Consider the following 55,538-nt stretch of genomic DNA (forward strand, 5'->3'; position numbering starts at 1 on the left):
GGCGCCGACGCGCCGGCGCCGGCCGCCGGTGCCGGCGAGGAACCGCCGGCCCGGCCGGCACGAGAGATCGCCGCGGGCCTCGGCGCCTGGCAGCGGGGGACGCGCTCCGGCCGCGCCGGCGCGCCGCCCGGGGACGCCGGGCCGGGAGGGGGAGCGCGGCCATGAACGAGGGGTGGAACGGCTCGATGGACGACGGTGTGAACCGGCTCGGGTGGATGCTGGACGACGCCCTGCGGATGCCCGGGACGCGGTACGCGATCCTGCTGTCGGCCGACGGGCTGCTGATGGCGCACTCGGAGCGCATCGGCCGCGACGACGCCGAACGGCAGGCGGCGGGGATGGCCGGGCTGCAGTCGCTCGCCCGCAGCACCGCCGAGTTCTGCGGCGACGCCGGCACCACCTGGCGGCAGACGATCAGCGAGTTCGACGACGGGTACGTGTTCCTCGTCGCGGCGGGCCCCGGCGCCTACCTGGCGGTGTCGGCGGCGCTGGACGTCGACATGGAGACCGTGTCGTTCCGGCTGCAGGAACTCGTGCAGCGGCTCGGCAAGGAGCTCACGAGCCCGCCCCGCCCGGACGCGGGCGGCGGCCCGGGCGGCGTCCGAGGCGGCACCGCATGACGCGCCGCCGCAACGACCGCGCGCTGGTGCGCCCGCACGTCGTCACCGGCGGCCGGGCGCACCCCACCCGCAACGTGTTCGACCTGGTCACGCTCGTCACCGCGAACACCGACCGGCCGCTCACCGGGCTCAGCCCGGAGAAGCTGCGGATCGTGGAGCTGTGCCGCGGCGGCGCGCTGTCGGTCGTGGAGATCGCCGGGCATCTGGAGCTGCCCGTCGCCGTCACCAAGGTGCTGCTGTCGGATCTGGTGGACGACGGCCAGCTCACCACCCGGGCGCCCGCGCCCGCGGCGCGGACCCAGGCCCGGCTCCTGCAGGAGGTGCTCGATGGACTCCGCGCCACGCTCTGACCCGCCCGCCGGGCGGGGCGACGCCGGCGGGTACACGGGCGGACGGTACGTGCGCGACACCGTCCGGACGGCCGTCAAGGTCCTCATCGTGGGGCACTTCGCCGTCGGCAAGACCACCTACGTCGGGACGCTGTCGGAGATCCGGCCGCTGCGCACCGAGGAGCGGATGACGCAGGCCGGGGCGACCGTCGACGACCTCGCCGACATCCGCGGCAAGACGACCACGACCGTCGCGATGGACTTCGGGCGGCTGACGCTGAGCGACGACCTGGTCCTCTACCTGTTCGGGGCGCCCGGCCAGCAGCGCTTCACCCGGCTGTGGAACGACCTGGCGCGCGGGGCGCTCGGCGCGCTGATCCTCGTCGACACCGCGCGGCTCGACCAGTCGTTCGCCGTCATGGACATCGTGGAGCGGCAGGGCCTGCCGTACGCCGTCGCCGTCAACCAGTTCGAGGGCGCGCCGTCCTTCCCGGAGGAGGAGGTGCGCGAGGCGCTCGACCTGGCGCCCGAGACGCCGCTGGTGACGTGCGACGCCCGCGACCGCGCGTCGTCCACCAAGGCCCTGATCTCGCTCGTCGACCACCTCCTCTTCCTGGACCGGGAGACCTCATGAGCGCGGCGCCGGAGCGGACGAAGCTGTACGGCCCGGAGTTCGCCCGCGACCCCGGCGCGGTCTACGACCGGCTGCGGCGCGAGCACGGCGAGCTGGCGCCGGTGGAGCTGGCGCCGGGCGCGGAGGCCACGCTCGTCATCGGGTACGACGCGGCGCTGGAGGTCATGCGCGACCCGGGAACGTTCCCGCGCGGCGGCCTGGAGTGGCAGTCGAGCCTGCCGCCGGACTGCCCGGTGCTGCCGATCTTCCTCGACCGTCCGAACACCCTGTCGGCGAACGGGCCGGTGCACGCCCGGCTCCGCACGGTCATCACCGACAGCCTCGCCCGGGTCGACACGTTCGCGCTGCGCGGCTACGTCGAGACGAGCGCGGACCGGCTCATCGACGCGTTCGCCGGGAAGGGCGAGGCCGATCTCGTCGCCGACTACGCCCGGACGCTGCCGCTGCTGGTGTTCAACGAGCTGTTCGGCTGCCCCGCCGACATCGGCGAGCGGCTGCTGCTCGGCATCAGCGGCATCTTCGACGGCGCCTACGGCGGCCTGACCGCCGAGGAGGCGAACGTCCTGCTGGGGAAGGCGGCCCGCGACCTGGTGGCGCTCAAGCGGGAGCGGCCGGGCGCGGACGTCGCGTCGTGGATGATGAGCCACCCGGCGGGACTCGACGACGACGAGATGGCCGAGCAGCTCACGCTGCTGCTCGGCGCCGGGACCGAGCCGGAGCAGAACCTCGTCGCGAACGGGCTGCGGCTGCTGCTGTCGGACGACCGGTTCGGCGGCGACCTCGCGGGCGGGAGCCTCCCCGTCGAGGACGCCCTCGACGAGGTCCTCTGGACGGACCCGCCGATGGCGAACTTCGGCGCGACCTACCCGCGCCGGGACCTGAACTTCCGCGGCCACTGGCTGCCCGCGCACCTGCCGGTCGTGATCAGTTACGCGGCCGCGACCACCGACCCGTCCCGGGCGTCCGCGCGGCAGGCCGGGAACCGCGCCCACCTCGCGTTCGCGGCGGGCCCGCACGGCTGCCCCGCGAAGGGCCAGGCGCGGCTGATCGCGTCCCTCGCGATCGAGCGGCTCCTCGACCGGCTGCCCGACCTCGAACTGGCCGTCCCGGCGGACGAGCTGCGGTGGCGTCCCGGCCCGATCCACCGCGCGCTCGTCGAACTGCCCGTCACGTTCCCGGCCGAGGAGGCGCGGTAGGGGCGGCGGCGGCGGGCCCGGCTCGCCACCGCCGGGGCGGCGTGTCATCGGCCGGGGGCGGCGTGGCAGGCTCTCCGGATGAGCGTCGATCTCCGCCTGACCGTGCTCGGTTCGGCCACCCCCCACCCGCGGCCGGGCGATCCGTGTTCGGGATACCTGGTGTCGGCCGGAGGAACCCGCCTGTGGACGGACGCGGGCAGCGGCACGCTCGGGGAGCTCCAGCGGCACGTGCGGCTGGACGAACTCGACGGCATCTGGATCTCGCACCTGCACGCCGACCACGCCGCCGACCTGCTGACCGCCTACTACGGCCTGCTCTACGCCGACATCGAGCTGGACGCGCCGATCCCGCTGTTCGGGCCGCCGGGGATCGCCGACCGGCTGGCGCACTTCCTGACGAACACGTCGCGGCGCAGCCCGGTCGAGTCGGCGTTCGCCGTCCACGAGCTCCACGACGGGCACCGGGCGGCGGTGGGCGGCCTGGAGCTGACGTCGCGGGCGGTCGAGCACGGCATGCCCGCCTTCGCCGTGCGGATCGAGGCGGGCGGCCGGTCCCTGGTCTACTCGGGCGACTGCGCGCCCTGCGACGGGCTGGCCGCCCTGGTCCCGGGCGCGGACGCGCTGCTGTGCGAGGCCGACGGGCCCGACCCGAGCCCGGCGCACCACACCCCCGAACAGGCCGCGGAGAGCGCCGCCGGGGCCGGGCGGCTGATCGTCACGCACGTCGGGCCGTTCCTCGCCCCGGACGACGCGGTCGCCCGCGCGGCCGGCCGGTTCGACGGCCCCGTCGAGCACGCGGCGCCCGGCGCCACGTTCGTCCTTTGACCCGCGCCCTTTGACCCGCGCCCTTTGACCCGCGCCCTTTGACCCGTGGAAGGTTCCGCTCGCGGGAGCGATGAGTCCGGCGCGGGTCCTTCACCGTGGGCGTCCCCTAGCCCGTTCCGGCGCCGTCCCGGAGGCGGTGCAGGTCGGCCCACTGCTCTGCGGTCAAGGCCTTCGGCAGGGCCGTGGGGGCGACGCCGTGGTGCCGCAGCCATCCCCGGACGCGGCGGCGGGGGACGTCCGGCACGGCGTTCGGGAGGATCTCGGCGAGGCCGCGGCCCCGGCCGGTGAAGACCCGCTCGACGAGCCGCTGGTAGCGGGCCCGGTCGGCGGCGTCCACGAGGGGACGCGCGCGGCGCGCGATCGTCAGCAGGCCGCCGTCGACTCCGGGACGCGGCCGGAACGCCGCGGCGGGCACGCGTTCGGCGAGCCCGAACTCGTACCACGGCCACCACTGCGCGGTCATCATCGTCGCGCCGCCCACCCCGGCGCGGCGGCGGGCCACCTCCCACTGGACGAGCAGGACGGCGTCGGTCCAGCCGGGCGCGCGCAGGATGCGGCGGAGCATCGCCGTGGTCAGGTGGAACGGCAGGTTCCCGGCGAGGACGTGCGGCGCGGCCGGCGCCCGGAACCGCAGGAAGTCCGCGCGGACGACCTCGGTCGACGGGCCCGCGCGGCGGGCCAGCCGGGCGGCGCGGCGATGGTCGATCTCGATGGCGGTGATGGGCCTGCCCAGCCGTTGCAGCGGCAGGGTGAGGGCGCCGTCGCCGGCGCCGATCTCGATGACGGGGCCGTCCGTGGCGGCCACCAGGTCCACGAAGGCGGCGACGACCTTCGGGTCGGTGAGGAAGTTCTGGCCGAGCTCGTGCCGGCCGGGACGCTGCGTGCGCAAGGGATCTCCGCGGCTCAGGGGAAGCCGGGCAGCGCGAGGAGGCCGCCCGGCGGGGACACGCTGGAGCGGCGGAGCGATCCGGGGATGCGAGGAGTCCGCCGCTAGGCGCGGCGCAGCCTCGTCATCGCCATGGCGGCGTACATGCCGGTCAAGTTACCGGACCGCCGGGGCACGACGGCAACAGAGTTCGACCTACGAGGGCGGGCGGTGGACGATGCTCCGCGAGGACCCGGACTTCCACCAGCGGTGGATCGCCGACGTCGAGAAGGACCGGATCACCGGCCGCTGGGAGGCGTCCGAGGACGAGGGAACGACCTGGCGGAAGGACTTCGACCTCGTTTATGTCCGGACCTGAACGCCCGGGGGCAAGACGCCGAAACCGACGAGATGATCAACACCGCATTGGCAGAAACTGTCATTCCCATGGATTGATCATGAACTTACGATCAAGCAACAGCGCGCGACCGGGCGCGTTGTACCGCGATCCGCCGGGAGGCCCCATGCAGCAGGTGCAGCAGGCGAGACAGGCGCCGCAGGCCAAGCAGGCCCAGCAGCCCAAGAAGATCAAGCTGGAGATCAAGCGGCTGGAGAAGGTCGAGACGACCGGTCTCCGCGAAGGCGGCTGATCCTCCCCGAACGACCGGCCGGCCAGGTCCCGACCTGGCCGGCCGCTCCCTGCCGACGATCGGAAGGCTCGTATGCGGCTCCCTCGCGTCAAGCGCGTCCACCAGCCCCTGGCCCTGCCCGGCGACCGCATCCTGATCGGCCTGATGCAGCAGGGCGTCGCGGCCGAGATCCAGGACGGCGAGGACGGCGGGATCGCCCGCCTCATCACCCTCATGGACGGCACCCGCACCGTCGACCAGGTGTGCGCGGCATTCGCCGAGACGCACCCGGACGTCGACGGGGAAAGCGCCCGCGCGGTGATCGACGACCTGATCGCGGGCGGCTTCGTCGAGGACGCCGGTGCTCCCCTGCCCGGCAACCTGGACGAACGCGAGGCGGCCAGGTACGAGCCCGCCCGCAACTTCTTCGCGTGGATCGACACCGCGCCGCGCAGTTCGCCGTACGAGATCCAGTCGAAGATCAAGGACGCGCGGGTCGGCCTGCTCGGCCTCGGCGGCACCGGTTCGGCGGTGGCGGCCGGGCTGGTGGCCGGGGGCATCGGGGCGCTGCACGTCGCCGACTTCGACGTGGTGGACGAGTCCAACCTCACCCGGCAGCTTCTCTACACCGAGGACGACATCGGCCTGCCCAAGGTCGACCGCGCGGTGGACCGGCTCCGCGCGATGAACGGCCTGGTGAAGGTGACCGGCGAGACCGTCAAGGCGGACGGGCCCGACGGGATCGCCGCGATGATGGAGGACTGCGACCTGTTCGTCCTGTGCGCCGACGAGCCGCACCCCGACATCATGTTCTGGACGAACGACGCGGCGCTGCGGACCCGCACCCCCTGGTTCGTCAGCTTCTACACGGGGCCGATGGCCGTGGTGGGCGGGCTGGTGCCGGGCGAGACGGGCTGCTGGGCCTGCCTGCGCCGCAAGGAGGACCAGCGCGAGTTCAAGGCGCACGGCCGGTCCCTCACCGAGGAACGCCCGAACGCGGTGATCGCGGCCAGCGCCAACGTCAGCGGGCACCTGTGCGCGCTGGAGGTGCTGTACCACCTCGCGGGCCTGCCCGCCCAGGCGCGCGGGCGCGTCTTCCACTGGAACTACGCGATGTGGGACCACTCGTACTTCATCGACATCCCGCACGACGACGACTGCCCCGCCTGCGGGACGCCGTGACCGCCGCCGGGACCACCGTCGAGTTCCATCGGCTGATCGTCCGCCCGGACGACGACGACCCGGACACGGTCGTCGTCGGGCGGCTGCGGATCGGGGAGTTCGTGGAGCTCCCCGCCGTGTACGGGGAGGCGATCGCGCTGCTGCGCGGCGGCCTGACGGTCGCCGCGGCCGAGGAACGCATCGCCGCCGAGCACGGCGCCGAGGTCGACGTGGCCGAACTCGTGGACGCCCTCACCGACCTGGGGTTCGTGCGGTCCGTCGACGGGGAGGCGGTCCCGGACCCGGCCGAGAAGGCCCCGCGCAGCCACTTCGCCCGGCTCACCGAGCGGAACGTGGCGTGGCTGTTCGGCCTCCCGGCGAAGCTCCTCTGGCTGACCGCGGTCGCCGCGGCGCTGGTCACCCTCGCCCTGCGGCCCGCCCTGCTGCCCGGCTACTCCGACTTCTTCTGGGGCGACTACGTCGGTCTCACCGTCCTGGTCAACACGGTGATGATGTCGATGTCGATCAGCGTGCACGAGCTGATGCACCTGATGGCGGCGCGCTCGCTGGGCGCGCCGGGACGCATCGGCTTCGGCACCCGCCTGCACAACCTGGTCGTGCAGACCGACGTCACCGGGGTGTGGGGGGTGCCGCGCCGGTCGCGGTACCGCGTCTACCTCGCCGGGCTCGCCTGGGACGTGTTCCTCATGGCGACGCTGATCCTGCTGGTCGCCCACGCCGGGCTGCCGGGGACGGCACGGGCCGTCCTGCAGGCGCTGATCGTCACCGTGCTGATGACGATCCCGTTCCAGCTCCAGGTCTACATGCGCACGGACCTCTACTTCGTGCTGCGCGAGCTGCTGCGCACCCGCAACCTCTTCGACGACGGCCTGGCGTACGCCAAGTACCTGTTCGGGAGGGTCACCGCCGCGGTGCGCCGCCGCCCGGCCGGCGCCCCGGACCCGACGACCGGGCTGCCGCCGCGCGAACGCCTGGCGACCCGCGTCTACTCGGTCTTCCTGGTGACCGGCGCCGCCGTCACCCTCACCGCGTTCGCGCTGTTCGGCGGCCCCATCGTGGTCACCACGCTCGTCCGCGCGATCGAGGGCGTCGCCGACGGCCTCACCGGCGGGTCCGCGCTGCGGGCCCTGGACTCGGCGTTGCTGATCCTCATCGAGGGCGGCATCCAGACCCTCTTCGTGGTCACGTTCGTCCGCACCCACCGGCACTGGTTCCGGCGCCGCGGAACCGCACCGGCCGAGGCCCGCGCCGCGTAGCGGCGGGCCCCTCCTGCGGACGGGCGGGCCGCGGGCTCAGCCGCGGGGCCGGCAGTGCACCTGCAGGCCCGGGACCGCGTCCCAGCCGATGAGGCGGACGAGGCGGTCGATGTGGGCGGACACCGAGTGCAGGACGAGCATGTGGCCGAGTCCGTTCAGGTCGCGGGCGGCGCGGGCGAACGCGCGCAGGCCCGAGACGTCCACGAAGCCGACGCCCGCGAGGTCCACGTGGACGTCGCCGCCCGCGCGGGCCTGCGCGCCGTGCAGCGCCCGGGTGAGGGCGGGGACGTTCGACACGTCGATCTCGCCGGTCAGCCGCAGCCACGGGGAACCGGTGCCGCCCGCGATGTGCAGCAGCGGCGAGTCGAGCTCGACGAGGTCGTAGCGGGGCGATCCCCGCTCCGGACGCGGCACACCCGATTCGGACTCCCCGCCGGTGATCCGCCAGACCGTCATCTGCTCCTCGCCCTTCGGGCGGGGCGCCCGCACCATGGTGATGCCGCCGGAGCGGCCCCGCACGTCCCAGGTTCTCACCTCGCCCGGCTCCGCGCCTTCACCTGAGCGGAAAAGATGGGACGTTCGGCCGGTCGGGTGATCAAAGTTGCGGAAGCAGACGCGCCGGAGTGATCGGCAGGTCCCGGACACGGACGCCGGTGGCGTGATGGACGGCGTTCGCGATCGCCGCCGCGGCGCCCACGATGCCGATCTCGCCGATGCCCTTGGAGCCCATCGGGTTGAGGTGCGGGTCGATCTCCTCGATCCACGCCGCTTCGACGTTGCGGACGTCCGCGCAGGACGGCACGTGGTACTGCGCGAGGTCGCGGTTCAGGTAGTCGCCGAACTCCTGGTCCATGACGCTCTCCTCCATCAGCGCCATGCCGATCCCCATCGTCATCCCGCCGATGAACTGGGAGCGCGCGGTCGTCGGGTTGATGATCCGCCCGGCCGCGAACACGCCGAGCATGCGCGGCACCCGGACCTCGCCGGTGTCGACGTCCACCTCCACCTCCGCGAACTGCGCGCCGAACGCGTGCCGGGCGTAGTCGTCGCGGGCCTTCAGCGCGTCCCGGGAGTCGGCGGACGCCTCGACGCCCTCGGGCGGGACCTCGCCGTTCAGCCGCCCGCGCAGCGCCTCGCAGGCGAGCACGACGGCCGTCCCCCAGCTCGCGGTGCCGGACGAGCCGCCCGCGACGGACGCGGCGGGGTGCGCGCTGTCGCCGATCTCGACCCGGACGGCGTCGAGGTCGGCCTTGAGCGTCTCCGCGGCGATCATCCCGAGCGCGGTGCGGGCGCCGGTGCCGATGTCGGCCGCGGCGATCCGCACGGTGAACGTCCCGTCGGCCTCGGCGCGCGCGATCGCCTTCCCGGGGCTCTGGTAGGCGGGGTAGGTGGTGGCGGCGACGCCGGTGCCGAGCAGCTTGCGGCCCACCCGGCGGACGCCCGGCGCGGGGTCGCGGCGGTCCCAGCCGAACCGCTCGGCGCCCTCCCGCAGGCACGCGACCAGGTTCCGGGAGCTGAACGGCAGGCCGCTCTCCGGCTCGACGGCGGTGTCGTTGCGGATCCGCAGCTCGATCGGGTCGACGCCGGTCGCGACGGCGAGCTCGTCCATCGCCGACTCCAGCGCGTACATGCCGGGCGTCTCGCCGGGCGCCCGCATCCACGACGGCGTCGGGACGTCCAGCGCGACGACCCGGTGGGACGTGCGGAGGTTCTCCGCGCGGTACAGCGTGCGGGCCGGCGTCGCGGCCTGCTCCACGAACTCCCGCACCGTCGAGGTCTGCACGAACACCTCGTGCGCGATCGCGTCGAGGCGTCCCTCCGCGTCGGCGCCCAGCCGGACCCGCTGGACGGTCGGGGTGCGGTAGCCGGTCGTGGCGAACATCTGCTGGCGCGGGACGGCGAACTTCACCGGGCGTCCGGCGGCCCGCGCGGCCATCGCGGCGAGGACCGCGTTCGGCCGCGGCGTCCCCTTCGACCCGAACCCGCCGCCGACGTGCGGCGAGATGACCCGTACCCGCTCGGGGTCGAGCCCGAAGAGCCCCGCCAGCGTCGACTGCACGGCGGACGCGCCCTGGTTCGAGTCGTAGAGGACGAGACTGCCGTCCTTGTCCCAGTAGGCGACCGTCGTGTGCGGCTCCATCGCGTTGTTGTGCTCGGCGGGAGTCGAGTAGGTGGCCTCCATGCGCACGACGGACGAGGAGAACGCGCCGTCCGGGTCGCCCTGCGAGGTGTCGGACGGGAAGCCCCCGTTGGCCTCGTCCGGCCGGTACAGGCCCGGATGGTTCTCGCGGAGGCGGACGTCCGGTTCCTCCTCGGCGTACTCGACGTGGAGGCGCCGCGCCGCCTCGACCGCCGTCTCCAGCGTCTCGGCGACGACCGCGGCCACGAACTGCCCGCGGAACGCGACCGTCCGGGACTGGAACACCGCCAGCTCGCGGTTGGACGCGTCCGCCAGCCGCGGCGCGTTCTCGCAGGACAGGACCTCCAGGACGCCCGGCATCGCGCGGGCGCTCTCGTGGTCCACCCAGCGGATCTCGCCCTTGCCGACCGCCGCCTGGACGGCCGCCGCGTACACGGCGCCCTCCACCGGGTACTCGTACGCGTAGCGCGCCGCGCCGGTGACCTTCTCCCGGCTCTCCACCCGGCCGGTCATGAGCCCTCCCGCAGGTCGATCAGCGTCCGGACGATCAGGTTGCGGGCCAGCGGCACCTTGTAGCCGTTGTCGCGCAGCGGCTCCGCCGCCTCCAGCTCGGCCTCCGCCGCCCGCAGGAACGTCTCCTCCGTCGCGGGCGCGCCGCGCAGGACGTCCTCGGCGCGGCGGCACCGCCACGGCTTGTGCGCGACGCCGCCGAGCGCGAGCCGGACGTCGAGCACCACGCCGCCCGCGCCGTCCGGGACCGTCTCGCCCACCGTGCGGACCGCCGCGGCGACCGACACCAGCGCGAACGCGAACGAGGCCCGCTCCCGCACCTTCCGGTAGCGCGACGGCATCGGCAGCGGCGGGACCTCGACGGCCGTGACGAGGTCGCCGTCCCGCAGGTTCGTGTCGCGCTGCGGCTCGTTGCCGGGCAGCCGGTGGAACTCGCCGAACGGGACGGTGCGCTCCCCGTCACGGCCCCGCACGCGGACGGACGCGTCCATCGCCGCCAGGGCCACGGCCATGTCGGACGGGTGCGTCGCCACGCACGCCGGGGAGTGCCCCAGGATCGCGAGGTTGTGGTGCTCGCCGTCCCTGGCCGGGCACCCCGAACCCGGGTCGCGCTTGTTGCACGGCTTGGACGTGTCCTGGAAGTACGAGCAGCGCGTCCGCTGCAGCAGGTTGCCGCCCACCGTGGCGCGGTTGCGGATCTGACCGGACGCGCCCGCCAGGACGGCCTGCGCCAGCATCGGGTGGGTCTCGCGGACGGTACGGTCCGCCGCGAGGTCGCTGTTGCCGACCGCGGCGCCGATGATCAGCGTTCCGTCCGCCGTCACCTCGATCCGGTCGTGCGGCAGCCGCGAGACGTCCACCAGGCGGCTCGGTTCCTCCACGCCGAGACGCATCAGGTCCACGAGGTTGGTCCCGCCGCCCAGGTACAGGGCACCGTCCCGATGCAGCTCCAGGGCGTCCGCCGCGCTCGCGGGGCGCTCGTACACGAACGGCCTCATGACCTGGACGCCTCCCCGCTCCGTGCCGACCCGGCCCGTGCAGACCCGGCCCGTGCCGACCCGATCCGTTCCGCCACCGCGCCCGGATCCCGCGCCGCCCGGTTCCTCTCCCCCGCCACGTCGCGCACCGCCGCGACGATCCCGACGTACGCGCCGCACCGGCACAGGTTCCCGCTCATCCGCTCGCGGATCTCCTCGTCGTCCAGGAACGGGTCGTGCGAGACGTCCGCCGTGACGGCGCTCGGCCACCCCTGCCGCGCCTCCTCCAGCATCGCCGTCGCCGAGCACAGCTGCCCCGGCGTGCAGTACCCGCACTGGAACGCGTCGTTCTCGACGAACGCCTCCTGCAGCGGGCTCAGCCGCCCGCCGTCCGCGAGGCCCTCGACGGTGACGATGTCCGCGCCGTCGTGCGCGACCGCCAGCGCGAGGCACGCGTTCGCGCGGCGCCCGTCCAGCAGCACCGTGCAGGCCCCGCACTGCCCGTGGTCGCAGCCCTTCTTGGAGCCCGTGAGCCCCAGCCTCTCCCTCAGCACGTCCAGCAGCGACGACCGCGTGTCGACCCGGAGCCGATGCTCGGTCCCGTTCACGGTCAGGGCGACGTCCGCGTGCACCGGTTCACTGTCCATGTGACGCCCCCTACCCGGATTCGCCGCCGAGTCACGGCAAGCAAATTCTCACCCTGGGTAACCCCATGCCTGCTGTAAGTTGCGGACCGTCTCCGATGGAAAGGCCGGTCGATGCAACCGTTCGAGCTGCCCGACTTCTACGTCCCGTACCCGGCGCGCCTGAACCCGCACCTGGAGAGCACACGCGCGCACAGCAGGATCTGGGCCCGCGACATGGGGATGCTGGACGAGACCCGGGACCCCGGCACCCCCGACATCTGGGACGAGGCCGAGCTCGACGCGCACGACTATCCGCTGCTGTGCGCCTACACCCACCCGGACTGCGACGGCCCCGAACTCGACCTCATCACCGACTGGTACGTCTGGGTGTTCTACTTCGACGACCACTTCCTCGAAGTCTTCAAGAAGCCGCAAGACCACACGGGCGCGCGCGCGTACCTCGACCGGCTCCCCTTGTTCATGTCCCTGGACCCCCCGGAGGCGACCAACGCGGTCGAACGCGGCCTCGCCGACCTGTGGGCCCGGACCGTCCCGTCCAAGTCCGCCGCGTGGCGCGAACGGTTCGCCGTCAGCACCGACAACCTGCTCCGCGAATCGCTGTGGGAGCTGCGCAACATCAGCGACGGCCGCGTCCCGAACCCCGTCGAGTACATCGAGATGCGCCGCAAGGTCGGCGGGGCGCCCTGGTCGGCGGACCTCGTCGAGCACGCCGCCGGCGTCGAGATCCCCGAACGGGTCGTCGCCACCCGGCCGCTGCGCGTCCTGAAGGACACGTTCTCCGACGGCGTCCACCTGCGCAACGACATCTTCTCCTACCAGCGCGAGACCGAACGCGAAGGTGAGATCAACAACTGCGTCCTGGTGATGGAGCGCTTCCTGGGCGTCTCCCCGCAGGCCGCCGCCGACACCGTCAACGACCTGCTCACCTCCCGGCTCCGCCAGTTCGAGAACACCGCCCTCACCGAACTCCCGCAGCTCTTCGAGGACGCCGCGCTCGACCCGTCCGAGCGCGCCGCGATCGCCGCGTACGTCAAGGGCCTCCAGGACTGGCAGTCCGGCGGGCACGACTGGCACATGTCGTCCAGCCGGTACATGAACGCCAAGGGGTCGATCGGCATGTCGGCCGCCCGGCTGCCCGCGATCATCAAGTCGGCGCGGCTCAGCGTCCCGCACGTCCCGCACCAGAAGGTGGGCCCGACGCCGCTGCCCGACTTCGACATCCCCTACCCCGCCCGCGTGAACCCGCACCGCGAACGCGCGGGCCGCAACTGCATCGCGTGGGCGGCCGAGATGGGCATGTTCTCGCCCCACCCCCGCCTCCCCGTCCCCGTCTGGACGCCCGAGAAGCTGCGGGGCTGCGCCCTCGAGATCTGCGGCGCGTCCCTCGCCCCCGACGCGACCCCCGAGGCCCTCGACCTCGCCGTCCAGTGGCTCGCCGTCGGCACCTACGGCGACGACTACTCCCCCGCCGTCTACAACCGCGACCGCGACCTGGCGGGCGCGAAGCTGTTCAACGCGCGCGTCCCCGCCTTCCTCCCCCTCGACCTCGGCGAGACGCCGCCCCCGGAGAACGCCTTCGAGAAGGGCCTCGCCGACCTGTGGCGCCGCACCGCCGCCCCCATGGACGACCGCGGCCGCCGCGAGTTCCGCGCCGCCGTCGAGCACATGGTGGAGAGCTGGGTCTGGGAGCTGAACAACCACCTGCAGGGCCGCGTCCCCGACCCCGTCGACTACGTCGAGATGCGCCGCCACACGTTCGGCTCCGAGATGACGATGGCCCTGTCCCGCATCGAGCACTCCGCCGAGATCCCCGCCGAGGTCTTCCGCACCCGCACCCTCCGCGAGATCGACGTCTCCGCGATGGACGTCGCGTGCCTCATGAACGACGTCTTCTCGTACCAGAAGGAGATCGAGTACGAGGGCGAGCTGAACAACGGCCTCCTCGCCGTCCAGCACTTCTTCGACTGCGGCCGCGACGACGCCCTCCCGATCGTGAACGACCTCATCACGTCCCGCCGCCGCCAGTTCGAGCACCTCGCCGCGAACGACCTCCCCGCCCTGTGCGACGACCTCGCCCTCGACGACCGCGCCCGCACGGCCCTCGCCGCGTACGTCGAGGAGATCCGCGACTGGATGGCCGGCATCCTCAAGTGGCACCGCGAGACCGACCGCTACGACGAGCGCAAGGTCCACGCGCGCGACCTGCGCCCGTCCGGCCTCGGCACCTCCGCCGCCCGCCTGTTCCTGGCCTCGCGCGTGTAGCCGGAGGTCGTCCTCCCGCCGTCGCGCCGCACCGGCGGGAGGACGACCTCGGTGCCCGGCCGCGACCGTGCCGCGCCCGAGGATCTCGTGGCGCGGCCGCCCGCCGCCCCTCGCGCCCGATTCAGGACGCGAGCGCGGCCGGGAACAGGATCGTCTGGACGGTCACGAAGGCGGCCACCGCGAAGACGAAGAGCGCGAACCACCGGCGGAGCCGGGCGGCGTCGACGCGGCGGGCGAGGCGGGCGGCGGCCAGCGAGCCGGCGACCGCGGCGGCGGTGAAGCCGCCGACGACGCCGACGTCGAGGGCGGCGTCGCCCGCGTGGACGGCGAACCCGGCGGCGGCGTTGACCGCCACGATCACCAGGGAGGTGCCGACGGCCGCCGCCATCGGCAGGCCCAGGCCGAGGACGAGGGCCGGGACGACGACGAAGCCGCCGCCGACCCCGAACAGGCCGGTGAGGACGCCGACGACCGTCCCGGCGGCGAGGGACTTCGGCAGGCACGTCCGCCAGTCGACGCCGCCGCCGGGGAGGGCGCAGGCCCCGCCCGCCGGGACGTCGCCCGCGCGCATGCGCGCCCCCGCGGCGACCATCAGCGCGGCGAAGCCGAGCATGATCGCCTGGTCGGGCAGGAGGCGGCCGAGGGCGGCGCCGCCGACGGCCGCCGCGGCGCCCGCGCCGCCGACGCCCGCCGCGATGCGCCAGCGGACGTCGCCGGCGCGGACGCGCGGGAGCGCGGCGGTCGCGGAGGAGATCCCGACGACGAGCAGCGACGCGGGGATCGCGGCGGACAGGGACAGGCCCGCGCCGTAGACCAGGGCGGGCACCGCGAGGATCGAGCCGCCGCCGCCCAGCAGGCCCAGCAGGACGCCGATGGCCGCGCCGAGCGCGAGGGCGGTCATCGGCGCAGCGCGGCCCGGACGTCCTCGATGCCGGTGCGGGGGCCGCGGTTGCAGGGGAGCTTCGACAGGGCCGTCCCCATCGCGCAGGTGCCGGACAGCGCGGCGAACGTCAAGCCGCCCCCGACGGCCCCGGCGACCCACTTGGCGCGGGGCGCGACGGTGCTGGCCAGGATCGAGGTCAGGACGATCGAGCCGGCGACCAGGCGCACCTGGCGTTCGAGGTCCCAGCGGGGTCGTCCGGCCTCGACGGGGGCGCCGTCCGCCTGCCAGGCGGTGAGGCCACCGGAAAGGACGCGCACGCCGTCGACGGCGAGGGCCGCGGCGGCCTGCTCGGCGCGGGGGCCGGAACGGCAGACGAGGACGGTCCGGCCGTCGAGGTGCTCGCGCAGCTCGGCGGCGTGCGCGCGGAGCACGTCGAGCGGGACGTTCAGCGAGCCCGGCAGGCGCAGGCTCGCGAACTCGGCCGGGGTGCGGACGTCGACGACGCGCGGGGCGTCCGGGGAGTCGAGCAGGTGCCGCAGCGCGGCGGCGTCCAGGGCGCGGGTCATGGGTTCCCTCTCGTTCGGGCGGATTCGTCAGGCGGCGAGGTCGGAGGCGTGGGCGTAGGCGTCGTCGATGTGGACGACCGTGCGGCCGGCGCGTTCGAGGAGCGCGGCGGCGGCCGCGGCGCGGTAGCCGGAGCCGCAGTGCACCCAGACGGTCCCGGGCGGGACGTCGGCCAGCCGCGCGGGCAGCTCGGGCAGCGGCACGTGCACGGCGCCGTCGATGTGGCTCTCCCGCCACTCGCCGGTCAGCCGGACGTCCAGGACGGCGTCCGGTGCGGGCAGGCCGCGGGGCGTGCGGCCCGCGCGGGCCGCGGCGAGGTCGGCGAACGTGGCGACAGGGGTGCCGGTCGTGCGGGCGGGGTCGCCGCCCGCCCAGTCCAGGGGGTCGCCTGCGGCGGCGCCGGACGGACGGTCGATGCCGATGCGCGCGAGTTCCCGCTGGGCCTCGGCGATCTGCTCGGGACCGTCGCCGAGCAGGGTGACGGGCGCGCCCCACGGGAGCAGCCAGCCGAGCCAGGTCGCCATGGGGCCGTCCAGTCCGAAGCTGAGGGTGCCGGCGAGGTGCCGGTGCGCGAACGCGCGGCGAGACCGGAGGTCGACCACCCATTCGCCCGCGTCGATGCGGGCGCGCAGTTCGGCGGGGTCGACGGCCGCGGCGGGGGTGAGGTCGATCGGGTCGGGGCCGGCGGTGTTCCGCGCGCCCATGTGGGCGTAGTAGGCGGGGTACGCGTCGAGCCCGGCGAGGGTCTCGGTGACGAAGTCGTCCGCTTCGAGGCGCAGGGCCGGGTTCGTGCTCCGCTCCCGGCCGATGGTGGACGCGGGCGCGTCCGACTGGGCGGCGGAGCAGAAGCTGCCGAAGCCGTGCGTGGGCCAGACGTGCGCGCCGTCCGGGAGGAGGTCGGCGAGGCGGCGGGCGGAGGCGTGCTGGCGGTGCGCGAGGTCGTGCGCGTGCCGCTCGCCGAGGAGGTCGGTGCGGCCGGTGGTGCCGAACAGCAGGGAGCCGCCGGTGAACACGCCTTCGGGGCCGTCCGGTCCGGACAGCACGTAGGACAGGTGGTGGTACGTGTGGCCGGGCGTGGCGACGGCGGTGACGCGCATGCCCGGGGAGACGGTGATCTCGTCGCCGTCGGCGACCGGGGTGCGGTCGAACGCGACGTCGTCGGCGGCGGCGACCAGGTAGGCGGCGCCGGTCAGCCTCGCGAGGGCGAGCCCGCCGGAGACGTAGTCGTTGTGGACGTGGGTCTCGGCGACGTGCGTGATGCGGACGCCGAGCCGTCCGGCGAGCGCCAGGACGCGGTCGATGTCGCGCTGCGGGTCGACGACGAGGGCCACCCGGCCGTCGTGGGCGAGGTAGCTGCGGTCGCCGAGGGAGGAGGTCTCCACCACCTCGGTGCGGATCATCGTTGCTCCCTTCAGATACCCCGGGGGGTATACGCGAACGACACTACCCTCAGGTACGCGCCGTAACGGGCCCGCCCGGGCACGGGCGGGCTGTTCGTCAGGACAGGGACAGGAAGAGCTTCTCCAGCCGCTCCGGGGTGATCGGCGGCTTCTCGCCGCGCTCGCGGGCGACCTGGCACTGCTCCAGGCCGGTCGCGATGATCTTGAATCCGGCGCGGTCGAGCGCCTTGGACACGGCGGCGAGCTGGATCAGGACCTTCTCGCAGTCCTCCCCGTTCTCCACCATGCCGATCACGCCGCCGAGCTGGCCGTGCGCCCGCTTGAGCCGGGTGAGGGCGTCCGCCAGGACCGTCGCGTCCATCTCCATCGGGCTCCCCTTCCTCTCGCCCCTTCCAACGTATACCCCCAGGGGTATGTTCCCGTCGTCAGATCAGGGAGTCGCGGACGGTCATGAGGGCCTGGCCGAGGAGGTTCCCGCCGCGCCAGGCGTCGGGGCGTTCGGCGCGGGGGTCGTCGGCGGTCAGGCCGATGCCCCAGACACGGTCGAGGGGGCTCGCCTCGGCGAGGATCCGCCTGCGGGTGCCCACGAGGTAGGCGCGCAGGTCGGGATGCTGGGTGAACTTCGCCAGGTTGCCGCGGACGACGACGTCCAGTCGGTGTTCGCGCCACGCGTCCTCGTCGAAGCCGCTGACGCGGCGGCCGATGTCCTTCGCGCGGCCGGGGTGGGGCGCGGCCGCGATCGCCGCCACGGCGCGTTCGTCCCCGAACATGCGCGCCTTCTCGGCCATCATGTAGTGCTCGGCCGTCGCGTACCGGACGCCGTCCACGGTGAACGGGGACGCGTGCCACTGGCTCAGGCACCCGGTGGGGCCGTGCTCCCGCCAGAAGAAGAGGAACTTCAGGCGGGCGCCGGACCGCTGGAGCGCGATCAGCTCGGGGACGTCCATGGGGCGAGAGTGCCAGGGCGGAGCCGGGGCGGCCAGCGGTTTTCCCGGTACGGAATCGATCATGGAATGGGCGCGTTACCACGGAGGCGGATGATCCGCCACCGGATCGAGGTCTAGACCATTTTGCCGAACCGGGTGGGTCATCGGAGAAGATCTCCTTATTTCGGTAGGCCGAGCCACCGAGAAGCGTCTACGGGAGGACAGAAGCACAAATGGACAGCCCTCTGGCGAACCCTCGTCGCACCCAGCTCGACGCGTGGCCCACGGCGCGCTCCGCGGACGCGGAGACGGAGCGGGCCACGGCGTCCGTATCGACCGCCGAGTCGTCCGGCGCCGGCGAGGACGACGGCGCCGAGCTCTGACCGCTCGGGCCGCGACGCCGGGACCCGCCCGGAATCCGGGCGGGTCCCGGCGTCGCGGCACAGCTCAAAAGGCATGATCGTGAGTGACGTGCGCCACGTCATCCCGCAACTGACGTAGGCGATATACGTCGCGGTGCGGTGCCCCGCCAAACGGCATCCAAAGAGCATTTACTACGCCTTTGCCTTTGGCCTGCCGTGCTCGCGGAGCACCACACGGGGAGATCTCACGTACATGCCCTCTGCCGCCCTGCCCACCGAGGCCCCGGCCTACGATGTCGCCGTCATCGGGCTCGGCTATGTCGGCCTGCCGACCGCGCTCGCGTTCCACGCCCGGGGCCTGCGGGTCCTCGGGATCGACGTGGACACCGGACGCCTGGAGGACATCCGCGGCGGACGCGTCGACCTGCTGAGGACCGACCGCGAACGGCTGCGCGCGGCGGGGGACGCGCTGGCCGTGACGGCCGAACCGGCCGCGGCGGCCGCCGCGGACGCGGTGCTCGTCTGCGTGCCGACGCCGGTGAACCGGCACCTCGTGCCGGACCTCGGGGCGCTCCGCGCGGCGTGCACGGCGGTCGTCGCGCACGCGCGCCCCGGGCAGACGATCGTCCTGACCTCGACGACGTACGCGGGGACGACGCGGGACATGCTCGCGGCGCCGCTCGCCGCGCGGGGGCTGCGGGCCGGGACGGACGTGTTCGTCGCGTTCAGCCCCGAGCGGATCGACCCCGGCAACGACCGGCACGCCCACGAGGACGTCCCGCGCGTCGTCGGCGGGGTGACGCCGCGGTGCGGGGAACGGGCGGCGGCGGTGCTCGGACGGTACGCCGAGCGGATCCACCGGGTGTCGTCGGCCGACGCGGCGGAGATGACGAAGCTGCTGGAGAACACGTTCCGGGCGGTGAACATCGCGCTCGTCAACGAGTTCGCGGACGCGGCGGGCGTCCTCGGCCTCGACGTCATGGAGGTCGTCGAGGCCGCGGCGACGAAGCCGTACGGGTACATGCCGTTCTTCCCGGGGCCGGGCGCGGGCGGGCACTGCATCCCGTGCGACCCGCACTACCTGCTGTGGCAGCTGCGGGGCGACCGGCTGAACCCGCCGGTGGTCGCGGCGGCGATGAACGCGATCGCGGCGCGGCCCCGGCGGGTCGTGGAGCGGGCGCGGCAGGTGCTGTCGGACGCCGGGCGGGGACTGGCCGGCGCGGACGTCCTGGTGCTGGGCGTCGCGTACAAGCCGGGCGTGCGGGACCTGCGGGAGTCGCCCGCCCTGGAGGTCATCGACGGGCTGCTCGCGGCGGGCGCGGACGTCGCCTACCACGATCCGTGCGTGCCGGAGCTGGTGACCGAGGGCGGGACGAAGCTGGCGTCGGTCGCCCCGCGGGCCGCCGACCTCGTCATCGCGCACACCCCGCAGCCCGGCGTGGACCTGGGCGCCCTGCCGCCCGACCAGCTCGTCCTGGACGCGACGTACCGGTTCCCCGGCGCGGCCCGGCGCGTGGCGCTGTGAGGCGCCGCCCCTGCCTCCCGGCCCGTTCTCGGACCGGGAGGCTCACCGCGCTGGGCGCGCTCACCCTGGTCACGGCGATCTGCGCGCTGATCGCGTGGCACGTCGGCGTGAAGCTCGCCTACCTGCGCGGCGACCTGCTGCTGTCGGGCTACACGGTGCTGGTCAGCGGCTACGTGCTGAGCCGGTTCGTGCTCGCGGCGTGCTACCGGCCGCCGCGGGACGCCGGGATCACCCCGACCGTCGCGATCGTGGTGCCCGCCTACAACGAGGGCGAGGCCGTCGCCCGGACGATCCACGCGTGCCTCGGCCTCGTGTACCCCGGGGACCGGCTCGAGGTCGTCGTGGTGAACGACGGGTCGAGCGACGACACGTGGACGCACCTGACGAGGGCCGCCGCGCGGTACCCGGACGGGCGGGTGCGGTGCGTCGACCTCGGCGAGAACCGGGGCAAGCGGGCGGCGATGGCGGCCGGGATCCGCGCGACCTCGGCGGAGATCCTGGTGTTCGTCGACTCCGACTCGATGCCCGCGCCCGGGTCGGTGCGCCGGCTGGTGCAGGGGTTCGCGGACCCGGAGGTGGGCGCGGTCTCCGGGCTGACGTACGTCCGCAACGCGGAGCGCAACGTCCTGACGCGGATGCAGGCGGCCCGGTACTACGTGTCGTTCCAGCTGCTCAAGAGCGCCGAGTCGGTGCTGGGCGCGGTGACCTGCTGTTCCGGCTGCTTCGCGGCGTACCGGCGGGAGGCGATCGCGCCGCTGCTGGACGCGTGGGAGCACCAGCGCTTCCTCGGCGTCGCGTGCACGTACGGGGACGACCGGGCGCTGACGAACCGCGTCATCGGGGCGGGCTGGACGACCCGGTACGACGCGCGCGCGGAGGCGTGGACGGACGCGCCCGACCGGTACCGCACGTTCTTCCGGCAGCAGTTGCGGTGGAAGAAGTCGTGGAGCCGGGAGGGGCCGCTGCTGCTGGCGCACATCTGGCGGAGCCGGACGCGCGCGCTGCCGTCGGTCGCCGTGCAGACGATCGCGGGGATGCTCAGCCCGCTCGTGGTGCTGTACGGGCTGCTGGCGCCGCTCGCGGGCGGGCGGTTCCCGATGGTGTACTTCCTCGGCCTGTACCTGGTCGCGATGGGGTACGCGCTGCTGTACCGGATGCTGCGCGACGACGGCCTGTGGATCTACGCGTTCGTCGGGACGTTCTTCTACGTCGCGTTCTCCCCGCAGTTGCTGTGGGCGATCGCGCGGATCCGGGACGGCAGGTGGGGCACGCGCGACGGAGACGCGGAGCCGGTCGTTCCGGCCGTCCCGCGGCCGCTGCGGGTCTACGGCGCGGCGGGCGGCGGCGATGGCTGACCCGGCGGACGAGACGGTGGGCGGCCACCCGGCGGAGCCCGCGCCGTGGGAGCGGGAGCCGCCCGGGCGGGGGCGGGGGTGCCGGGCCGTCACCGCGTTCGTGTTCCTGTGCTCGCTCGCGCTCGCGATGGTGACGTGGGTGTCGATCAGCCGCCCGTTCGACCCGGGGCAGGCCGGGGCGGCGGCCGTCCGGCTGGACCCGGAGGTCGCGCGGGCCGCCGCGGCGCTGCCCGCGCACCCGGGGTCGGTCGTCGCGCTGACCTACCACGGGGTGGACGACCGCGACGGCGCGCGGACCACGCTCACCCGGGAGCGGTTCGGGAGGCACATGGCCGCGCTGGACGCCGCCGGGTACGAGACCGTGCGCCTGCGGGACGTCATCGACCTGCTGGAGGGACGCCCCGTGCGGCTGCCCCCGCGCGCGCTGCTGCTCACGTTCGACGACGGGCGCGTGACCGACTGGACGAACGCGGACCCCGTCCTCGAGAAGCACGGGTTCACCGCGACGGCGTTCCTCACGACCGGACGGGTCGTCGAGCCGGGCTCGCCGTCGTACTACCTGTCGACGAAGCAGGTGCGGGCGCTCACCGGCACCGGGCGGTGGGACTTCGGGTCGCATTCGCACGCGCTGGACGACCGCGTTCGGATCCCGGGCGACGTGGGCGCGCCGCTGCCGAACCGGATCGTCGCGGACGGGAGCCCGGAGACGCTCGGCGCGTGGCGGGCGCGCGTCCGCGCGGACCTGGCCCGGTCGCAGGACTTCTTCCGCCGGACGCTCGGCCGCGAGGCCGCCGCGTTCTCGTACCCGTTCGGTGAGGCGGCGGGCAACGACCGCCGCGCCGCCGCGGCGCTGCCGGGCCTGCTGCGGGACGCCGGGTTCCGCGCGGCGTTCACCGGCGAGGGCGTGCCGTCCGGGCACGTGGACGCGATCGGCGCGGACGCGCCGCCGTACCGCCTCGACCGGATCGGCGTCCGCCGCACCACCTCCGCCGCGGGGCTGCTGGAGGCGATCCGCGCCGCGGTGCCCGCGCCGCCGCCGCACGCCCTCGCGGTGCTGCCGTGGCGCGGCGACGGCGCGGCGTGCGAGCGGGACGGCGCCGACCTGCGGGTGACCGGCGACCGGTACGGCGCGTGCGTGCTCGGCGGCACGGGCGACGGCGGGCCGAACACGAGCCGGTGGCGGGACTACCGGGTGACGGCGTCGGTCGCGGGGCTGAGCCCCCGTTCCGGCGCGGTCGTCGCCGTGCGGGACGGCGCCGGTGCCGGGCGTCCGGGCCGGATCGACGTCGTGGTCGGCGACGGCGCGGTGGTGGCGCGGAGGCAGGTCGGCGACCGCGCCCCGGTGCCGCTCGGCCGCGCCCGGCTGGACGGCCGGGACGGGCGCGACGGGGCCCGCGACGTCGCGATCGAGGTGCGCGGGGACCGGCTGACCGTCGAGGTCGAGGGCGGCCCGCCGCTGCGCGCCGCCCTGACCGGCGGGTCCGGCCCGCCGATCGACCGCGGCGGCGTCCGGCTCGGTATCACGGGGCGCGGCGGGCGGACGGTGACGTTCCACGATCCGACGTTCGTCCCGCTGCGGGGCCGCTGACCGCGCGCCCCGCGACCTCTCAGAGAAAGGCGACGATGCCTTCGATCCCCCGCCCGCAGGGCCCGTGGCCCCGCCCGCAGGGCCCGTGGCCCGGCACCGTGAACGCGAAGACCGGCATCTGTCACCGCACCGCCACGGCTGCCTGGACGTTCTGGACGAACGGCCCCGCCCTCGCCGAGACTGGTGCCCGGCAGCGGTCCCCGGCCAGCACGCCGCCGATCCCCGGCGGGGCGACGAGCCCCGGCTTCGGCGCCGGCACCCTCACCGTCGACGACTCCTCCCTCACGGATCCGGATTCATGACCCTCGGCACGACCGTCCGCCGTCACCTTCTCGAACTGGGCTTCGGGCTGCTCGCGCTCGCCGCCGTCGTCCCCCTGGCCCGGCAGGAGCTCCGGCCCGGCGGGGACGCCCCGGCGCGCGCCGCCGAGGCCCGCGACGTCGTCACCCCGGAGATGCTCGCACCGGCGAGCACCGCGAACCCCTGCGAACGCGGACGCGTCGAGCTGACGTTCGACGACGGCCCGGACGTCTACACGCCGCAGGTCCTCGAAGTGCTGCGCGCCCACGGCGTCCGCGCCGTGTTCTACGTGACAGGCGAGAAGGCCGCCGCGCGGCCCGCGATGGTCCGCGAGATCGCCGCCGCCGGGCACCGCGTGGAGAACCACGGCTGGAACCACCCGCACCTCACCGACCTGGCGCCCGCGCAGGTCCGGGAACAGCTCGCGCGGACGTCCGACGCCGTCGAGGACGCGGGCGCGCCCCGTCCGACGCTGTTCCGGCCGCCTTTCGGCGACGCGGACCCCACGGTGGAGGCGCAGGCGCGCGCGCTGGGCATGCGGGTGGTCCGCTGGACGGTCGACACGCACGACTGGCGCGGGCGCGCCCCGGACGAGATCGCGGCGACCGTCCTCACCCGGGCGGAACCGGGCGCGGTCGTGCTCATGCACGACGGCGTCGCCCGCTCCGCGGCGACCGTCCGGGCCCTCCCGACGATCATCCGCGGGCTGCGCGCCCGCGGGTTCTGCACGGCGCTCCCCGGCTGATGCGGGCCCGGGTGATCGTCGCGGGCGCCCTCGCCGGGGCCGTCCCGGTCGCGTGGGCCGTCTGGGCGCTCGCCCGCCCGGACGGCCCGGGCCGCGCCCGGCTCGTCACGAACGAGTACGCGCACTGGAACCCGGACGCGCCCGACGCCGTCCGCTCCCCTACCTGGGACGTCACGAGCGGTTCCCTCTACGCGCGCCGCGGCCTCCTCTGGACGGGCCCGCCGGACACCGCCGTGCCGGACGCGACGTCGTCCAACGGCACAGGGTCGAGCGTGTTCCGGATGAACACCCACCGCGCCGATCACCTCGACGTCCATGTCACCTTGGACGTCCGTAACGTGCGTCTACTGCCCCATGACGCACAGAACACCGACGGCGTTCACGTGATGCTGCGCCGCCAGGACGAGACGGAACTGTACGTCGCGTCGCTCAACCGGCGCGACGAACTGCTCGTCATCAAGAAGAAGCTGAGGGGCGGACCGGTGAACGGCGGCAGGTACTTCACCCTCGCCCAGGTGCGCCACCCCTACGCCTTCGAAGAATGGCAGCGCTTCGACGTCCGCGCCGCCGGGACGTCCCCGGTCGTCCTCACCGTCTCCCAGGCGGGACGGGAGCTGCTGCGGGCGGTCGACGACGGCCGCCACGACCGTCCCATCACCCGCCCGGGCTCGGTCGGGGTGCGCGGCGACCGGTGCGAGTTCGAGTTCAGGTTCCGAGCCCGCTGACGTGCGCCCGGTACAGGCCCGCGTCCGTCGCGGCGAGGAACGTCCCGTCGGCCGCCAGCGCCGTGCCCCCGACGGGCCCGGGGACCTCGACCCGGCCGAGCGGCTCCGGGCGGGCGACGTCCCGGACCGTGTACGCGCCTTTCTGGAAGTCGCCGGCGGCGACCAGGAGGCGCCCGTCCACCCGGGCCGCCGCGACGTCCGCGTACGCGCCCGCGACCTCCGGCGCGTCCGCGGCGGCCACCTCCTCGCCGTCCGGGCTCCGCACCACGATCCGTCCCGGCTCCGCCACGACCAGGACGACCCCGCCCTCCCACGGGACCATCGGCGCCTCCCGGGCGGGACCGCAGTCCAGCTCCGCGACCTGCCGCCCGAGTTCGGCGTCCAGCACGCCGACGCAGGCGGAGCGGCCCGGATCCGCGTCCTCGGCCCGCTCGGCGGCGCAGGCCAGTGCGATGAGCGCCCCCGACTCGGGGGTGGCGTGCAGGACGTGGTCCGGCCTCCGGTACCCGGACCACGTCTCGAAGTCCGCCAGCCGCTCCCCGGTGCGGGCGTCCCAGAGGACGATCTCCGCGTGCGGGCGCCGGTCGAACACCGTCACGACGGCCCCGCGCCCCCGGTGGACGGCGAGCCCCACCACATCGGGGAACGACGCGTCCGCGTCGTCGATGACCACCTCGCCGCCGCCGCGCACGTCGTGGACGTGGACCCGCTCCCCGCCCGCCCACGCCACGACGGGCGAGTCGCCGCGCGGCCCCGGCAGGACGCCGAACGCCCACGCCTCGCCGTCGCAGGGGAACCCGGGCAGCGGCTCCCCCACCCGGGCGCCGCGCGCGAGGTCCCACGCGAGGCCGATGGCGCCGTCGTCCCCGATCAGCGCCGCGCACGCCGTGGCCGCGCGCCCGGCGCCACCGGCGGCCCGCACGTCGCCGAACGACCCCTGCGCCAACAGTTCCGCACGCCCGACCATGCCCGAACACTAGGCCAGCCCGCCGATATCGTCCTCGCTTTTGCGCAATCGCGGCCGGACCGTTCATTCGATTGATTGCCGCTGGGAATCCCAGCGAACATGACTGAATGGACTTCGCTCTTCAACTGGTCGATATCACCTGGACGAAGCGCTCGCGCGGCGGCAGGGCGGCCACGCGGCGCAACGCCGCGCCGATCGCCTTCCCGCCGCCGGACGGGCCGCCCCCTCGGTGAGGCACGACCTCCCGCCCGGCGTCGGCGTCGAGGAGGAACCCGAGGGCTGCGCGTGGACTTCGGGAACCGTCCGCCCGTACACCTTTCCCTGAACCAGTTCCTACGGCGGCAGGAAGCCTTTCTGACCGGTCCGGGCTGCTCGTGCTGCGGAACTCCTTGGTACAGCCTGCGCACGCCGAACATCGTCCACGGGAAAATCCGAGCGGAATCCTTCCTGCGCGAACGTCCAGATATATCGACGACCGCCGCCCGCTCGGCGCCCGCCGCCGTTTCGTCGGCGACACTCGCTGGCCGTTCGACAACGACGCGGCGATGGACTTCGTCGGCGATCTCGCCCCGTACCGCCGCGTCCTCACAGGCGACGCGCGCTGAGGCGACCCGCCCGCACGGGCCGCGGAGGCCGGGACCGGACCGGCGGCGTCCGCCAGGACCGCTGCTCACGGCGGCGGGAAGGCCGCGTGGTGTCGTTCGCGGCGCCGCCGGTGGCGGGCGTACCGGCCTGACGGGTCAGGGCGGCGGCGGGGCTCCGGGTCCTGTTCCAGGTCCCGGACGGCGCGGGCGAGTTCGCGGGCGAGGCGTTCTGCTCCATGGAACAGCCGATGCGCTCGCACCACGCTCCCTCCACGCATGATCACGGAACCCGGGTGACGCGCGGAGACCCGTCCGGTATATCCATGATCGAGTTGTTCACGGCGGCGGGAGGTACGCGTGGAGCCGGTCGAGCTGACGGCCGCCGAACGGCGGGTGTGGCGGGCGTTCCGGACGGGTGCGAAGGTCGACTTCTCGCGGGACGGCGACGACGCCGCGGACGGCGCCGCATGGGGGCCCGAGCGCACCGTGCGGGCATGGGTGCTGCGCAAGCTGCTGCTCCGCCCGCCGGAGGACGGCGAGGTCGCGGCCCTCCGGGTGTCCGGGGCGCGGATCGCCGGGAAGCTGGACCTCCAGTACGCGACGGTCGAGCATCCGATCCGGCTGTGGGCGTGCCACTTCGAGGAGATCCCGAACCTGTACGCGTCGCACCTGACGCAGCTCAACCTGAGCAAGTCGTTCCTCCCCGGGCTGTTCGCCGCGACCATGCACGTGAGCGGCGTCCTGCGGCTGACCGAGTGCCGCGTCCCCGGACGCATGAGCCTCGGCGGCGTCCGCGTCGCCCGCGCGCTCTTCCTCGAACGCGCCCGGCTCGGCACTCCGGGGACGAACCAGGGCGAGATCGTCCACCTCAACCACTCGGTCCTGGAGGACGACGTGTGGGCCCCCGGCCTCGAGGCCCACGGCGAGATCCGGCTGAACAGCGCGTCCATCACCGGCAACCTCAACCTCGAGGACGCCGTGCTGAGCAACCCGGGGGCGCGGGTGCTGGAGGCCGACAGCATGAGCGTCGGGCAGAGCGTGATGGCCGCGCGGCTGCGTGCCGAGGGCGAGGTCGACCTGCGGGGCGCCCGGATCACGCAGAAGGTCGACCTCACCGGCGTGCGCCTCTCGCATCCGGTCGGGCATCCCGCCGGGTACGCCCTGGACGCCGAGAACCTCGGCGTGGGTTCCGACGTGGTGGCGCGCCGCGCGCGGTTCGAGGGCGAGGTCAATCTGCGGGGGGCGACGATCCCCGGGCAGCTCGACCTGGCGAAGGCCCGCGTCTCGCACCCGTCCGGGCAGGCCCTGCGCGCGAGCGCGACCACGATCGGGGAGGTGTGGCTGCGCGAGGCCCGGCTGGACGGCCTGCTCAACCTGCGGCGGGCGCGGTTCGGGCTGCTGCACCTGCCCCCGGGCGCGCTGGGCGGGGACGTCCGGCTGGACGGGCTGACGTACGAGTCGCTCGACCCGCGGCTCCCCCCGAAGGTGCGCGTGCCGATGCTCGAACGGGACGTCGAGGGGTACGTGCCGCACGCGTACGAGCAGCTCGCCGCGGCGTACCTGCGGGCGGGCGACGACATCGCCTCCCGCAACGTCCTGCTCGCGAAGCAGCGGCGGCGCCGCCGGACGCTGCCCCTGTACCGGCGGGTCTGGGGGTACCTGCAGGACGTGACGGTCGGGTACGGGTTCCGGCCGCTGTGGGCGGCCGGGTGGCTCGCCGGGCTGCTGCTCGCCGGGGCGGTCGCGTTCGGGTTCGAGCATCCGCCGCCGCTCAAGGCCGACGAGCATCCCGACTTCAACCCGCTGTTCTACTCGCTCGACCTCCTGCTGCCGATCATCGACTTCGGGCAGCAGAAGGCGTTCAAGCCCGCCGGGTGGCGCCAGTGGCTCGCGTACACGCTGATCAGCACGGGCTGGGTGCTGGCGACGACGATCGCCGCCGGGGTGACGCGGACGCTCAGCCGGCAGTGACCGCGCGCAGCCGCGCGGCGGCGTCCTCCGGCGGGACGTCGTTGATCCAGGCGGCCATCCCCGACTCCGACCCCGCGAGGTACTTGATCTTGTCGGGGGCGCGCCGGACCGAGAACAGCTCCAGGTGCAGGCGCAGCAGGTCGCGGCCCTCGCGGACGGGCGCCTGGTGCCAGCCCGCGACGTACGGGAGCGGCGTGCCGTAGAGGGCGTCGAGGCGGCGCAGCAGGTCCCGGTAGACGGCGGCCAGTTCGTCCCGTTCGGGAGCGTCGAGGGCGGCGAGGTCGGGAACGTGCCGGTGCGGGGTGAGGTGGACCTCGACGGGCCAGCGGGCGGCGGCCGGGACGTACGCCGTCCAGTGCTCGCCCGCGTGCACGACGCGCGGCCCGGCGCGTTCGGCGGCGAGGACGTCGCCGAACAGATCGCCGCCGTGCGCGGCCGCCGTCGCGAGCATCTGCCGGGTGCGCGGGGCGACGAACGGGTACCCGTAGATCTGCCCGTGCGGATGGTGCAGGGTCACGCCGATCTCGACGCCGCGGTTCTCGAACACGTACACCTGCTCGATGCCGGGCACGGCCGACAGTTCGGCCGTCCGGTCCGCCCACGCGTCGACGACCGTCCGGACGCGCGGGACCGGCAGCCGGGCGAGCGCGGTTCCGTGGTCGTCGGTGAAGCAGACGACCTCGCAGCGTCCGGCGCCCCGGGCCCGCTCGAACAGCGGGACGCCGTCCACGGTCGCCGGGACGGGTGGGGCGGCCGCGGCGTAGGACGGGAAGCGGTTCTCGAACACGGCGACGTCGTAGCCCGGATCGGGGATCTCGGAGGCGGGACGTCCCGGGCACAGCGGGCATTCCTCGGCGGGCGGCAGGAACGTGCGCGCGTTGCGGTGCGCGGTGATCGTGACGGGGTCGCCGGTGAGCGGGTCGCGGCGCGTCTCGCTGAGCGGCTCGGCGGGCGGGAGCCCGCGCGGATCGGGCACGGGCACCCGGCCCGGCCGCTCGTCGTAGTACACGATCTCTCGGCCGTCGCTGAGGCGGGCGCGGGTCCGGAACACCGCAAAAGGCTACCGGGCGGCGGCCTTCTCCTTCTCGTTGACCGCCAGCAGGTGCGTGACCAGCGTCGTCAGCACCTCCTTCCCGGACGTGCGGTGCCGCACGTCGCACAGCACCACGGGCGTCCCGCCGTCGAGGTCGAGCGCCTCGCGGATCTCCTCGACGGTGTAGTCGTAGCCGTCGTCGAAGCAGTTCACGCCGATGATGAACGGCAGCCCGCGGCTCTCGAAGTAGTCGACGGCCGGGAAGCAGTCCTGCAGCCGGCGCGTGTCGGCGAGGACGACCGCGCCGAGCGCCCCGGCCGACAGCTCGTCCCACATGAACCAGAACCGGTCCTGGCCGGGCGTGCCGAACAGGTACAGGATCAGGCCGTCGCGGATGGTGATGCGGCCGAAGTCCATCGCGACCGTGGTGGTCGTCTTCTGCTCGACGCCCTCGATGTCGTCGACGCCGACGCCCCGGTCGGTGAGCAGTTCCTCGGTCTGCAGCGGGCGGATCTCGCTGACGGCGCCGACGAGGGTCGTCTTGCCGACGCCGAATCCCCCGGCGATGAGGATCTTCACCGCGACCGGGTCAGAGGGCTTGGAGACCATGCAGCACTTCCCTGAGGAGACTTTCCTTGGAGAGCGGGCTCTCCTGCCGGGGGCGGGTGACGGTGATCAGCCGTTGGCCGAGCAGGTCCCCGAGGAGCACCCGGACGACGACGAGGGGCAGTTCGAGCCGCGCGGCGACCTCGGCGACCGGCTGCGGCTCGGCGCACATGTCGAGGATCTGCAGGTGCTCGGGGCCGATCCCGGGCGTCCCGGCCCGCGGCCGGCCGGCGGTGGCGATGAGGGTGATCATGTCGAAGGGCTCGTCGCCGGCGGGCCGCGCCCGGCCGCGGGTCAGCGCGTACGACCGGACGATCGGCCCGGCCTCGTCGTCGAGCCATTCGCTCATCCGGAGCCCTCGCCGCCCTCGACCTCGGCGCGCCCGCGCCGGGTGCCCCGCTGGATGGACGACATCATCGCGCGGGCCTCCTCGGGTGTGCGCCGGGCGCGCGCCGGCGGCTCGGGCTCCGGCTCCCCGGACGCGGGCGGCCCCGCCGGTTCGCCGTCGCGGAGCTGTGCGGCCATGCTCTCCTGCCGGACGCGCTTGGGCAGCGGCGGCCGCTCCTCCCCGGGCGTGCGCCGCCGCACGTCCCCGAGCGCCCGCTGCCGCCCCCCGCCGTCCGAAGGGCTCGCCCCCGGACCTGCCGATCCCTCGCCGTGCGCGTCCCCGTCCCGCGCGCCCGGTTCGAGCGGCGAACCGTCCGAACGCGACGCCTCGGTGCCCGGGGCACGACCTCGCGAGTCCTCCGAGCCCGGCCCTTCGACCCCCGGATGCCCGGAGTGCGCGCCCTCGGGCCACGAACCTTCGTCAGCCGGGGGGCCGCCCTCCACACCGGAACCCGACTCCGCGACCTGCGAACCCTCAAAGCCCGCGCCGCCGAAACCCTCCTCCTGCGAACCGACGGCACCCGGCTCCGCGACCTGCGGGCGCTCGAAGCCCGCGCCGTCCGAACCCTCGGGCCACGAACCTTCGTCGGCCGGGGGGCCGCCCTCCACGCCGGCACCCGGCCCCATGGGCTGCGGGTGCTCGAAGCGCGCGTCGTCCGTGGTCGGGGCCTCGGCGTGCGGGCCGCCGGAATGCCGGGGCGCGTACCCCGGGCCCTCGGGGGCCGGCGGAGCGCCGGGGGCGGGGGCTCGGCGGCGGCGCGGCAGGGGGGTTCGGCGGTCGCCGGGGGCGGACGGGCGGCGCGCGCCGTTGCCGGTGTCGCCGGCCGGGGCGGCCCCGGCGTCCTCGACCATGGTGGCGGGCAGGCGGAGGACGGAGCCGCGGTCCTCGCCCGGGAACGCGGGGGCGACGACGGTGCCCGCGGGGACGAGCGCCTCCTCGGTGCGCCGGGTGGTGATGGCGGGCGAGCCCTCGGGGTCGCCGGCGCGGACGACGAGGTCCTCGGGGAGCAGGACGATCGCGGTCATGCCGCCGTACGGAGAGGTCCGCAGGGTGACCTTGACGCCGTGGCGGCGGGCGAGGCGGCCGACGACGAACAGGCCGAGCCGGCCGCTGTCGGAGAGGTCGAACTCCTCGGCGGTCGCGAGCCGCTCGTTCGCGGCGGCGAGCGCGGCGTCGTCCATCGACAGGCCGCGGTCCTCGACCTCGATGCTGTAGCCGTGCGCGACGGCCTGGCCGTGCACCTGCACCGTGGTGTGCGGCGGCGAGAACACGGTGGCGTTCTCGATCAGCTCGGCGAGCAGGTGGATGACGTCGGCGACGGCGGGGCCGACGACGGCGGCGCCGGTCATCGGGGCCACGTTGACGCGGGTGTAGTCCTCGACCTCGGACGCGGCGGCGCGGGCGACGTCCACGACGGCGACGGGGGTGCGCCAGCCGCGGCCGGGCGGCCGTCCGGACAGGATGATGAGGCCCTCGGCGTGCCGCCGCATGCGGGTGGCGAGGTGGTCGACGCGGAACAGGTCCTCGAGGTCGTCGGGCTCCTCGATGCGGCGCTCCATGGCGTCGAGCAGTTTGAGCTGGCGGTGCAGCAGGGTCTGGCTGCGGCGGGCGAGGTTGACGAAGACCTCGCTGACGTTGCGGCGCAGCGTCGCCTCGGCGACGGCCTCCTGGATCGCGGTGCGGCGGGCGGCGTTGAACGCCTCGCCGACCTCGTCGATCTCGCGGGCGGCGAACGCGAGCGGCGGGGCCTCCGCCGCGACGTCCACGTCCTCGCCGCGGCGGAGGCGGGCGACCACGTCGGGCAGCCGGACGTCGGCGAGGTCGATCGCCTCGCGGCGCAGCCGCGCCAGTTCCCGGATGATGGAGCGCGCCACCCACACGGCGATGACGAGGGACGCGACGACGGCGAGGACGCCGAGGACCCCGGCGAGGACGACGCGGGTGATGATCCGGTCGGAGATCGGCTCGGCGCGCTCCTCGGCGCCCGCGGCGAGCGCCAGTTCGAGCCCCCGCAGCCGGGTGAGGTTGGAGTCGACGGTGGTCCTCCACAGCCGTCCGGCCTCACCGGCGTCGCCGACGGCGCGGCGGGAGCCGACGAAGTGCTCCTCGAGGGCGCGCAGCCGCCGGTACTCGGGGAACCGCACGACGCGCTCGTAGTACCGGCGGTCCTCGGGGCGCAGGTCGGCCGCGGCGTGCGCGTACAGGGTGCGCTGGGCGCCGACGAGCTGGACGAACGTGGAGTGTTCGCCGGCCGTCATGTGCCCGGCGGCGAGGGCGCCGGCGAGCCACGCGTTCTCCTGCGACAGCGCCTCGCGGGCCTCGGTCAGCTCGGCCTGGCTGCGCGCGTCCTTGGCGACCTCGGCGTTGTCGAGGGTGACGAGCGAGCCCTGCAGGGAGCCGACGTCGGCGAGCAGGCCGGTGTAGTCGGCGAACGCGCGGTGCCGGTCGACGGCGCCGGAGTCGATGGCGCGGCGCCGCTCGTCGAGCCCGTCGAGGGCCCGCAGGATCTTGTCGGCGAGCCGCAGCGTCCGTCCCGGCACGTCGTGGTCGTCCCCGTGGGAGGCGAGTTCGCGGAACACCTCGGCCTGCCGGTCGGTGACGAGCCGTCCGGACTCGAGCGCGGCGCCCGCGTTCGGGTCGCGCGCGCCGAGGTACACCATCGACAGCCGGCGTTCCTCCTGGAGGGCGCTGCCGAGGGCGCCCGCCGGGTAGGCGTAGTGGTCCTGGACGGTCTCGACGTGCCGCAGGTTCAGGCCCTCGCCGAGCGCGATGTTCGCGGCGAACGACCACAGCGCGGCGAGCGAGACCACCGAGACGGTGACCATCAGCACGACTTTGAAGCGGATGGACCGGAACCGGGCGGCCTTGGGACCGCGCCGCGCCGGGGCGGCGGGTGCGGCCGGGTCGGCCGGGCCCGCCTGTCCGGTGTCGTCGGACGGCTGGACGGCGGGGACCGCGGGCGCCGCGGGACGGCCTCGATGTGCCACTTTCGGGGGAACTTTCGGTTGTGCGGGATCTTCGGAGGGAGCGTCAGGAGAGCCTAGGACGCGGCGGCCCGCGTGTCGAGATCATCACGGTAGGTGTGTACGGACGGCCGGAAATACCTCTACGATCTTCCGGCGTGATGCCCGAAACCCCCCGTGAGCCCGTTTCGCACCGTCCGGACGTCCGTCCGGCCCGCGCCCGGCGGCCCCGGACGCGCGCACGGTCGTCCCTCGCCGCGGGGGCGCTGGCGCTCGCCGCGGCGCTGACCGGCGCGTGCGTCGGCGGCGACGACGCGGCCCTGACCCCGGCGGCGCCGCCGGACCTGCCGATGCGGCAGGACATCGGCGAGGGCGAGGGCCGCCTGGACCTGATCGTCTGGGCCGGGTACGCCGAGGACGGCTCGCACGACCCGAAGGCCGACTGGGTGACGCCGTTCGAGAAGCGGACGGGCTGCCGGGTCAACGCGAAGATCGCGGACACGTCCGACATGATGGTCGCGCTGATGGAGACGGGCCGCTACGACGGCGTGTCGGCGTCCGGGGACGCGAGCCTGCGGCTCGTGTACGGGGGGCTCGTCGCGCCCGTCAACACCCGGCTGCTCAGCAACTACGACGACATCGCGCCGTACCTGAAGGAGCAGCCGTACAACTCCGTCGACGGCCAGATGTACGGCGTCCCGCACGGTTACGGCGCCAACATGCTGATGTACCGGACGGACAAGATGCCGCGGCCGCCCGCGTCGTGGAGCGTCGTGTGGGAGGAGGACTCGCCCGCCGCCGGGCACGTCGTCGCCTACGACTCCCCCATCTACATCGCGGACGCGGCGCTCTACCTGAAGGCGCACCGGCCCGAGCTCGGCATCGAGGACGTGTACGCGCTCGACGAGGAGCAGTTCGCCGCGGCCATCGACCTGCTCAAGCGGCAGCGGCCGCTGGTCAACCAGTACTGGCACAACTACCTGGACGAACTCCAGTCGTTCGAGGTCGGCGCGAACTACGCGGGGACGGCGTGGCAGGTCACGGCGAACCTCGCGAAGGCGCGGAAGGTCCCGGTCGCGACGACGCTTCCGAGCGAGGGCGCCACCGGCTGGTCGGACACGTGGATGATCTCCTCGAAGGCCGAGCACCCGTCCTGCATGTACCAGTGGATGAACTGGATCACGACGCCGAAGGTGCAGGCGCAGGTCGGGCAGTGGTTCGGCGAGGCGCCCGCGAACCCGAAGGCGTGCCGGTACACCGCGCGGGGCTTCTGCGACACCTACCGCGTCGGCGACCGCGAGTTCTACGACCGCATCGCGTTCTGGCGCACGCCGGTCCGCGACTGCGGCGACGACCGCGGCGACGAGTGCGTCCCGTACGACCGGTGGACGCAGGCATGGACGGAGATCAAGGGCTGACCGTCCCCGCGGGCTCCGGCCGCCGGGCGGCCGGGCCCGCCCCGGCGTGATCTTGGCAACTTTTCCCATTGACGGCACCGCCGCCCATCAACTGGTCTATACCAGACCGGACCAGTTCAGGAGGCGAACATGAAGGTGCTCCCCGCGGTCGTCACCGCGGCCCTCGGGCTCGCGCTCGCCCCGGCCGTGCACACGCCCGCCCACGCGCAGGCCCCGCCGTCCGACCGGGGACGGCAGCGCTGCGACGCCGACGCGACGCTGGCGCGCATGACGGACGCCGAGAAGGTCGGGCAGCTCGTCATGGCGGTGACGCTCGACGGCCCGGACGGGATGCCGAACGAGCAGACGAGGCGGCTGATCCAGGACCGCAAGCTCGGCTCGTTCATCACCTCGGAGCCGCGGACGCCCGAGCTGGCGGCCCGCTACAACAACCGGCTGCAGGAGTGGGCGCGGGACACCCGGCTCGGGCTGCCGCTGCTCGCGTCCGGCGACTTCGAGTTCGGCACGACCCACAACGTCCGCGAGGGCACGACGGCCCTGCCGAACGCGATGGGGCTGGGCGCGGCACGCAAGCCCGCGCTGGCCCGCGAGGCGGCGCTGATCACGGCGGCGGAGGCCCGCGCGATGGGGTTCCACTGGAACTACGCGCCGGTCGCCGACGTCAACACCCGGCCGGAGAACCCGATCATCGGGGTGCGCTCGTTCGGGGAGCGGACCGGGCCGGTGAGCGACCTCGTCGAGACGCAGGTGTCCGCGTACCGGAAGGCGGGGATGATCGCGACGCCGAAGCACTTCCCCGGGCACGGCGACACCGAGACCGACAGCCACACCGGCCTGCCGTCCGTCGGGTACGACCGGGCGACCCTGGAGAGCGTGCACCTGCCGCCGTTCGCCGCCGCCATCGACGCGGGCGTCCCGGCCATCATGACGGCGCACGTGATCGTCGAGGCGATCGATCCCGAGCTGCCCGCGACGCTGTCGCCCAAGGTCCTGACCGGGCTGCTGCGCGAGGAGATGGGCTTCGACGGCCTCATCGTCACCGACGGCATGGCGATGGACGCCATCGACGAGAACTGGGGCACCCGCGACGCCACGGTCATGGCGATCAAGGCGGGCGCGGACGTCATCATGTCGACGGGCGACCACGCGGCGAGCGTCGAGGCCGTCGACGCGCTCGCGGACGCGCTGCGCAGCGGGGAGCTTTCGCAGGCCCGGGTGGACGCGTCGGTGCGGCGCGTCCTCGACCTGAAGTGCGAGTACGACGTCGCCGGGCACCGCTTCGCGAGCCCGGAGGCGGCCGCGGCGGTATCGGGCAACGAGCTGTTCCGGCGGCGCGCGAAGCGGATGGGCGTCGCGGCGACCACGCTCGTGAAGAACGAGCGCGGCGTGCTCCCGTTCGACGCCGGGTCGGGCGAGCGGACGCTCGTCGCGGGCGTCGTCCAGACCGAGCCGTTCGCCCGGGCGCTGGACGGCGCGTCGGCCGGGCCGGTGATGCGCTGGGAGGCGTCGTCGCAGGACCCGTCGGACGCCGAGATCGCGGCGGCCGTCCGGGCCGCGCGGGACGCGGACCGGATCGTCGTGGCGACGTTCTCGTCCGGCACGCTGCCGGACGGGCAGGCGAAGCTGGTGCGGGCGCTGCGGGCGACGGGCAAGCCGGTCGCGGCCGTCGCCATCGGCATCCCGTACGACATCACCGCCTACCCGGACGTGGACGCCTACATCACCACGTACGGGACGACCGCCCGGACGCAGCGCGTCAGCACGGCGATGCACGAGGGCGCGGCCGAGGTCGTGTTCGGGAGGCGGCCCGGCGGCCGCCTCCCGGTCACGATCGGAGACCTCTACCAGTACGGCCACGGCCTCCGGTACTAGCCGGTACTAGGGGGTCGGGCCCTTCGCGGCCCCCACGCGGCCACTGACCGGCGCCCTGGCCGGGCGCCGGTCAGTGGTCGCGGTGGGTGAGCAGGTGGGCGAGGGCCCGCAGCTCGCCCGCCGCGGCGGGGACCGGGTCGGCCGCGGCGAGGTCGGTGAGCGCGGCGGCGCGCAGGGCGTCGGCCTTGCGCGCCGCCCACTCGCGCGCGCCCGCCGCCTCGACGAGCGCGGCGGCGCGGGCCGCGTCCGCGTCGGGGAGCGGCGCCTCCCGCCGGTAGATCTCGGCGAGCTCGTCGCCCGCCGGGGTCCCGGACGCGAGCGCCGCCACCACCGGCAGCGACTGCTTCCGGTTGCGCAGGTCGGAGTGGACGGGCTTGCCCGTGACGTCCGGGTCGCCCCAGATGCCGAGGATGTCGTCGGCGAGCTGGAACGCGAGCCCGACGCGTTCGCCGAACGAGCCGAGCCGTTCGGCGCGCAGGCCGTCCGCTCCGCCGTGCGCGGCGCCGAGCGCGCACGCCGCGCCGAGCAGCGCGCCCGTCTTGCGGCCCGCCATCGCCAGGCACTCGGCGAGCGGCACCGCCGCGGCGCGCCGCTCGAACGCCAGGTCCTCGCTCTGCCCCTCGACCAGTTCGAGGACGGCGCGGCCGAGCGTCCGGACGGACTCCGCCGGGGCCGGGCCGCCCGCGAGGGCCTCGAAGGCGCCGGCCAGCATCGCGTCGCCCGCCAGGATCGCGGTGTTCGAGCCGAACACCGTCCAGGCGGTCGGGCGGTGCCGCCGGGTGGCGTCGCCGTCCATCACGTCGTCGTGCAGCAGCGAGAAGTTGTGCGCGAGCTCGACGGCGACGGCGGCGGGCAGCGCCGCGGCGGCCGTCCCCCCGACCGCCGCCGCGGACAGCAGCGCCAGCGCCGGGCGGACGGCCTTGCCCGCGGCGCCCGCCGCCGGGCGGCCCTCGGCGTCCGTCCAGCCGAAGTGGAATCCGGCGACGGCGCGGGTCGCGGGGGGCATCTCGTCGACCGCGGCGCGCAGCGCCGGATCGAGCAGGGCCCGGCTCCACGCCAGCACCTCCGCGGGCGGGCGCGGCGGCGCGTCGTTCCAGTAAGAGACTGACATGGCGGGCCTTCCCTCAGCGGGCGATCGCGGGGCGCTCGGATGCGGGGCCGGGGGCCGGCCGCGGGTGCGCGCCCCTGTGAGCGCACCCGCGGCCGGGCCCGTGGCCGGACGCGCGGCGGCGCGTCCGGCGGTGCGTCTCCCCGGCCGGGAGGGTGCTCGGGACGGGCGTCACGCACCCGCACCGTGGGCGATCTCGACGGACTCCAGCATCGCGAGCGCGTCCGGCACCAGGACGGCCGCCGAGTAGTAGGCGCTGACGAGGTACTTGATGAGCGCCTTCTCGTCGATGCCCATGAACCGGACCGACAGCCCCGGCTGGTACTCGTCCGGCAGGCCGGTCTGGTGCAGCCCGACGACGCCCTGGGCGGCCTCGCCGGTGCGCATCAGCAGGATCGAGCTGGTGCGGCGGGCGCTCACCGGGATCTTGTCGCACGGGAAGATGGGGACGCCGCGCCAGGCGGGGACCCGCTGGCCGAGGACGTCGACGTGGTCGGGGTAGACGCCGCGGGAGCTGCACTCGCGGCCGAACGCGGAGATCGCCTTCGGGTGCGCGAGGAAGAACGCCGGCTCCTTCCACACGAGCGCGAGCAGTTCGTCCATGTCGTCCGGGGTCGGCGGGCCACTGCGGGTGTGGATGCGCTGCGACAGGGCGGAGTTGTGCAGCAGCCCGAAGTCCTTGTTGTTGACCATCTCGTTCTCCTGGCGCTCCCGCAGCGCCTCGATGGTCAGCCGGAGCTGCTGTTCCACCTGGTCCATCGGGTGGTTGTACAGGTCGGCGACGCGGGTGTGGACGCGCAGGACCGTCTGCGCGACGCTCAACTCGTACTCGCGCGGCGAGGCCTCGTAGTCGACGAACGTGCCGGGCAGCGTCGGCTCGCCGGCGTGACCGGACGACAGGTCGATCGCCGCCTCGCCGTGCTGGTTGCTCGGACGCTCCGGTGCGTTGCGGTACTCCTCCAGGTGCGCCTGGAGCGTGGGCGACTGCCCGAGCGTCTCCTGGAAGTCGCCGACGCTCATGGTGAGCAGCGTGCAGGACGTCACGGCCTTCACGGTGCTGTCCCACTCGGGCGCCTCCTCCTCCCCGAGGAGGGCCTGGTCGCCGAAGAAGTCGCCGTCGGCGAGCGTCCCGTGCACCGCCTCGGTGCCGTACTCGCCGGCGGTGATCCGGCTGAGCTTGCCGTGCGCGACGAGGACGACCTTGTCGACGGGCCGGCCCTCCTCGACGATGACCTCGCCGGGCTCGTACTCGTGCTGGACGAACCGCCCGGCGAGGGCGTCGAGGGCCAGGTCGTCGTCGTAGCCGCGCAGCGGCGGCAGCTCGCACAGTTCGCGGGGGATGACGCGGACGTCGGCGCCCGTCGTCACGAAGGTGACCCGGCCGTCGCCGAGCGTGTAGGTGAGCCGGCGGTTGACGCGGTAGGCGCCGCCCTTCGCCTCCACCCAGGGCAGCAGCCGCAGCAGCCACCGGGAGGTGATGCCCTGCATCTGGGGGACGGTCTTGGTCGTGGTCGCCAGGTTCCGTGCCGCGGAGGTACCGAGGCTCAACTGGTGTTCCGTCACGTGCACACCACCGATTCGTCGCCGTTCGCTTCGGGAATGGTCGATCGGGCACGGAAAGGAAAGGCCGGTGTTCGACCTGTTCTTTCTCGCCGCGCCGTCCGGTCGGCCAACCGTGACGCTACCGACCGTAATCACTTGGGCGCAACGTGCGATCACCTTCACCGTTGCTTTACCTCGGGGTCACAGGACTCGCACCCTTCCGTGATGGCGCGCCCGCGGACGATCGTCCGGACGTCCGGCGCGCGGGGCGACGGCCGCCGCTTTTACCCTCGGGTGAGGTTTCATCGCAGGTCAGGACGGTGCAAAGTGATACAAATCACCGGTTTCGGCGGCCCGGGCACGGATACATCCGCCGCATATTGGTGTTCTGCCTGAGGCGCGACGGGTCCCGGCAGGCGGGGCCCGGTCGGACCCGAGAGGAGGCCCCCAGTGATCGTGTGGACCGCACTCGCGATCGAGACCGTCGCCGGACTGGTGATCGCAGGAACGCTGGCGGGCTGGGCCCGCCGGTATTTCGCCCGCTGACCGCGACGACCGCCCCGAGGGAATCGAAATAATCGATCACCCCGGGGTAAATCAGCAGAAATTCGTCATTTCGCCCCGGAGCCCGCGAGTTCCGGGGCGTCCTCGTTCCCGACCCGGTCGATCGGCACCCGCGCCGTCTCCGGGATCTTGAGGATCGGCACGAACGCCACCAGCGCCGCGAGCATCAGGTAGAAGGCGGGCACGTAGTTCGAGCCCGTCACGCTGATCATCGAGCCGACCACGACCGCGGTCGTCCCGCCGAACAGCGACGTCGAGATGTTGTAGCCGATCGCGAACGCCCCGTACCGCACGTTCGTCGGGAAGATCGCCGGGAACGTCGAGCCGATCACCGCGAGCATGAGCACCAGCAGCCCGCCGATGATCGCGTACCCGGCCAGGACGCCCAGCGTGTCGTTCGTCTGCATCAGCGCGAACGCCGGCCAGGCCAGCAGGAAGAAGCCGATCGCCGCGGCGATCAGCAGCGGCTTGCGGCCGATCCGGTCCGACAGGGCGCCCAGCGGCACGATGAACAGGATCATCACCGCCTCCACCCCGATCGTGACGAGCTGCGACGACGTGTCGTCGTAGTCGAGGTAGTCGATGAGGTAGGACGGCATGAACGTCAGCATCGTGTAGTCCGCGATGTTCAGCAGGAACACGATGCCGATCAGCAGGAGGATCCGCCGCTTGTAGTGGACCAGCGTCTCCTTCAGCGGCGAGGCGGCCTTCTTGCCCGCCTCCTCCATCTTCTGGAACGTCGGCGTGTCCTCGATGCGGGTCCGGACGTAGAGCCCCACGAGGCCGAGCGGCAGCGCGATGAGGAACGGGATCCGCCAGCCCCAGTCGCGCATCGCGTCGTCGCCGAGCAGGACCGTCATCAGCAGCACCAGGCCGGCGCCGAGGATGTAGCCGATCAGCGTGCCGAGCTCGAGGAAGCTGCCGTAGAACCCGCGCTTGTTCGTCGGCGCGTACTCGGCGATCATCGTGGCCGCGCCGCCGTACTCGCCGCCCGTCGAGAAGCCCTGGATCAGCCGTACCGCCAGCAGCACCAGCGGCGCGGCGATGCCGATGACCGCGTAGCTGGGCAGGATCCCGATCACGAACGTCGCGCCCGACATCAGGATGATCGTGGTGGCCAGCACCCGCTTGCGGCCCAGCCTGTCGCCCATCGGCCCGAAGAACAGCCCGCCGAACGGCCGGGCGAGGAAGGCCGCCGCGATCAGCGCGAACGAGCGCAGGGTCGCGCTGCCGGCCGAATCCTCGGGAAAGAAGACGTCCCCGATGATCGCGGTCATCACCCCGGCGCTGAACACGCCGAAGTCGAACCATTCGATGCAGTTCCCCATCGCGGAGGCGATCACGGCCTTGCGCACCGCCGCCTCGTCGACCTCCGCCTCACCGCCCGCCGGTTCCGCGGGGGCCGCCCCCGACTCAGAGCTCATCGGCACCTCCCGGCCAGGGAGCCTGCCCGAAGATCGACAAAGCTAACGCGGGGGTGCGAAGCGGTCACCCTCTGCGCGGATCCCCCGCGTCCTCGAGGTCGGCGGTGTCCCCGGCGGGGTCGCCGCCCGCCGCGCCGACGTCGTCGGCCGCGTCGTCGGCGGCGTCGTCGTCCGCGTCGTCGTCGCCCAGGCCGAGCAGCTCGTCGGTCAGCTCGGGCAGGTTCATCGTCCGCTGCGGGTCGTCGGACACGTCCAGCAGGTCGTCCTCCGGGATCGGGACGATCGCCTGCGTCTCCTGCGCCTCCCGGGTGATCACCCCGCTGGCCAGGACGTTGTACCGGTGCCGCAGCGCCCCGTTCTCGCGCAGCAGGTCGTCCACCTCCCGGCGGACCCGCGCCACCCGCCGCGCCATCCGGGCGTGCATCATGTAGCCGCCCGCGGACGCGCCGAGGACGAATCCCGCGATCGGCAGGCCCACCGCGGGCGGGACCAGCGCCGTCACCAGGGCCACGAGGACGATCACCAGCACGACCAGCACGAACACGACCGCGAGCGCCCGCGAGTGCTGCTCCATCCAGTCCAGGACGGCGTTGACGCGCTTGGGGATCCGCACTCGTCTTCTCCTCCGGGTTCCGGGTGGGACGGACATCTGCCGACAACGATCGGGCGACCTCGCCCTGTTCCACCGTCCGTGAGGACAACAGTACGTGACCGCACGGGCCCCTCGGCGTCGTCTCCCCGCACCCGCCCCGCACGTCCCCCGCCCGCCGCCGCGCCTCTCCCGTACGACCAGGATGCGAGCACCGCCCGCGGCGGAATATCGTCACTGAACATGAGCGAACACTTTGATGTCGTGGTCCTGGGCGCGGGCCCGGGTGGATATGTCGCCGCGATCCGGTCGGCACAGCTCGGGCTGAAGACGGCGATCATCGAGGAGAAGTACTGGGGCGGGGTCTGCCTCAACGTCGGCTGCATCCCCTCGAAGGCGCTGCTGCGCAACGCCGAGCTCGCCCACATCTTCACCCAGGAGCAGAAGACCTACGGGATCAACGTCGAGGGGCGGGTGTCCTTCGACTACGGCGTCGCGTTCCAGCGGAGCCGCCAGGTCTCGGACAAGCTCGTCAAGGGCGTCCAGTTCCTGATGAAGAAGAACAAGATCGCCTCCTACGAGGGCCGGGGCGCCTTCACCGACTCCAACACCCTGCAGGTGGCGAAGGCCGACGGTTCGTCCGACACCGTCACCTTCGACAACTGCATCATCGCCGCGGGCGCGCACACCAAGCTGCTGCCCGGGACGTCCCTGTCCGAGCGGGTCGTCACCTACGAGGAGCAGATCCTCAGCTCGGAGCTGCCCGAGAGCATCGTCATCGCGGGCGCGGGGGCCATCGGCGTCGAGTTCGCCTACGTCCTGCACAACTACGGCGTCAAGGTCACGATCGTCGAGTTCCTCGACCGCATGGTGCCGAACGAGGACGCCGACGTCTCCAAGGAGCTCGCCAAGCGGTACCGCAAGCTCGGCATCGACGTCCTGACCTCCACCCGCGTCGACTCCATCGACGACTCCGGGCCCAAGGTCAAGGTCACCGTCACCGGCAAGGCCGGGGAGCAGCAGGTCATCGAGACCGACAAGGTCCTGCAGGCCATCGGCTTCCAGCCGAACGTGGACGGCTACGGCCTCGACAAGGCGGGCGTGCAGCTCACCGAGCGCGGCGCGATCGACGTCGACGGCCGCTGCCGCACGTCCGTCCCGCACATCTACGCCATCGGCGACGTCACCGCCAAGCTGATGCTCGCGCACGCCGCCGAGGCCATGGGCATCGTCGCCGCCGAGACCATCGCGGACGCCGAGACGATGGAGCTCGACTACGTGATGATCCCGCGCGCCACGTACTGCCAGCCGCAGATCGCCTCGTTCGGCTGGACGGAGGCGCAGGCGAAGGAGCAGGGCTTCGACGTCAAGGTCGCCAAGTTCCCCTACAGCGCCAACGGCAAGGCGCTCGGGATGGGCGAGGGCGACGGCTTCGTCAAGGTCATCAGCGACGCCAAGTACGGCGAGATCCTCGGCGCCCACCTGATCGGCCCCGAGGTCACCGAGCTGCTGCCGGAGCTCACCCTCGCCCAGCAGTGGGACCTCACCGTCCACGAGGTGGCCCGCAACGTCCACGCCCACCCGACGCTGGGCGAGGCCGTCAAGGAGGCCGTGCACGGCCTCGCCGGCCACATGATCAACCTCTGAGCGCGGGGGCGTGCCCGCCCCGCCGGGCACGCCCCGCTCAGGCGGCGCGCGGCGCGCCGCGGAACACCTCCCGGCCGTGCCAGGCCACCCGCTCGGCGGCCACGGCCGGGAACGCCCGCTGCGGCGGCCCGACCGGACGGCCCGCGAGCCCGATGACCTGCGTCCGCGCGGCCTCCCCGCGCCCCACGAACATCGTCGACACGGTGATCCGGCGGTCCGCCGTCATCCCGAGCACCCCCTTGTCGAACAGCTTGTGGTGCAGGACGCACAGGCAGATGCCGTTCGCGACCTCGTCGGGCCCGTCGAACGCCCACCACTGGACGTGCGCGGCGTCGAGCCCGACGGCCGTCCCCTCCAGGGCACCGTCGAACCCGCAGAACGCGCACCGGTACTCGTAGGCGATCAGTACCTCGCGCCGGAACTCCCGGTCGCGCCGGCGGATCCCGTCGGGGCCGTCCACGGCGAGCCCCACCGCCGCGCACAGCTCCTCGTGCAGCGACGGCTCGAAGTTCGCGTCCAGGATCGCGCGGCCGAGCCGTGCCGCGAGACCCGGATCGTCCCGCAGGTCGCGCGCCAGGTCGTCCGCGAACCGCCCGGCGGCGCCCGACCGCCGCAGCGGCCCCACGTTCGGCCCGGGGCTCCCGCCGCCGTCGGGCGTCCGCACGTCCCAGAAGCCGTCGCTCGTCAGGTGGTGGAACGGGTAGGCGGGGCTGCTGCCCTTCTGCCAGAACTCGTCCAGCAGGTGCCGCAGCCGGTCTTCCGCGTCGCGGTAGACGATCGGCTCGTCCCCGTGGTTCTGGAAGTGGCCGAGCGCGTACAGCAGCAGCAACGGTTTGTGCGGCGCCCGCTTGTCGCCCCGCTTCCACTGGTTGACCGTCGTGATCCGCTCCACCCAGTCCACGCCGGAACCTTACTGTCGCGGCCTCGGGACGTCCGGCGGCGTGGCGATTCGCCGGTACGTCCTTCGCGCCCGCCCCCGGGGCCTCAGCCCGCGGCGGCCGGGACGTCCCGGGGGTCCGCGCCGATGAAGTCGCGGGCGTACGGGCGGTAGAGGGCGGCCGAGGCGATGCCGTTCGCGGCGGTGAGCAGGACCGTGGTGGCCAGGAGCCCGTACTGCAGCCCGAACCGGTCCCCGAGGTGCCCCGTGAGCAGCGCGTACCCGCCGATGGCGACGGACTCGACCACGTACACGGAGACCGCGAACGCGACGGCGCGCAGGTGCGGCGGCACCACGGCCATCACCAGCGGCCGGTGCACGACGGGAACCTGCCCCTGGCACAGCCCGACGGCCGCGAACAGCCCGATGTACGGCGCGATGCCGTCCACCGCGATGAACAGCGTCGCGCAGGCGACGGCGGCGAAGGCGAGCTGGCTCGCCTGGAGCATCACCACCCGGCCGCTGCGCGGCAGGACCCGCTGGAGCCGGTCCAGGAGCCGCCCGCCGAGCAGGGTGCCCACGATGTAGCCGAGCGCGAACGGCAGCGCGATGACCGAGGCCGTCGCGGTCGAGAACCCGCGCTCGTCCACCAGGAACACGATGCCGAACGACATCATCACGTTCTGGCCGGAGAAGAGGCGCTGCACCAGCATGTAGCGGAAGGTGCGGATGCGCAGCAGTTCGCGCAGGTCCTGCCCCGCCTTCCGCGCGTCGAACCCGGTGCCCCGCGGCGCGCTCTCGACGGGCCGCCGGGGATCGTCCAGGAGGGTCAGGATCAGCACCCCGACCAGGAGGCAGATCGTGCCGGAGATGACGTACCCGTAGCGCCAGCCTTCGTCGAAGTGCGACAGCATCCCGAACAGCGGCGCGCTGCTCCCGGTGATGATCGCCACCCCGGCGTACAGGATCCCGGTGGCGCGGCCACGGTGGTGATCGTCGTACACGTCGCCGAGGATCTCGAGCGCGATGGCCCCCGATCCGGCGAAACCGGCGGCGCCGATGCCGTAGAGCACGAGGAATACGGCGAAGTTCGGCGACAGCCCCGCCGCGATGATCCACAGGCCCCAGAATCCCGAGCAGACCGCCAGGACCGTCCGCCGCGGGAACCGGCGCGCGAGCATCGCCCAGGGGACGCTGGTGACCGCGCCCGCGACCTTGGTGACCGCGGTGATCAGGCCCAGCGCCGCCCCCGACAGCCCGAAGGCGTCCCGCATCAGCGGGAACATGACCGTGGTGAGGCTCGCCTCGGTGTTGTCCATCGACGTCGACGCGGTGAGCAGCCCGAGGTTCTTGCCGCGCGACAGCCGTCCGCCGCGCCCCGCCGCCGCGGGCGCGGCCGTCTTCACGGGGGCGCTCACCGCGCGTCCCCGGCGAGCGTCCGGGCGGCCAGCAGCGCGAGCGCCGCGGCCTGATCGCCGAGGACGCCGTCGTCGAACACCGCGCGGGGGGAATGGTTCGGCGCGGGCGGGCCGTCGAGGCCGGGCGGACTCGCCAGCAGCATCAGCATGGTCCCCGGCACGTCCCGGGTGACGTACGAGAAGTCCTCGGCGCCCATCGTCGGATTCGGCGCCTCGACGACCCGGGCGTCCCCGAAGGACGCGCGGAGCACGTCCACCGCACGGGCGGTCGTGGCCCGGTCGTTGACGACGCTCGGGTACCCGGTGACGATCTCCGTGGTCGCCGTCGCGCCGTGCGCCCCGGCGATCCCGGCGACGAACCCGGGCAGTTCCGCCTCGACCCTGGCCAGGGCCTCGGGGGACATCGTCCGGATCGTCCCGCTGAGGCGCGCGGAATCCGGGATGACGTTCGCGGCGCCCGTCCCGGCGGCCAGGTTGGTCACCGACAGCACCACGGGGTCGAAGACGTCGAACCGGCGGGTCACGAAACTCTGCAGGCCCAGCACGATCTCCGCCAGCACCGGCACCGGGTCGACGCCCTCGTGCGGCCGGGACCCGTGCCCGCCCCGCCCCGACACCTCGACCTCGAACGTGGTCGAACTCGCGGTGACGGTGCCCGGCCGGGTCACGAACGTGCCGCGCGGACCGGGCCCGACGTGCACGGCGTACGCCGCGACCGGACGTTGCCCAGCCGCGTCGAGCACCCCCTCGTCCAGCATCAGCGGCGCGCCGCCGAACCCCTCCTCACCCGGCTGGAACATGAACACGACGTCGCCGGCGAGTTCGTCCCGGTGCTCGTGGAGGAGGCGCGCGGCGCCCACCAGGCCCGCGACGTGCATGTCGTGCCCGCACGCGTGCATCGCGCCGTTCGCCGACCGGAACGGCACGTCGGCGTCCTCCCGCAGGGGCAGGGCGTCCATGTCCGCGCGCAGCAGCACGGCCGGACCGGGACGGCCGCCCCGCAGCACCGCGACCACCGAGGTCAGCGCCGTCCCGGTGCGCACCTCGAGGCCGAGCGGCGCGAGCGCGTCCAGCACCCTCCGCTGCGTCTCCGGCAGGTGCAGCCCCACCTCCGGTTCGGCGTGGATCGCCCGCCGGAGGGCCACCAACTCGGGCAACAACGCCGTCCCCCGCGCGACGAACCGTTCGCCCAGCGCGACCCCACCGTTCGCAGCGATCTCCAAGATCCGACCTCCATAACTGAACACCCTGTATGTTTTCGCTCAGGGTGTACGCGAGCGTAAGAGGTCACACCAGGCCCGTCAACGGTTGACTATGGGTTGACTTTGAGCTATACGCCGACACGGGCCCACATCATCCGGCCGCCGAGCAGACTACAAGTACGTTAACGAACAGCTCGTCCAGTACTCCGCTCCGCGTCTGTCGGAAGGCGTCGGCAGGGCGCCCGTCCATGGGACGAACCGCGGCTGAACGAGCAGGACGTCGAATGGCTCGACGTGGGAAGCCGCTCCGGCCTGCACACGGTACGGCGTCTCGCCTTTCACCTGGCCGCCCGCGGAACCCTTCCGGCGCCCCTCGAGAGAAACGACCGCGTGGTCACATCCTCTGCCGAACCGGCCCTTCGCTCACCGGCCGGCCGGAACCGCACGAGGCTCACCGGCTTCCCGGTGGGACGCGCTCGCCCTGTAGAGGTCCGGCTCCAGATCGATGCGAAGCCGGTCGCCGGTTACCTGACGTCCGCCGTCATGCCGAGTCCGCGCCGTTGCGGAGCATCTCCAGGACGGCGGCCTCCCAGGCGGGATCGCGGAGGAGGGGCGGCCCCTGCGTGAGCGGGCGAAGCGCGGCACGGGCGGCCGCGTGCGGCTCGGGCCACAGCGCGGCGTTCAGCGCTTCCGCGAACCAGCCCGGCATGTAGGCGGCATTCCGCTCGTCGTCGTTCACCTTGGAGTGCGCGAAGTCGTTGAGTGACCGCCCTGCCTGGCATGATCGCTCCAGCCAGGAGCGGACGTGCACGCCGAGGCCGGAAGTCGGGGACACGGTGACGTGCTCCCCCCGCTCGGCCGCGGCGACCGCCTCGGCGAGGCCCGGGGTGCCGTCGAGATCCAGGACGGCCGCCAGCCGCATCGCCTCGCGCGCGGCGACCGCGCGCTGCACATGCGCCGGGGCGGCTTCAAGGGCCGCGCGCATGGCCGGGGCCCCCGGGGCCGTGGCCGAGAGAGGGCGGAGCCGGGCTGAACCAGGGTTCGATCACGGCGGACGGGACTTCACCGGCGAACGCCTCCCGGCGCGGGACGACGCCGGTGATCAGATCCGCAAGGAGAAGGGCCGGGCCGTAGCCCCTCGACACGTACTCGTCGTCCTCGACGTCCGGGTCAAGGCCCGCGTCTCACCGTCCGCGACCCATTCGACGTCATCACGCGTCACTTCCGACATCGTCCCTCGCCGCCTCGGGGTCGTATCAACCGGCGACGTCACCACGGCCCCGTGGTTCAGCGGTCGAACTCGCCCCGGCGAATGCGATCGAGCAGGCCGCCGAACGCTTCACGCGCGAACCCCAGGCGCGGCCCGTCCGGATCCTTGGAGTCGCGGACGGCGATGGCCCCGCCCATGTCGGCCACCTCGACGCAAACCTCGTCGTTGGCGCTGCCCGTGTAGGAACTCTTCCTCCACACGCTCACAGGTACATCCCCATCGTCTGCTCGATCAGCTCCCGGGAACCATCCCGAGATAGGGCAAATGCCCCAATTTGATCGAACTTTATCCCGAACGCGGCGACCTCGTCACCGGCCTCGACCAGACGTCCACCGATTTGGGCTCCAGCGTAGGCGACCTCTCGACCATGAGCCTTGAGGAGTGGAAAGGCCCGTCGTGTCCAGGGTGATGACCGGACGAAATGCGGATGGGTCTGCTCGCGGTGGAGTCGTCTGTCGTTCTCGTTCGTGAACTCGTCCGGTACGCGCTCGCCAATTGGGCTTTCGGGCGGGCGGCCATCGACGACACGGTGGTCGTGGCGAGCGAGATCGTGACGAACGCGGTGAAAGCGGCGTACGGGCGGGAGATACGGGTCCGGGTCGCGGTGCGGGACGGGTCGGCGCTGTTCGAGTGCTGGGATCCCTCGCCCGAACTTCCGCGGGCTCGGCGGGCCGGACCGGACGACCTGGACGGGCGAGGCCTCGCGATCGTCGCGGCCTACGCGAAGGAGTCGGGCGTTCGTCCGTCCGGCACCGGGGTCGGGAAGGTCGTGTGGGCGGTCATCGGGTGATCCTGCGCCAGACGGAGATGTGGTGCTCGCTCTCGTGCGTGAACGGGGCGCGCGTCCAGGTGGACCAGCGGTCGACGAGCTCCATGCCCGCGATGCGGGCCATCAGGTCGAGTTCGGACGGCCACACGTAGCGGAACGGGATCGAGCGGCATTCGCCGCGGCCGCCCTCGACGGTGAGGTAGTTCGAGCTCATCGCCTGCGTGGCCGTGTCGTAGCGGTCGAACGCCCAGGTCGCCGGGCCGGCGTGGAACGGGACCATCGTCTGGCCGGGCGAAAGGCGGCGGAGGGCGGGGACGCCGACCTCGATGACGAAACGCCCGCCGGGTCCGAGGTGGGCCGCGGCGTTCTCGAAGCACGACACCTGGGCGTCCTGCGTGGTCAGGTTGTTGACGGTGTTGAAGACGAGGTACGCGAGAGTGAACGTGCCCGGGGCGCGGGTCGTGGCGAAGTCGCCGATCGTCACGCCGATCGCGTCGCCGCCGGGCTTGGCGCGCAGGCGGGCGACCATGGCGGGCGAGAGGTCGATGCCGTGGACGGGGACGCCGCGGCGGGCGAGCGGCAGCGCGACGCGGCCGGTGCCGATGCCGAGTTCGAGGGCGCGGCCGTCCCCGGCGAGTCCGGCCAGGAGGTCGACGGCGGGGTCGATCGCCGCGGGGGCGAACATCTCCGCCTCCGTCTCGTCGTAGGCGGCCGCGACCCGCTCACCGAAGTGATCGTCCATGCCCGGGACGCTAACCGGACGCTCCGGCGGCCGTCATCCCATTTCCCTGGGGCGCCCGAGAGACGCTGGGATTTCCGTTCGGGAGTGCCAACGGATTCTTTGAGAAGGCTCAGGGATCTCGATATCGGGCAAACGGGGCCGTCGTCATCATTCCTGCCATCGGGGTACCCGTAAGTACCTTTGAAGGGAGTCCCTCATGAGACTCAGGCGCAGACTGGCGGCCCTGGTCGTCGGGGTGGCCGCGCTGCTGCCGGGGACGGTCGCCGTCCCCGCGCACGCGCTGCCGCCGGACATCGTCCCCGCGGTCGGGGTGGACACCGGACGGTTCAAGCTGCCGATCGGCTGCACGATCTCGCTGGCCGGCATCCCGGTGTTCTACCTGCCGACGGACGTGGACGTGCAGGGCGTCGCGCCCGTCCAGCTCGGGCCCGGTCAGGAGTTCTGGCTGAAGCAGGGGTCGGGCAGCATCACGTTCCCGTCGTGGCTGACGTCGCTCGCGCCCATCCTGGGCCTGACGTCGGCGGACGCGCGGGTCACGAACCTCAGCATCGGCGCGGCGAACGCGACGCCGGAGACGATCAACATCGCGGAGGGCGACCCGTTCGAGATCGACGACATCCCGATCGAGGCCGGGCAGCCGCTGAAGGTGGGGCTGCCGCTGGAGGGCACGTTCGACGTCGGGCCGTACACGGCGCCTAACGGCGGGGCGGTGACGTTCAAGTTCGACGGGGCGGTCGCGGAGGTCGACCTGAATTCGTCCGCCGGGTTCAGCCTCCCGATCAAGGCCGACTGCAAGGCGACGAAGGGCAACGCGCTGCTGCGGGTCGCGGTCGGCGGGCCGGCGGGGCAGCCGCCGGCGAAGATCCAGGGCGCGCCCCTCGACTTCCCGGAGCCGGACTCGAACGAGGTCGTCGGCATCATCAACGCGCCGTACGAGTGCAGCCTCGGCGGGACGCCGCTGGACGTCGGCATCGCGGTGGGCGGCAACTTCCCGCTGTCGATGAGGCGCGGGTCGAGCTTCTCGTTCACCGACGCGTCCGGGGCGCTGACCATCCCGGCGGAAACGGTGAACAAGCTGATCGACATGGGCTACACCAGCGCGTCCGGTGAGGTGACGAAGCTCGATCTCTACGTGGAGGGCGGGTCCCCCGCGGTCGACAACGTGGCCGAGGGCGGCATCGAGATCCCGAACGTCCGGCTCGTCCGCGATCAGAAGATCGTCCTGTCGCTGCCCGCGGACGGCACGCTGACCGCGGGCCCGTACGCGGCGAACGCGGGCGCGAAGTCGGTGGCGGTGTCGATGGGCGACGCGGCCGCGACGTTCACCTTCAACGGCTCCACGCGGGCCACAGCCACCTGCGAAACCCCGTCCCCGAAGGTCTACCTCGTCGACACCCCGGTCACCTGACGACGTCCACCCCCGGCCGCCGTGCCCTCCCACCCGGAGGCCACGGCGGCCTTCGCGTGCACGAACAGTAATAGGAACATCACGGAATCGGTAGCAGACGCCCACTGACCGGCAAGAGAATGACGAGGGTTCGGACCAAGGCCCAGAAAAGGCGATGGGGAGCGGCCCTCACGGGCGACTCCCCTGCCTTAGCTCGTGGCTACAGAGTACGCGATACCCAGCGTGACGGCAATCTATACGGACGGGAAGTGCATGGCCGGGCGGGATGATCTTCTCAAGGCGCGCGTCTGCGAGCTGTTGGAGTCATGGCAGCCGTGGCAACGGCGCCTGTGGGACCTGGGCACGGTACTGGCGCTACGCGAGGCGGTCGAGGCGGCGGACTGGGTCTCCCGCCAGGTGCTGTCTCCGGCGGCGACCGCCTGGTACGCGCGCGAGTCCCTGCTGCCCCGCCTCGGCACGGACGCGGCCGTCCGGGACGGGCAGGTGCGCAGGCAGCTCAACGAGGTATGCAAGCGTCCGCTGAAAACGGGGACGCGCGGGCAACGCGCGCTGCGACTGCTCGCGGACCTCGTCGAGGAGGGCTATCTGCAGAGGTGGCACGAGGTCGTCGTGTCGGGCCGCGCCTACAACGTGGAACGCGCGGCCAGGAGCATCGCCTCGCACATGCTGGACCAGGGGTTCCACCAGGACCATCTCCGGCGGGTGATCAAGTCCCGACTCGCGCATGACGCCGACGTCCGTGACCTGGTCGAACTGTTGATCGAGCTTCAGGCACGCGGAAAGCGGGCTTACACGGGGTTCGTCGTCCTGGAGGGCAAGGTGCCGTCGCCGGAGGTCGCGCTCGGCTCCACGCGTTGGCTCGACCAGGAGACGGTCGGTCGCCTGCTCGCGGAGCACTTCTCCGATTACCCGGCACTCCGGGTCACGGGTCAGCGGCGGATTCCGGTTCCAGGTCGAGGCCCGGGATCCCCATATGGCCGTGGTGGAGATGACGGAGATCTTCGACAGACTGCGCAACCGGGTCCGCTATCTCAGGGGACGCCGGACGCTCGATGCCCATCCGAGGCTCTTCGTTGAGGGGATGGCGCAGCCGCAGGAGTTGCAGCGAGGCGACCCGGCGGTCACCGTCCAGTCCCTGGAGAAGGCCGGTGTCCTCTACGACGGCCCCATGGCGGCGGGGGACGGTTTCCGGCTCGACGACGCGTTGGAGCTCGCCGCTCCGCTGACGGGGAGTTCTCCGAGCACCGCGGTCGCGGGGGCGTGGGCGGCGCTTGAATCACTGCTGTTCTGCGACACCGACGAACGGGACCGGGAGGAGGGCCGCGCGGTCGCCGCCGATCGGGCGGCGGCGCTCGTGGCGGCGGGGTGGCCGCGGGCGGAGCTGACGTCGCTCAGCTATCGGACGGCGCTGCTGGACGTGGACGCACGACTGCGCCGGGAACTGGAACGCGCCGGCAACGAGAACCGGGTGCGGGTGGAGATCCTGGTCCGCTGGCTGCGGTCGCGTCCGTCCCTGCCGGATCTCGATCCCGCCGATCTCGCGGTGCTGGAGCGCATGCGGGAGCTGGTCGATCACCCGCGCCAGGCCCTCGGCCGCGTGAACGGATACCTGCGCGGAGCGCTGCGGCGGCTGTACCGGCAGCGCAACATCGTGCTGCACGGGGGTTCGACGAGGTCGATCGCGCTGCGGGCGTCGCTGCGGACCGCCGGACCGCTCGTGGGCGCGGCGCTGGACCGCGTCGCGCACGGGTACGCGGCCGGGGGCGCCGGGCCCTTGGACCTGGCGAGCAGGGCGCAGTTGGCCATGACGGTGGTGGACGATCCCGAGGGCTGGGGGCTGCACGAACTGCTCGGGACGTGAGGCGGCGCAACGAATCGCTCGGAGTGGGGGTGAAGTAGCAACGAAGCGGCAGGTGGGCGCAAGGTTCGCGCATTGGTTCGCGGCGTCTCGGTTCTTAAGCTTTCGATCAGTCGAATCCCCTCTTCGGAAAGCCTGTGGAGACACGCATGACCGTCATGCCGGCGATGGAGCCCGCACCCGCACGGACCGCGCTGCGGCGGCGCTATCTGATGTGCCGCCCGGAGCACTTCGCCGTCACGTACGCGATCAACCCGTGGATGGACCCGGCGGCGGGCGCCGACGCGGGACGGGCGGTCGCGCAGTGGGAGGCGCTGCGGAACGCGTACCTGGCGCTGGGGCACGAGGTGAGCCTGATCGATCCGGTTCCGGGGCTGCCGGACATGGTGTTCGCGGCGAACGGGGCGCTGGTCGTGGGCGGCCGGGTGTACGGGGCGCGGTTCGCGCACGCGGAGCGGCGGGCCGAGGGGCCGGCGTACGCGGCGTGGCTGCGGGCGAACGGGTTCGCGGACGTGCTCGAGGCGGAGCACACGAACGAGGGCGAGGGGGACTTCCTCACGCTCGACCACGTGATCCTGGCCGGGACGGGTTTCCGGACGGAGATCGCCGCGCACCAGGAGGCCCAGGAGTTCCTCGGGCGTCCGGTGGTGACGCTCCGGCTGGTGGACCCGCGTTTCTACCACCTGGACACGGCGCTGTTCCCGCTGGGCGGCGACAATGTCGCCTACTATCCGGGCGCGTTCTCGCCCGGCAGCCGCGCGGTGCTGGAGCGGCTGTTCCCGGACGCTGTCCTGGCGGACGAGCGGGACGCGGCGGTGCTCGGGCTGAACGCCGTCTGCGACGGACGCAACGTGGTGATCAACGCCGAGGCCGAGGGGCTGATCGGCACGCTGCGCGACCGGGGGTACGAGCCGGTTCCGGTGGATCTGTCGGAGCTGCGGAAGGCGGGCGGCGGCCCGAAGTGCTGCACGCTGGAGCTGCGGGCCTAGAAGTAGTCGGTGGCGGAGCGGAGCCACTTGACGTACGACTTGGCCGAGCGGGCGTCGGGGACGATCCCGGTGAGCGGCCCCTGCCGGCTGGGCATCTCGGTGGCGACCATCCGGGCGACGCGGCGGACGGTCTTGGCGCGGGCGCGCTCGTAGGCGCGCGGGTCTTCGGGGGTGCGGCTCAGCGCCCAGGCGTCCTCGATGGCCTGCGCGGCGCCCATCGCCATCGCGGGGGGCATCGTGTGGGCGGCGTCGCCGAGGAGGGTGGTCGGGCCCCGCCCCCAGACGGACGGCACGCGGTGCAGGTGGTGCGGGTAGAACCCGAGGTCGCGGGCGTGTTCGAGCACGGTCGGGAACGGTTCGGGCCAGCGGCCGAACCGGGCGCGCAGCCGGTCCGCGATGTCGGGGGCGTCGCCCCAGAAGCGGCTTCCGGGCTTGGCGCGCAGGTCGAACCACCACAGGGCCCGGCCGTGCCCGGCGGGGGCGATGCTGCCGAGGGACCGCCCGTTGGAGACCATCAGCGTCCGCGCCCCGCCGACGACGTCGGTGGGCAGCGTGGTGAACGCCTGCCAGGTGACCCAGCCGTTGAGCCGCGCCTCGCCGCCGCCGAGGGCCCGCCGGACGACCGAGCGGCGGCCGTCGGCGCCGACGAGCAGGTCGCCGCGCGCGGTCGTCCCGTGCGCGAAGGTGATCTCGGCGCGGTCGGGGTCGACGTCGGCGATCTCGTGCCCGTAGTGGACGGGGACGCCGTCGGCGAGGCGTTCGACGAGTTCGCGGCGGGCGATGTGCAGGGCGGGGAGGCCGTCGAACGCGCGCGCGGCGGCGGTGAGGTCGATCGTGCCGAGGCGGCGGCCGCGCGTCGACAGGCTCACCATGGCCTCCAGGCGGCGCCCGGCGCCGTCGAGGTCGACTTTGAACTCGCGCAGGACGCCGACGGTGGCGGGCCAGATCGAGATGGAGCCGCCCTCGGTGCGCAGTTCGGGCGCCGCCTCGTACACCTCGACGTCGTGCCCGGCCAGGGTCAGGCCGCGCGCGGCGCTCAGTCCCGCGACACCCGCTCCGGCGATGAGTACTCTCATGTTCGGCACCCAATCTGAGACTTGAAGTATCTGATACTAGGAGTATCACAATGATGGCTCGCGGACGCAAGCCCGATCCCGCGGTGGACGCGCGCATCAAGCGGGCGGCGGTGGAGCTGCTGTTCGGCAAGGGGCCGTCGTTCACCATGGACGAGGTCGCCGCCGCCGCCGGGGTGGGCCGGGCGAGCGTCTTCCGCCGCTACGCCACGAAGCGGGACATGATGCTCGACGCGCTCCGCACCGCGATGGACGCCCAGGTAACGGCCGTCCCCGACACCGGTTCCCTGGAGGGCGACCTGCGCGTGATCGTCACCGAGACGCTCGCCGCCTGGAACGCGCCCGGGATCGCCGAGCGGACGCGCGAGACGTTCGGGGAGGCGGGCCGGGACCCGGCGGTCGGCGAGATCCTGCGCACCGCCATGCGCGACCGGATGACCAGGAGCTGGGCTATCTACGACCGGGCGATCGCCCGGGGCGAGCTCTCCGCGGACGCCGACCTGTGGCTGCTGTCGGACATGTTCGTCGGCCTGGTCGTCTACCGCGGCCTCATCGGCGTGCCGCAGCCCGACCCGTCAGGCGTGGTCCGCGCGCTGCTGCACGGCTTCGCCCGGTGAACCGGCCGCCCCGAGGCGGGCGAGGTCGCGGCGCGCGAGGCGGCGGGTGCGCAGGACCCCCGCGACGCCGACCGTCCAGACGAGCGCCTGGACCGTCCACGCGACGCGGAACGCCTCGGGCGTGTACTCCCCGCCCGGCGACACGGCGTCGAGGACGATCCCGATCAGCAGGATCGTGACGAGCGCGCCGACCG

54 protein-coding genes and 1 pseudogene (1 of these 55 running past the window's edge) are annotated in these 55,538 nt (G+C 73.5%); 27 read left to right on the top strand and 28 right to left on the bottom strand.

Going from position 1 to position 55,538, the window contains the following annotated elements; genetic code table 11:
- Window positions 1–161: 161 nt before the first annotated feature.
- From ACFQ11_RS13190 to ACFQ11_RS13210, 5 genes are all read left to right on the top strand, one after another.
- Window positions 162–620, top strand: a complete 459-nt coding sequence (locus tag ACFQ11_RS13190; RefSeq protein WP_378298570.1) for a roadblock/LC7 domain-containing protein — start codon at window positions 162–164, stop codon at window positions 618–620.
- Window positions 617–970 (top strand): DUF742 domain-containing protein, encoded by a 354-nt coding sequence (locus tag ACFQ11_RS13195; RefSeq protein ID WP_378298571.1) that lies wholly within the window; start codon window positions 617–619, stop codon window positions 968–970. Before ACFQ11_RS13190 ends, ACFQ11_RS13195 begins: the two co-directional genes overlap by 4 nt.
- Entirely contained in the window at window positions 948–1,583 is a 636-nt protein-coding gene (locus ACFQ11_RS13200; RefSeq protein ID WP_378298572.1) for a GTP-binding protein, read from the top strand. The genes ACFQ11_RS13195 and ACFQ11_RS13200 overlap by 23 nt, the downstream gene beginning before the upstream one ends.
- Window positions 1,580–2,779 carry a cytochrome P450 gene (locus ACFQ11_RS13205; protein ID WP_378298573.1) on the top strand — a complete coding sequence of 400 codons (1,200 nt, stop codon included), beginning with the start codon at window positions 1,580–1,582 and terminating at the stop codon, window positions 2,777–2,779. The genes ACFQ11_RS13200 and ACFQ11_RS13205 overlap by 4 nt, the downstream gene beginning before the upstream one ends.
- A gap of 78 nt (window positions 2,780–2,857) precedes the next feature.
- A complete protein-coding gene (locus tag ACFQ11_RS13210) occupies window positions 2,858–3,604 on the top strand; it encodes an MBL fold metallo-hydrolase (protein ID WP_378298574.1) in 747 nt (248 codons plus the stop codon).
- 106 nt (window positions 3,605–3,710) lie between these two features.
- Here the strand turns inward: ACFQ11_RS13210 and erm are convergent, their stop codons facing one another.
- The gene (gene erm / locus ACFQ11_RS13215; protein ID WP_378298575.1) at window positions 3,711–4,493 is read right to left on the bottom strand and encodes a 23S ribosomal RNA methyltransferase Erm; all 783 of its coding nucleotides are present in this window, start codon (window positions 4,491–4,493) and stop codon (window positions 3,711–3,713) included.
- 214 nt (window positions 4,494–4,707) lie between these two features.
- On the opposite strand from erm, the gene ACFQ11_RS13220 reads away from it, so the two are divergent.
- From ACFQ11_RS13220 to ACFQ11_RS13235, 4 genes are all read left to right on the top strand, one after another.
- Window positions 4,708–4,848, top strand: coding sequence for a hypothetical protein (locus tag ACFQ11_RS13220; RefSeq protein ID WP_378298576.1), 141 nt, complete (start codon window positions 4,708–4,710; stop codon window positions 4,846–4,848).
- Between the two features lie 145 nt (window positions 4,849–4,993).
- Entirely contained in the window at window positions 4,994–5,119 is a 126-nt protein-coding gene (locus tag ACFQ11_RS13225) for a hypothetical protein (protein ID WP_378298577.1), read from the top strand.
- Between the two features lie 72 nt (window positions 5,120–5,191).
- Window positions 5,192–6,280, top strand: coding sequence for a HesA/MoeB/ThiF family protein (locus tag ACFQ11_RS13230; protein ID WP_378298578.1), 1,089 nt, complete (start codon window positions 5,192–5,194; stop codon window positions 6,278–6,280).
- Window positions 6,277–7,536 (top strand): hypothetical protein, encoded by a 1,260-nt coding sequence (locus tag ACFQ11_RS13235; RefSeq protein ID WP_378298579.1) that lies wholly within the window; start codon window positions 6,277–6,279, stop codon window positions 7,534–7,536. The genes ACFQ11_RS13230 and ACFQ11_RS13235 overlap by 4 nt, the downstream gene beginning before the upstream one ends.
- 36 nt (window positions 7,537–7,572) lie before the next feature.
- Here ACFQ11_RS13235 and ACFQ11_RS13240 read toward each other — a convergent pair whose 3' ends face one another.
- The 4 genes and pseudogenes from ACFQ11_RS13240 to ACFQ11_RS13255 all read right to left on the bottom strand — a co-directional run.
- Window positions 7,573–8,070: an STAS domain-containing protein gene (locus tag ACFQ11_RS13240; protein ID WP_378298580.1), complete on the bottom strand. Its 498-nt coding sequence runs from the start codon at window positions 8,068–8,070 to the stop codon at window positions 7,573–7,575.
- A gap of 61 nt (window positions 8,071–8,131) precedes the next feature.
- The gene (locus tag ACFQ11_RS13245) at window positions 8,132–10,189 is read right to left on the bottom strand and encodes a xanthine dehydrogenase family protein molybdopterin-binding subunit (protein WP_378298581.1); all 2,058 of its coding nucleotides are present in this window, start codon (window positions 10,187–10,189) and stop codon (window positions 8,132–8,134) included.
- Window positions 10,186–11,184 carry an FAD binding domain-containing protein gene (locus tag ACFQ11_RS13250; RefSeq protein WP_378298582.1) on the bottom strand — a complete coding sequence of 333 codons (999 nt, stop codon included), beginning with the start codon at window positions 11,182–11,184 and terminating at the stop codon, window positions 10,186–10,188. Before ACFQ11_RS13250 ends, ACFQ11_RS13245 begins: the two co-directional genes overlap by 4 nt.
- A 113-nt stretch (window positions 11,185–11,297) precedes the next feature.
- Window positions 11,298–11,810, bottom strand: a pseudogene (locus ACFQ11_RS13255) (2Fe-2S iron-sulfur cluster-binding protein); the annotation flags it as partial.
- 111 nt (window positions 11,811–11,921) lie between these two features.
- On the opposite strand from ACFQ11_RS13255, the gene ACFQ11_RS13260 reads away from it, so the two are divergent.
- A complete protein-coding gene (locus tag ACFQ11_RS13260) occupies window positions 11,922–14,072 on the top strand; it encodes a terpene synthase family protein (RefSeq protein WP_378298583.1) in 2,151 nt (716 codons plus the stop codon).
- Window positions 14,073–14,193: 121 nt separating this feature from the next.
- Here ACFQ11_RS13260 and ACFQ11_RS13265 read toward each other — a convergent pair whose 3' ends face one another.
- The 5 genes from ACFQ11_RS13265 to ACFQ11_RS13285 form a co-directional block, all read right to left on the bottom strand.
- The gene (locus ACFQ11_RS13265; RefSeq protein ID WP_378298584.1) at window positions 14,194–14,973 is read right to left on the bottom strand and encodes a sulfite exporter TauE/SafE family protein; all 780 of its coding nucleotides are present in this window, start codon (window positions 14,971–14,973) and stop codon (window positions 14,194–14,196) included.
- Window positions 14,970–15,521, bottom strand: a complete 552-nt coding sequence (locus ACFQ11_RS13270; RefSeq protein ID WP_378298585.1) for a rhodanese-like domain-containing protein — start codon at window positions 15,519–15,521, stop codon at window positions 14,970–14,972. The genes ACFQ11_RS13265 and ACFQ11_RS13270 overlap by 4 nt, the downstream gene beginning before the upstream one ends.
- Before the next feature lie 27 nt (window positions 15,522–15,548).
- Window positions 15,549–16,919, bottom strand: a complete 1,371-nt coding sequence (locus ACFQ11_RS13275) for an MBL fold metallo-hydrolase (protein WP_378298586.1) — start codon at window positions 16,917–16,919, stop codon at window positions 15,549–15,551.
- 97 nt (window positions 16,920–17,016) lie between these two features.
- Window positions 17,017–17,286: a metal-sensitive transcriptional regulator gene (locus tag ACFQ11_RS13280; protein ID WP_378298587.1), complete on the bottom strand. Its 270-nt coding sequence runs from the start codon at window positions 17,284–17,286 to the stop codon at window positions 17,017–17,019.
- A gap of 58 nt (window positions 17,287–17,344) precedes the next feature.
- Window positions 17,345–17,866 carry an NADAR family protein gene (locus ACFQ11_RS13285; protein ID WP_378298588.1) on the bottom strand — a complete coding sequence of 174 codons (522 nt, stop codon included), beginning with the start codon at window positions 17,864–17,866 and terminating at the stop codon, window positions 17,345–17,347.
- A gap of 212 nt (window positions 17,867–18,078) precedes the next feature.
- On the opposite strand from ACFQ11_RS13285, the gene ACFQ11_RS13290 reads away from it, so the two are divergent.
- The 7 genes from ACFQ11_RS13290 (at window position 18,079) to ACFQ11_RS13320 (ending at window position 24,445) form a co-directional block, all read left to right on the top strand.
- Complete coding sequence (locus ACFQ11_RS13290) at window positions 18,079–18,228, top strand: hypothetical protein (protein ID WP_378298589.1); 150 nt, start codon at window positions 18,079–18,081, stop codon at window positions 18,226–18,228.
- 232 nt (window positions 18,229–18,460) lie between these two features.
- Window positions 18,461–19,732, top strand: a complete 1,272-nt coding sequence (locus ACFQ11_RS13295) for a nucleotide sugar dehydrogenase (protein ID WP_378298590.1) — start codon at window positions 18,461–18,463, stop codon at window positions 19,730–19,732.
- On the top strand, window positions 19,729–21,087 hold the full coding sequence (locus tag ACFQ11_RS13300) for a glycosyltransferase family 2 protein (protein WP_378298591.1): 1,359 nt from the start codon (window positions 19,729–19,731) through the stop codon (window positions 21,085–21,087). Before ACFQ11_RS13295 ends, ACFQ11_RS13300 begins: the two co-directional genes overlap by 4 nt.
- Window positions 21,080–22,675 carry a polysaccharide deacetylase family protein gene (locus tag ACFQ11_RS13305; protein WP_378298592.1) on the top strand — a complete coding sequence of 532 codons (1,596 nt, stop codon included), beginning with the start codon at window positions 21,080–21,082 and terminating at the stop codon, window positions 22,673–22,675. Before ACFQ11_RS13300 ends, ACFQ11_RS13305 begins: the two co-directional genes overlap by 8 nt.
- A gap of 35 nt (window positions 22,676–22,710) precedes the next feature.
- A complete protein-coding gene (locus ACFQ11_RS13310; RefSeq protein WP_378298593.1) occupies window positions 22,711–22,977 on the top strand; it encodes a hypothetical protein in 267 nt (88 codons plus the stop codon).
- Window positions 22,974–23,720, top strand: coding sequence for a polysaccharide deacetylase family protein (locus tag ACFQ11_RS13315; protein ID WP_378298594.1), 747 nt, complete (start codon window positions 22,974–22,976; stop codon window positions 23,718–23,720). The genes ACFQ11_RS13310 and ACFQ11_RS13315 overlap by 4 nt, the downstream gene beginning before the upstream one ends.
- Window positions 23,720–24,445, top strand: coding sequence for a hypothetical protein (locus ACFQ11_RS13320; RefSeq protein ID WP_378298595.1), 726 nt, complete (start codon window positions 23,720–23,722; stop codon window positions 24,443–24,445). Before ACFQ11_RS13315 ends, ACFQ11_RS13320 begins: the two co-directional genes overlap by 1 nt.
- Here the strand turns inward: ACFQ11_RS13320 and ACFQ11_RS13325 are convergent.
- Window positions 24,426–25,412 carry a DNA ligase-like domain-containing protein gene (locus ACFQ11_RS13325; protein ID WP_378298596.1) on the bottom strand — a complete coding sequence of 329 codons (987 nt, stop codon included), beginning with the start codon at window positions 25,410–25,412 and terminating at the stop codon, window positions 24,426–24,428. The genes ACFQ11_RS13320 and ACFQ11_RS13325 overlap by 20 nt on opposite strands.
- A 670-nt stretch (window positions 25,413–26,082) precedes the next feature.
- Window positions 26,083–26,259 carry a hypothetical protein gene (locus ACFQ11_RS13330; RefSeq protein ID WP_378298597.1) on the bottom strand — a complete coding sequence of 59 codons (177 nt, stop codon included), beginning with the start codon at window positions 26,257–26,259 and terminating at the stop codon, window positions 26,083–26,085.
- Window positions 26,260–26,353: 94 nt separating this feature from the next.
- Here ACFQ11_RS13330 and ACFQ11_RS13335 point away from each other — a divergent pair, with 94 nt between their 5' ends.
- Window positions 26,354–27,967 (top strand): hypothetical protein, encoded by a 1,614-nt coding sequence (locus ACFQ11_RS13335; protein ID WP_378298598.1) that lies wholly within the window; start codon window positions 26,354–26,356, stop codon window positions 27,965–27,967.
- Here ACFQ11_RS13335 and galT read toward each other — a convergent pair.
- The 4 genes from galT to ACFQ11_RS13355 are packed head-to-tail and all read right to left on the bottom strand — an operon-like array spanning window position 27,954 to window position 32,981.
- Window positions 27,954–29,018, bottom strand: a complete 1,065-nt coding sequence (gene galT / locus ACFQ11_RS13340) for a galactose-1-phosphate uridylyltransferase (protein WP_378298599.1) — start codon at window positions 29,016–29,018, stop codon at window positions 27,954–27,956. The genes ACFQ11_RS13335 and galT overlap by 14 nt on opposite strands.
- Window positions 29,019–29,027: 9 nt before the next feature.
- Window positions 29,028–29,609 carry a GTP-binding protein gene (locus ACFQ11_RS13345; protein ID WP_378298600.1) on the bottom strand — a complete coding sequence of 194 codons (582 nt, stop codon included), beginning with the start codon at window positions 29,607–29,609 and terminating at the stop codon, window positions 29,028–29,030.
- Complete coding sequence (locus ACFQ11_RS13350) at window positions 29,590–29,955, bottom strand: DUF742 domain-containing protein (RefSeq protein WP_378298601.1); 366 nt, start codon at window positions 29,953–29,955, stop codon at window positions 29,590–29,592. Before ACFQ11_RS13350 ends, ACFQ11_RS13345 begins: the two co-directional genes overlap by 20 nt.
- Entirely contained in the window at window positions 29,952–32,981 is a 3,030-nt protein-coding gene (locus ACFQ11_RS13355) for a nitrate- and nitrite sensing domain-containing protein (protein WP_378298602.1), read from the bottom strand. Before ACFQ11_RS13355 ends, ACFQ11_RS13350 begins: the two co-directional genes overlap by 4 nt.
- A 137-nt stretch (window positions 32,982–33,118) precedes the next feature.
- Between ACFQ11_RS13355 and ACFQ11_RS13360 the strand changes: the two genes are divergently transcribed.
- Window positions 33,119–34,375, top strand: a complete 1,257-nt coding sequence (locus ACFQ11_RS13360; protein ID WP_378298603.1) for an ABC transporter substrate-binding protein — start codon at window positions 33,119–33,121, stop codon at window positions 34,373–34,375.
- Between the two features lie 129 nt (window positions 34,376–34,504).
- Window positions 34,505–36,247: a glycoside hydrolase family 3 protein gene (locus tag ACFQ11_RS13365; protein ID WP_378298604.1), complete on the top strand. Its 1,743-nt coding sequence runs from the start codon at window positions 34,505–34,507 to the stop codon at window positions 36,245–36,247.
- A 70-nt stretch (window positions 36,248–36,317) separates the two neighbouring features.
- On the opposite strand, the gene ACFQ11_RS13370 is transcribed toward ACFQ11_RS13365, so the two are convergent.
- The 4 genes from ACFQ11_RS13370 to ACFQ11_RS13385 form a co-directional block, all read right to left on the bottom strand.
- Window positions 36,318–37,358 (bottom strand): family 2 encapsulin nanocompartment cargo protein polyprenyl transferase, encoded by a 1,041-nt coding sequence (locus ACFQ11_RS13370; protein WP_378298605.1) that lies wholly within the window; start codon window positions 37,356–37,358, stop codon window positions 36,318–36,320.
- A 168-nt stretch (window positions 37,359–37,526) separates the two neighbouring features.
- Window positions 37,527–38,918: a family 2B encapsulin nanocompartment shell protein gene (locus tag ACFQ11_RS13375; RefSeq protein ID WP_378298606.1), complete on the bottom strand. Its 1,392-nt coding sequence runs from the start codon at window positions 38,916–38,918 to the stop codon at window positions 37,527–37,529.
- A 590-nt stretch (window positions 38,919–39,508) separates the two neighbouring features.
- On the bottom strand, window positions 39,509–40,885 hold the full coding sequence (locus ACFQ11_RS13380; protein ID WP_378298607.1) for an MFS transporter: 1,377 nt from the start codon (window positions 40,883–40,885) through the stop codon (window positions 39,509–39,511).
- Window positions 40,886–40,949: 64 nt separating this feature from the next.
- Entirely contained in the window at window positions 40,950–41,498 is a 549-nt protein-coding gene (locus ACFQ11_RS13385) for a hypothetical protein (protein WP_378298608.1), read from the bottom strand.
- A 219-nt stretch (window positions 41,499–41,717) separates the two neighbouring features.
- Here ACFQ11_RS13385 and lpdA point away from each other — a divergent pair, with 219 nt between their 5' ends.
- The gene (gene lpdA / locus ACFQ11_RS13390; protein ID WP_378298609.1) at window positions 41,718–43,121 is read left to right on the top strand and encodes a dihydrolipoyl dehydrogenase; all 1,404 of its coding nucleotides are present in this window, start codon (window positions 41,718–41,720) and stop codon (window positions 43,119–43,121) included.
- 37 nt (window positions 43,122–43,158) lie between these two features.
- Here lpdA and ACFQ11_RS13395 read toward each other — a convergent pair whose 3' ends face one another.
- From ACFQ11_RS13395 to ACFQ11_RS13415, 5 genes are all read right to left on the bottom strand, one after another.
- A complete protein-coding gene (locus tag ACFQ11_RS13395) occupies window positions 43,159–44,022 on the bottom strand; it encodes a phosphorothioated DNA-binding restriction endonuclease (RefSeq protein ID WP_378298610.1) in 864 nt (287 codons plus the stop codon).
- Window positions 44,023–44,105: 83 nt separating this feature from the next.
- Window positions 44,106–45,416 (bottom strand): MFS transporter, encoded by a 1,311-nt coding sequence (locus tag ACFQ11_RS13400; protein ID WP_378298611.1) that lies wholly within the window; start codon window positions 45,414–45,416, stop codon window positions 44,106–44,108.
- Window positions 45,413–46,639, bottom strand: a complete 1,227-nt coding sequence (locus ACFQ11_RS13405) for a M20 metallopeptidase family protein (protein ID WP_378298612.1) — start codon at window positions 46,637–46,639, stop codon at window positions 45,413–45,415. Before ACFQ11_RS13405 ends, ACFQ11_RS13400 begins: the two co-directional genes overlap by 4 nt.
- A gap of 520 nt (window positions 46,640–47,159) precedes the next feature.
- Window positions 47,160–47,603, bottom strand: a complete 444-nt coding sequence (locus tag ACFQ11_RS13410) for a hypothetical protein (RefSeq protein ID WP_378298613.1) — start codon at window positions 47,601–47,603, stop codon at window positions 47,160–47,162.
- A gap of 302 nt (window positions 47,604–47,905) precedes the next feature.
- Window positions 47,906–48,094 (bottom strand): DUF397 domain-containing protein, encoded by a 189-nt coding sequence (locus ACFQ11_RS13415; RefSeq protein WP_378298614.1) that lies wholly within the window; start codon window positions 48,092–48,094, stop codon window positions 47,906–47,908.
- A gap of 221 nt (window positions 48,095–48,315) precedes the next feature.
- On the opposite strand from ACFQ11_RS13415, the gene ACFQ11_RS13420 reads away from it, so the two are divergent.
- On the top strand, window positions 48,316–48,678 hold the full coding sequence (locus ACFQ11_RS13420) for an ATP-binding protein (protein ID WP_378298615.1): 363 nt from the start codon (window positions 48,316–48,318) through the stop codon (window positions 48,676–48,678).
- Here ACFQ11_RS13420 and ACFQ11_RS13425 read toward each other — a convergent pair.
- A complete protein-coding gene (locus ACFQ11_RS13425; protein ID WP_378298616.1) occupies window positions 48,668–49,399 on the bottom strand; it encodes a class I SAM-dependent DNA methyltransferase in 732 nt (243 codons plus the stop codon). The two genes, ACFQ11_RS13420 and ACFQ11_RS13425, sit on opposite strands and share 11 nt — an antisense overlap.
- 196 nt (window positions 49,400–49,595) lie before the next feature.
- Here ACFQ11_RS13425 and ACFQ11_RS13430 point away from each other — a divergent pair, with 196 nt between their 5' ends.
- The 4 genes from ACFQ11_RS13430 to ddaH all read left to right on the top strand — a co-directional run bounded on the left by ACFQ11_RS13430 (window position 49,596) and on the right by ddaH (window position 53,654).
- Window positions 49,596–50,807, top strand: a complete 1,212-nt coding sequence (locus ACFQ11_RS13430; protein WP_378298617.1) for a DUF6801 domain-containing protein — start codon at window positions 49,596–49,598, stop codon at window positions 50,805–50,807.
- A gap of 222 nt (window positions 50,808–51,029) precedes the next feature.
- Window positions 51,030–51,884, top strand: coding sequence for a hypothetical protein (locus ACFQ11_RS13435; protein WP_378298618.1), 855 nt, complete (start codon window positions 51,030–51,032; stop codon window positions 51,882–51,884).
- 4 nt (window positions 51,885–51,888) lie between these two features.
- Complete coding sequence (locus ACFQ11_RS13440; protein ID WP_378298619.1) at window positions 51,889–52,668, top strand: hypothetical protein; 780 nt, start codon at window positions 51,889–51,891, stop codon at window positions 52,666–52,668.
- 146 nt (window positions 52,669–52,814) lie between these two features.
- Window positions 52,815–53,654, top strand: coding sequence for a dimethylargininase (ddaH, locus tag ACFQ11_RS13445; RefSeq protein ID WP_378298620.1), 840 nt, complete (start codon window positions 52,815–52,817; stop codon window positions 53,652–53,654).
- Here the strand turns inward: ddaH and ACFQ11_RS13450 are convergent.
- Window positions 53,651–54,730: an FAD-dependent oxidoreductase gene (locus ACFQ11_RS13450; RefSeq protein ID WP_378298621.1), complete on the bottom strand. Its 1,080-nt coding sequence runs from the start codon at window positions 54,728–54,730 to the stop codon at window positions 53,651–53,653. The two genes, ddaH and ACFQ11_RS13450, sit on opposite strands and share 4 nt — an antisense overlap.
- A gap of 50 nt (window positions 54,731–54,780) precedes the next feature.
- Between ACFQ11_RS13450 and ACFQ11_RS13455 the strand changes: the two genes are divergently transcribed.
- On the top strand, window positions 54,781–55,344 hold the full coding sequence (locus ACFQ11_RS13455; RefSeq protein WP_378298622.1) for a TetR-like C-terminal domain-containing protein: 564 nt from the start codon (window positions 54,781–54,783) through the stop codon (window positions 55,342–55,344).
- Here the strand turns inward: ACFQ11_RS13455 and ACFQ11_RS13460 are convergent.
- Window positions 55,303–55,538: the final stretch of an MFS transporter gene (locus ACFQ11_RS13460; RefSeq protein WP_378298623.1), read on the bottom strand. The gene runs 1,102 nt beyond the window's last position; only the last 236 of its 1,338 coding nucleotides appear in the window; its start codon lies beyond the right edge, outside the window — the gene reads right to left on this strand; the stop codon is at window positions 55,303–55,305. The genes ACFQ11_RS13455 and ACFQ11_RS13460 overlap by 42 nt on opposite strands.

The sequence above is a fragment of the Actinomadura sediminis genome (genome assembly GCF_042675525.1).
GTDB classification, from domain to species: domain Bacteria; phylum Actinomycetota; class Actinomycetes; order Streptosporangiales; family Streptosporangiaceae; genus Spirillospora; species Spirillospora sediminis.

Excerpts from the sequence above, each read along its gene's own strand:
- ACFQ11_RS13190 (WP_378298570.1), top strand. The coding sequence starts at position 162 with ATGAACGAGGGGTGGAACGGCTCGATGGACGACGGTGTGAACCGGCTC.
- ACFQ11_RS13195 (WP_378298571.1), top strand. The coding sequence starts at position 617 with ATGACGCGCCGCCGCAACGACCGCGCGCTGGTGCGCCCGCACGTCGTC.
- ACFQ11_RS13200 (WP_378298572.1), top strand. The coding sequence starts at position 948 with ATGGACTCCGCGCCACGCTCTGACCCGCCCGCCGGGCGGGGCGACGCC.
- ACFQ11_RS13205 (WP_378298573.1), top strand. The coding sequence starts at position 1,580 with ATGAGCGCGGCGCCGGAGCGGACGAAGCTGTACGGCCCGGAGTTCGCC.
- ACFQ11_RS13210 (WP_378298574.1), top strand. The coding sequence starts at position 2,858 with ATGAGCGTCGATCTCCGCCTGACCGTGCTCGGTTCGGCCACCCCCCAC.
- ACFQ11_RS13220 (WP_378298576.1), top strand. The coding sequence starts at position 4,708 with ATGCTCCGCGAGGACCCGGACTTCCACCAGCGGTGGATCGCCGACGTC.
- ACFQ11_RS13225 (WP_378298577.1), top strand. The coding sequence starts at position 4,994 with ATGCAGCAGGTGCAGCAGGCGAGACAGGCGCCGCAGGCCAAGCAGGCC.
- ACFQ11_RS13230 (WP_378298578.1), top strand. The coding sequence starts at position 5,192 with ATGCGGCTCCCTCGCGTCAAGCGCGTCCACCAGCCCCTGGCCCTGCCC.
- ACFQ11_RS13245 (WP_378298581.1), bottom strand. The coding sequence starts at position 10,189 with ATGACCGGCCGGGTGGAGAGCCGGGAGAAGGTCACCGGCGCGGCGCGC.
- ACFQ11_RS13250 (WP_378298582.1), bottom strand. The coding sequence starts at position 11,184 with ATGAGGCCGTTCGTGTACGAGCGCCCCGCGAGCGCGGCGGACGCCCTG.
- ACFQ11_RS13260 (WP_378298583.1), top strand. The coding sequence starts at position 11,922 with ATGCAACCGTTCGAGCTGCCCGACTTCTACGTCCCGTACCCGGCGCGC.
- ACFQ11_RS13265 (WP_378298584.1), bottom strand. The coding sequence starts at position 14,973 with ATGACCGCCCTCGCGCTCGGCGCGGCCATCGGCGTCCTGCTGGGCCTG.
- ACFQ11_RS13270 (WP_378298585.1), bottom strand. The coding sequence starts at position 15,521 with ATGACCCGCGCCCTGGACGCCGCCGCGCTGCGGCACCTGCTCGACTCC.
- ACFQ11_RS13275 (WP_378298586.1), bottom strand. The coding sequence starts at position 16,919 with ATGATCCGCACCGAGGTGGTGGAGACCTCCTCCCTCGGCGACCGCAGC.
- ACFQ11_RS13280 (WP_378298587.1), bottom strand. The coding sequence starts at position 17,286 with ATGGAGATGGACGCGACGGTCCTGGCGGACGCCCTCACCCGGCTCAAG.
- ACFQ11_RS13285 (WP_378298588.1), bottom strand. The coding sequence starts at position 17,866 with ATGGACGTCCCCGAGCTGATCGCGCTCCAGCGGTCCGGCGCCCGCCTG.
- ACFQ11_RS13290 (WP_378298589.1), top strand. The coding sequence starts at position 18,079 with ATGGACAGCCCTCTGGCGAACCCTCGTCGCACCCAGCTCGACGCGTGG.
- ACFQ11_RS13295 (WP_378298590.1), top strand. The coding sequence starts at position 18,461 with ATGCCCTCTGCCGCCCTGCCCACCGAGGCCCCGGCCTACGATGTCGCC.
- ACFQ11_RS13305 (WP_378298592.1), top strand. The coding sequence starts at position 21,080 with ATGGCTGACCCGGCGGACGAGACGGTGGGCGGCCACCCGGCGGAGCCC.
- ACFQ11_RS13310 (WP_378298593.1), top strand. The coding sequence starts at position 22,711 with ATGCCTTCGATCCCCCGCCCGCAGGGCCCGTGGCCCCGCCCGCAGGGC.
- ACFQ11_RS13315 (WP_378298594.1), top strand. The coding sequence starts at position 22,974 with ATGACCCTCGGCACGACCGTCCGCCGTCACCTTCTCGAACTGGGCTTC.
- ACFQ11_RS13320 (WP_378298595.1), top strand. The coding sequence starts at position 23,720 with ATGCGGGCCCGGGTGATCGTCGCGGGCGCCCTCGCCGGGGCCGTCCCG.
- ACFQ11_RS13325 (WP_378298596.1), bottom strand. The coding sequence starts at position 25,412 with ATGGTCGGGCGTGCGGAACTGTTGGCGCAGGGGTCGTTCGGCGACGTG.
- ACFQ11_RS13345 (WP_378298600.1), bottom strand. The coding sequence starts at position 29,609 with ATGGTCTCCAAGCCCTCTGACCCGGTCGCGGTGAAGATCCTCATCGCC.
- ACFQ11_RS13350 (WP_378298601.1), bottom strand. The coding sequence starts at position 29,955 with ATGAGCGAATGGCTCGACGACGAGGCCGGGCCGATCGTCCGGTCGTAC.
- ACFQ11_RS13360 (WP_378298603.1), top strand. The coding sequence starts at position 33,119 with ATGCCCGAAACCCCCCGTGAGCCCGTTTCGCACCGTCCGGACGTCCGT.
- ACFQ11_RS13365 (WP_378298604.1), top strand. The coding sequence starts at position 34,505 with ATGAAGGTGCTCCCCGCGGTCGTCACCGCGGCCCTCGGGCTCGCGCTC.
- ACFQ11_RS13370 (WP_378298605.1), bottom strand. The coding sequence starts at position 37,358 with ATGTCAGTCTCTTACTGGAACGACGCGCCGCCGCGCCCGCCCGCGGAG.
- ACFQ11_RS13380 (WP_378298607.1), bottom strand. The coding sequence starts at position 40,885 with ATGAGCTCTGAGTCGGGGGCGGCCCCCGCGGAACCGGCGGGCGGTGAG.
- lpdA (WP_378298609.1), top strand. The coding sequence starts at position 41,718 with ATGAGCGAACACTTTGATGTCGTGGTCCTGGGCGCGGGCCCGGGTGGA.
- ACFQ11_RS13410 (WP_378298613.1), bottom strand. The coding sequence starts at position 47,603 with ATGCGCGCGGCCCTTGAAGCCGCCCCGGCGCATGTGCAGCGCGCGGTC.
- ACFQ11_RS13420 (WP_378298615.1), top strand. The coding sequence starts at position 48,316 with ATGGGTCTGCTCGCGGTGGAGTCGTCTGTCGTTCTCGTTCGTGAACTC.
- ACFQ11_RS13425 (WP_378298616.1), bottom strand. The coding sequence starts at position 49,399 with ATGGACGATCACTTCGGTGAGCGGGTCGCGGCCGCCTACGACGAGACG.
- ACFQ11_RS13430 (WP_378298617.1), top strand. The coding sequence starts at position 49,596 with ATGAGACTCAGGCGCAGACTGGCGGCCCTGGTCGTCGGGGTGGCCGCG.
- ACFQ11_RS13440 (WP_378298619.1), top strand. The coding sequence starts at position 51,889 with ATGGCGCAGCCGCAGGAGTTGCAGCGAGGCGACCCGGCGGTCACCGTC.
- ddaH (WP_378298620.1), top strand. The coding sequence starts at position 52,815 with ATGACCGTCATGCCGGCGATGGAGCCCGCACCCGCACGGACCGCGCTG.
- ACFQ11_RS13450 (WP_378298621.1), bottom strand. The coding sequence starts at position 54,730 with ATGAGAGTACTCATCGCCGGAGCGGGTGTCGCGGGACTGAGCGCCGCG.
- ACFQ11_RS13455 (WP_378298622.1), top strand. The coding sequence starts at position 54,781 with ATGATGGCTCGCGGACGCAAGCCCGATCCCGCGGTGGACGCGCGCATC.